Source organism: Xanthomonas sp. 3075 (genome assembly GCF_014197275.1).
Classification (GTDB): Bacteria; Pseudomonadota; Gammaproteobacteria; order Xanthomonadales; family Xanthomonadaceae; genus Xanthomonas; species Xanthomonas campestris_B.
In genome coordinates, this window is the sequence record NZ_JACIFI010000001.1 from 229,631 (window position 1) to 287,301 (window position 57,671).

The following is a 57,671-nucleotide window of genomic DNA, read 5'->3' on the forward strand; positions in this document are numbered from 1 at the left end:
GGGCATTCGCGTGCAGCTGTTGTCGGTCGAGCAGCCGGTGTGTACGCCCGGCCGGGCCAAGGACGCATGTCCGGAATGGATTCGCGCCGTGGATGTCGGCCGCGCCGCTGTCTCCCTGATCGCCGGGCCTGGCCAGCCCGGACAAGCCATCGTGACCGTCAGCCGTCGTCCGCAGGCCGCTCCGTCGGCGGACCGCCTGGCCGGTCTGCAGTTTCCCATCCCCACCCGAGAGATTTCCCCATGATCCCGAACGCCACCCCGTTCCGTTTTTCCTTACGTACTGTGTTGACGGGCGCCGTCCTCGCGGTCGTGCTGGCCGGTTGCGGCAGCCAGGCTGCCGAAACCGGCGCACCGCCACCGCCCAGCGTCAGCGTCGCTCCGGTGCTGAGCAAGGACATCAGCCAGTGGGACGAATTCAGCGGCCGCATCGAGCCGGTACAAAGCGTCGAGCTGCGCCCGCGCGTGTCCGGCTATATCGAGCAGGTCAACTACGTCGAAGGCGCCGAAGTGAAGAAGGGCGACGTGCTCTTCAGCATCGACGACCGTAGCTACCGCGCAGAATTCGCCCGCGCCAACGCAGCGCTGGCGCGGGCGCGCACGCAGTCCACGCTGGCCCGCAGCGAAGCGGCGCGCGCACGCAAGTTGTCCGAGCAGCAGGCCATTTCGACCGAGACCTGGGAGCAGCGTCGCGCTGCCGCCGATCAGGCCGACGCCGATCTGCTGGCCGCACAGGCCGCGCTGGATACCGCCAGGCTCAACCTGGACTGGACCCGCGTACGCGCACCGATCGACGGCCGCGCCGGACGTGCGATGGTCACCGCCGGCAATCTGGTCACCGCCAGCGACAGCGCCAGCGTGCTGACCACGCTGGTCTCGCTGGACAAGGTGTTCGTCTACTTCGATGCCGACGAAGGCACCTTCCTGCGCTATTCGCAGATGGCCCGCAACGGCGAGCGTCCGGATGCGCGCGGTGGCGAGTTGCCGGTGCGCATCGGCCTGGTCGGCGAGCAGGGCTTCCCGCACACCGGGCGCGTGGATTTCCTGGATAACCAGGTGACCCGCAGCACCGGCACCATCCGCGTGCGCGCAGTGCTGGACAACGCGCAACGGCAGTTCACGCCGGGCCTGTATGCGCACGTGCAACTGCTGGGCAGCGGCCAGTTCAAGGCCATGCTGGTCGACGAAAAGGCCGTGCTGACTGACCAGGACCGCAAGTACGTGTACGTGGTCGACAAGGACGGCAAGGCGCAGCGGCGCGATGTGGAGCTCGGCCGCAATGCCGATGGTCTGCGCATCGTGCGCAAGGGGCTGGCCGTTGGCGACCGCGTGGTGGTCGACGGTGTGCAGAAGATCTTCATGCCCGGCATGCCGGTCGATGCCAAGACCGTGGCCATGGCCGCTGCACCGGACAAACGCACCGCCTCGAACTGATTCATCGCTGCATCGCGCCCACGACCGCCGGCCTTCCTGGAGGGCCGGTTCGGGGCCGCTGTGCCGCGCCGCCACGGCGGCAACCTCTTTCAGGACCACCCCAATGGACTTTTCCCGTTTTTTCATCGACCGGCCGATCTTTGCCGCGGTGCTGTCGATCATCATCTTCGCTGCCGGCCTGATCGCCATGCCGCTGCTGCCCATCAGCGAATACCCGGAAGTGGTGCCGCCGAGCGTGCAGGTGCGTGCGGTGTATCCAGGCGCCAATCCCAAGGTCATCGCCGAAACCGTCGCCACGCCGCTTGAGGAAGCCATCAACGGCGTGGAAAACATGATGTATATGAAGTCGGTCGCCGGTTCCGATGGTGTGCTGGTGGTCACCGTGACCTTCAAGCCCGGCACCGATCCGGACCAGGCGCAGGTGCAGGTGCAAAACCGCGTCAGCCAGGCGCAGGCACGTCTGCCCGAGGACGTGCGGCGCCAGGGCGTGACCACGCAGAAGCAGTCGCCGACGCTGACCATGGTCGTGCATCTGACCTCGCCCAAGGGCAAGTACGACTCGCTGTACCTGAGCAACTACGCCACCTTGAAGGTCAAGGACGAGTTGTCGCGCCTGCCGGGCGTGGGCCAGATCCAGATCTTCGGTGCCGGCGACTACGCCATGCGCATCTGGCTGGATCCGGACAAGGTCGCTGCGCGCGGGCTCACTGCCAGCGACGTGGTCGCCGCGATCCGCGAGCAGAACGTGCAGGTCTCGGCCGGCCAGCTCGGCGCCGAACCAATGCCGAACAAGAGCGATTTCCTGCTGTCGATCAATGCACAGGGCCGCCTCACCACCGAAGAAGAGTTCGGCAACATCGTGATCCGCAGCGGCAACAGCGGCGAGATCGTGCGTTTGTCGGATGTGGCGCGTCTTGAGCTGGGCGCCGGCAATTACACCTTGCGCTCGCAGCTGGACAACCAGAACGCGGTCGGCATGGGCGTGTTCCAGTCGCCCGGTGCCAACGCGATCGAGTTGTCCGACGCAGTGCGCGCCAAGATGGCCGAGCTGGAAAAGCAGTTCCCGCAGGATATGGCCTGGTCGGCCGCGTATGACCCCACCGTGTTCGTGCGTGACTCGATCAGCGCGGTGGTGCATACCTTGCTGGAAGCGGTGCTGCTGGTGGTGCTGGTGGTGATCCTGTTCCTGCAGACCTGGCGTGCCTCGATCATTCCGTTGCTGGCGGTGCCGGTGTCGGTGGTCGGTACGTTTGCGGCGCTGTACCTGCTGGGTTTTTCGATAAACACGCTGAGCCTGTTCGGCCTGGTGCTGGCGATCGGCATCGTGGTCGACGACGCGATCGTGGTGGTGGAAAACGTCGAGCGCAATATCGAAGAAGGCCTGAGCCCGTTGGCCGCTGCGCATCAGGCGATGCGCGAAGTGTCCGGGCCGATCATCGCCATCGCGCTGGTGCTGTGCGCGGTGTTCGTGCCGATGGCGTTCCTGTCGGGCGTGACCGGCCAGTTCTACAAGCAGTTTGCGGTGACCATCGCCATTTCCACGGTGATTTCGGCGATCAACTCGCTGACCTTGTCGCCGGCGCTGGCGGCGATGTTGCTCAAGGCGCACGACGCACCGAAGGATGGCCCGTCGCGGTTGATCGATCGCTTGTTCGGCTGGTTGTTCCGTCCGTTCAATCGCTTCTTCAACAGCAGCTCGCACAAGTATCAAGGCGCGGTGTCGCGTGCGCTGGGCAAGCGTGGTGCGGTGTTCATGGTGTATCTGTTGCTGCTGGTCGGCACCGGTTTCATGTTCAAGATCGTGCCGGGCGGCTTCATCCCGACCCAGGACAAGCTGTACCTGATTGCCGGCACCAAGCTGCCGGAAGGCGCATCGCTGGAGCGCACCAACGAGGTGATCCGCCAGATCACCCAGATCGCGTTGCAGACCGAAGGCGTGGACCACGCGATCGCGTTCCCGGGTCTGAACCCGCTGCAGTTCACCAACACGCCCAACACCGGCACGGTATTCCTGACGCTCAAGCCATTCAGTCAGCGTAGCCGCAGTGCGGTGCAGATCAATGCGGAGATCAACGCACGCATCAGCCAGATCCAGCAGGGCTTTGCGTTCGCCTTCATGCCGCCGCCGATTCTGGGCCTGGGGCAGGGCTCGGGCTACTCGTTGTACATCCAGGACCGCGCCGGTCTGGGCTATGGCCAGTTGCAGAGTGCGGTCAATGCGATGTCCGGTGCGATCTCGCAAACACCGGGCATGCAGTTCCCGATCGGTACCTACCAGGCCAACGTGCCGCAGCTCGACGCCAAGGTCGATCGCGACAAGGCCAAGGCGCAGGGCGTGCCGTTGACCAATCTGTTCGACACGCTGCAGACCTACCTGGGTTCGTCGTACATCAACGACTTCAATCGCTTCGGTCGCACCTACCAGGTGATCGCCCAGGCCGATGGACAGTTCCGCGACAGCGTCGAGGACATCGCCAACCTGCGCACCCGCAATGCCAACGGCGAAATGGTGCCGATCGGCAGCATGGTCACGCTGGGCCAGACCTACGGCCCGGATCCGGTGATCCGCTACAACGGCTACCCGGCCGCCGATCTGATCGGCGAAGCGGACCCGCGTGTGCTGTCGTCCACCGAAGCGATGCACACGCTGGCCGGCATGGCGCCGAAGGTGCTGCCCAACGGCATGAACATCGAGTGGACCGACCTGAGCTATCAGCAGTCCACGCAGGGCAACTCGGCGTTGATCGTATTCCCGATGGCGGTGCTGCTGGCGTTCCTGGTGCTGGCCGCGTTGTACGAAAGCTGGACGCTGCCGCTGGCGGTGATCCTGATCGTGCCGATGACCTTGCTGTCTGCGTTGTTCGGTGTGTGGCTCACCGGTGGCGACAACAACGTGTTCGTGCAGGTGGGGCTGGTGGTGCTGATGGGCCTGGCGTGCAAGAACGCGATCCTGATCGTGGAGTTCGCCCGCGAACTGGAAATGCACGGCAAGGGCATCGTCGAAGCAGCGCTGGAAGCCTGTCGCCTGCGTCTGCGCCCGATCGTGATGACCTCCATCGCCTTCATCGCCGGCACCGTGCCGCTGGTGTTCGGTCATGGTGCCGGCGCCGAAGTGCGCTCGGTCACCGGGATCACCGTGTTCGCCGGCATGCTGGGCGTGACCCTGTTCGGCCTGTTCCTGACCCCGGTGTTCTACGTGGCCCTGCGCAAGTGGGTGACCCGTGGCGAGTCCGCCGCGCCGGCCGCTGTTTCGCACGATCACGCCAAGGCGTGAGCGCGCGATTTTTCCTCCTTCCCATTCGCAATCCAAGGACATTCACATGAGCAACGACAAGATCGCATTGGTCACCGGCGCCACCCGCGGCATCGGCCTGGAAACCGTTCGGCAACTGGCGCAGGCCGGCGTGCACACGCTGCTGGCCGGCCGCAAGCGCGACGATGCCATCGCCGCAGCCCTCAAGCTGCAGGCCGAAGGCCTGCCGGTGGAAGCCATCCAGCTCGACGTCAACGACGAGATCAGCATCGCAGCGGCGGTGGGCACGCTGGAGCAGCGTTACGGCCACCTGGATATCTTGATCAACAACGCCGGGATCATGGTCGACGACATGCAGCGCACCCCGTCGCAGCAGAGCGCGGAAGTGTGGACGCGCACCTTTCAGACCAATCTGTTCGCAGTGGTCGGTGTGACCAAGGCATTCCTGCCGCTGCTGCGTCGCTCGTTGGCCGGGCGCGTCGTCAATGTGTCGAGCATCCTCGGCTCGCTCACCTTGCACAGCCAGCCCGGCTCGCCGATCTACGACTTCAAGATTCCCGCCTACAACGCGTCCAAGAGCGCGCTCAATAGCTGGACCGTGCATCTGGCCTATGAGTTGCGCGACACCGCGATCAAGGTCAACACCGTGCATCCGGGCTACGTCAAAACCGACATGAACGGTGGTGGCGGCGACATCGAAGTGGAGCAGGGCGCACACAGCAGCGTGCAGATGGCACTGCTCGACGCGCACGGCGCCACCGGCAGCTTTACCCATCTGGGCGAGGTGTTGCCATGGTAAGAACCTTCCTGAGCGCGGCACTGGCCGCACTGGTGCTCAGCGGTTGCGCGGTCGGGCCGGATTACCGGCCCGACCCGCCCGCATCGGTGACCTTGCAGGGTGCGCAGGATGCGGCCTTCAGCGCCGAATCGACGGTGGGCAACTGGTGGTCGCAGTTCGACGACCCGGTACTGGAGCAACTGGTACGCGATGCCTTGTTCGCCAACCACGATCTGCGCATCGCCGTGTCCCGCGTCAAGCAGGCGCGCGCGGTGTTCGTCGAGCGTCGCCTCGACCAGGCACCGCATATCACCGCGCAAGGCAGCTTCGATCGTCGCGAACAACAGCAGGTGATCGCCGGCAATCAACGCTTCCTCACCGAGACCACCACACTCGGTCTGGATGCGGCCTGGGAGCTGGACCTGTTCGGTCGCCAGCGGCGCGCCTCCGAAGCGGCGCGTGCCGATCTCGACGCCGAGCAGGCTGGCCTGCAGGACGTGCAGGTCAGCGTGGCCGCAGAAGTGGCGCGCAATTACTTCGAATTGCGTGGCACGCAGAAGCAGCTGGAAGTGTCAAAGCGCACACTGACCAATCTGCGCGACACCCAGAGGCTCACGCAGACGCGCTGGGACCTGGGCGCCGGCAGCGAGCTGGATGTGCAAAGCAGCCTGGCGCGGTTGAAGGCCATCGAGGCCGATATTCCGTTGCTGGAAACTGCCCAAGCGCAATACCGTCATCGTCTGGCGGTGTTGCTCGGCCAGCAGCCCAACGCGCTGGACGCCACCCTGGTCGCACGCAGCATGCCCGCGTTCGCCCGTCCGCTGCCATTGGGCGATACCGCCGGATTGCTGCGTCAGCGCCCGGACGTGCGCAGCGCCGAACGTCGGTTGGCGGCGGCCACTGCGCAAGTTGGCGTTGCCACTGCCGATCTGTTTCCGCGCATCAGCGTGAGCGGCTTCGTCGGTTTCCTGTCCGGCGATGCGGCCAGGCTCACCGAAAGCAGCGGCAAGGCCTGGTCGATCACTCCATCGATCAGCTGGGCGGCATTGGACTTCGGCACCGTGCGTGCACGCCTGCGTGCCAGCAAGGCACAGGCCGAGGGTGCATTGGCGCAATACCAGCAGAGCGTGTTGTTGGCGTTGGAAGACACCGAGAACGCATTGATCGGCTATGGCCGTCAGCAGGCGCGCCTGGCGATCGTGGTGGAGCAGGCCAATGCCGCACGGCGTGCCGAACAGTTGGCGCAGATCCGCTACCGCGAGGGTTCGGAAGATTTCCTGACCCTGCTGGACGCGCAACGCACCCAACTGGCGGCCGACGATGCATTGGCCCAGGCCGAAGCGGCGGTGAATGTCGGTGTGGTCGGCGTGTACAAGGCGCTGGGCGGCTGGAAGCAGGGCGAGGCGCCTGCAGCACCGGTGGCTGTGGTCAAACGTTGACACACGCGTGCGGGGCGGCCGCCAGGTCGCCCCGCAGATCGTGCGTCAGTCGGCAACCCGTACGCTGTCACGGCCACCGTTCTTGGCCAGATACAGTGCAGCATCTGCGCGCGAGAACCAGTCCTGCCAATGGGTTTCGCCATCGTGACGTGCGGCGCCCAACGACACCGTGATGCGTCCGCCCGGACCACGCAAGCCATTGCGGATCACCTTGCGCAGGCGTTCGGTGGCCGCTTCCAATTCCTGCAACGAGCCGGCACGCAGCAACACCACGAATTCTTCGCCGCCAAAGCGGAACACCTGATGCGGATCGCGGATTTCAAAGCGCAGGATGGTCGCCAGATCCGACAGCGCCGCATCGCCCGCAGCATGCCCGTACAGATCGTTGACCTCCTTGAAATGATCCAGATCCAGAATGATCAGGCTGTTGAGGCGGTCGTGCGGTTGGCGTTGATCGATCTGATGGGTGAGCGCGCGCTCAAGCATGCGGCGGTTGGGCAAACCGGTGAGCGCATCCAGCGAGGCCAGCTCTTCCAGATGCACCCGATCGTCCTGCATCCGCAGCGAAAACGCATAGCCCACCGCCAGCGTCACCAGTGTCACCACCACCGTCGATGTGCCCTGGCCGGGGCTGACGATCAAACCGGGCAGGAACAACAGCGCCGCCAATAACGGCAGGCTCAGCAGAACCGCGCGCCGCGGCCCGCACAGGAAATAATTGGTGGCCAGCACCGGGAACAGCCAGGGCAGGGCGCCATCACCGCCGGTCCAGCAGGCCAGCAGGCAGCCGCCGACATTGATCGATGCCAGCCAGATCCCGCCGACGCCGGTGTGTTCGGCATCGCGCATCTGCCAGCCCCGCCAGATCGCCAACAGGCCGAGCGACGCGGTGACAAGACAAGCAACCACCTGACCGGTCATGGCCAGGTACACCGCATAGAGGCAAAGCAACAGCGCGGTGATTGGCCCGAGCATCTTGACGATGCCGAGGCGAAAATCCCGCCGCAGGTGGAGGATCACAGGTAAGGTTCTGTAGGAGTCGGGATCATTATCGGCTGTGCCTTGCGAAAGTTGAGCATGCACGGGCCGCGACACCGGACAGGAAAATGAAGCGTTGCGCAGTCGTGCTTCGCACACCCTTGACGGCCTTGCCGTAACCGTAGCGTGTCTTGTCTTTGGAGTCTGCAATGCCTACGCGCGAACTCGATACCCAGCTGGATGCGCTGCAGGACACGCTGCCGCAGCTGTCGGCAGATGAAGATGCAGATTTCGACTATCTCGATTTTCAGGCGCGTGCCGAAGCGGTGCTGAGTAGCGCTGCACCAGCGGATGCAGCCTACGTGCGCAGCCGTATCGACGACATGCTGACCGGCGCTGGCCTGATTCCGCTCGACAGTGCCGGCAATGCCTGTCGCTGAGACCTCGCCTCGGATAGAGGCGCAATATGCCGTACATCGCTGCCGAGAAATGTCGCCCCCGCGCTCTGCGGCAATGTCCGCGCCGGCGCGCCACACGCGATGACTGGGGCGTGTCCGGTAGCGTTGCGATACACCTGTTTAGCTGACGCCGGCTGACACGCCGGCACTGACTACCTGGTTGCGTCCACCCTGTTTGGCGCGATACAGCGCTTCATCCGCACGGCGCAGGAGCTGCGCTGCATTGCCCGCATGTTCCGGAAAACTCGCCGCACCGAACGATGTGGTGACCTTGGGCAGCGACACGCCATCGGCCATCACCTGCAGGTTCTCGATGCCCGCACGCAGTTTCTCGGCCATCAGGCAGGCAGTGGAGAGATCCACTTCCGGCAGGATGATCGTCAGTTCCTCGCCGCCGTAACGGCAGCAGATGTCTTCGCCACGCGTCTGCGCCAGCAGGAACTCGCCGATCGCCGCCAGCACACGGTCGCCACCGCTGTGTCCATGCAGATCGTTGAATTGCTTGAAGTGGTCCACGTCCAGCATCAGCACCGACAATGGCTGCATCCGACGCGTGCAGCGCGACAGTTCGTGATTGAGTGCTTCTTCGAGATAACGCCGGTTGTACAGGCCGGTGAGCGGGTCGCGGATGGACTGCTGGCGCAGCGTCTCGCGCAGACGCAGGTTGTGCAGCGCCAGCGACAACTGCTCTGCCGCCGCCTCGGCCACCGTCAACGAGGCCAGATCGCGCGCATCGTCGCTGCGCAACGCCAACATGCCCAGCTGCGTGCCTTGCGCCGACAACGGGATGCACACCGTGCTGGTGTGCGGCGGAAGACTGGCGCCAATGTGTTGGCAGACGATGCCCTGGCTGGCGTCTGCCACCAAATGGGTGCGGTCGCGGCGCAGCGCCCAGCAGTTCTCCGGGGCGATACTGGCGCTGTTGTCGTCGGCCATCGCGCCCCAGGCCACTACCTGCTCGGCGCGATCGCGCGAGGCGCGCAGCAGATACACCGCACCGGTCGCGCCGGGGATCAGCGGCGCGATGGTGCGTGCGGTGATCTCCAGTGCTTCCTCGGCATCACGACAGTTCTGCAACAGCCCCGAATAGCGCGCCAGCGCCTCCAGCCCGGCAGAGGTGCGTTCCAGTGCGGCAAACGATTCGACCAGGCGTTCGCTGGTCTGGCTGGCCACATCCTCGGCGCGTACGCGTCGTTCCAGCTCGCGCGACAACAAGCGATACGCCAGCAGCATCACCAGCATGCCGCTGACGATGCCGATCACCGTGACCCGCAACACCCACTGCGCGCTGGTCTTGTTGGCCTCGGTCCGCGTGACCAGCTGATGGCGTTCCAGCTCGGTCATGGTCTTCACCTGACCTCGCAGCATCGTGGAGGTCTGGAACACCCCTTGGGCGATCGACTCGCGCGCGCCCTCCGCACCCTGTGCGCGGTATCTGTGCAGCAAATCGCTGATCTGCACCAGTCGCTTATCCACCAACCCTCTCAGGCCGACCACATTGCGTCGCTGTGCGGCGTTGTCCTGCACCAGTGCTTCCAGCCGCCCCAGACGCTCGGGCAGGCGTTCGATCGCATCGGCGTACACGGCCAGAAACGCCTCGTTGTCGGTCAGCACATAGCCGCGTACCGACGACTCCGCCGACAGCACGCCCGCCTGGATCTCGTCGATGCCGGCGATCACTTCCTGCGTATGCGTGACCCAGCCGGCGTCGGACAACGAGCGCTGCGTGGTGAAATAACCGCCAATACCGATCAATACAAAGATCGCCCCACCCAGCAGCAATGCCCCGGCAGCACGTCGTTTCGCCCTGTTGGTCACTATCGTGTCCCCCAAACACCGATTGTCTGGTAGAGCTTGATGCAAGCGGCGTGCCTATGCTTCACCCCGCTTATCGGTCAGCACAGAGTGGGGAGCGCATGTCGCTCCCGGGCCGGCCTGGCGGTATCCTCCAGGCACATCATCGAGCCGAGCACAGATTGGTCATTTTTCTAGGTCCTTATCAATTGACCTGCCGCGCCACCCAGGGCAACACCTCCACCCGTGGGTGGGTCGCCGACTGGCGTATCGCGCAGATCGGCGCCAGCAGGACTGGCGAACTGGCAGGCGCCGTCCTTTCGTCCCTGTTCCCCGATCACCGCAGCGCCATGGCGGCCGCGCGCATCGCCGGCATGGTGACGCTGGAAGCCATGCATGCCGAGGCGCAGCGGCACCTCGAACACGTCTGAGCGCATGTCTCGGCGTGCTGGACACACCGAGCGCGCTGGCATATCCGCTTGCGGCGAGTTGGCATGTGGTTTGCTTCGAGTGCTTCAGGACGCTGGGGGAGCGTCTTCGAAGGAGGCGAAATGGAAGAGCCCAACAAAAGTGCCCTGGTCCTGCTGCAGCAGGAAGCCACCGATTCGCGCACGCTATTCGACCAGTTGCGTGGCAATGCGTCCGTGCCTTTGGACGATCAAGCCAGTACGACCGCCGGGGCGCCGCCCGAATTTGTCGAACAGACGGCTCGCGTCACTCTCTGACGTCATAGGTAAGTAGATGGCTGCGGGTCATGCGCTGCCCACGCCACGCCGGTCGCCCGGTTTTGTGGACAGCGCCTGGCGTACCTCCAGTCCAGCGTGTGATGCAAGGTCATCGAGAAATACCCAGCAGCGATCTGCCAGACATGGCTGACTGTTGCCCGGATGTGGTCAGCCATGTTGCATCGCCCATGAAAAAGGCCGGGAGCCCTCTGCATCGAGGAATCCCGGCCTTAGTCGGTCGTCTTAGGACCGGTGTTTGGTGGAGGTGGGCGGATCGTCCCGGCACCCTTTCCTAAGCAGTTGAACTGCAAGGAAAAGCCGGCGACACCGCTCCCTCAAAACGATACCTCAAACGATACCCAATCGTAGCATGCAGCACGGTAAGGGGCTCGTGGGCGGCCGTTCTCATTCGAGGACGGCATGCTGTGGAAACTCTTGGCGGTAGTGGCTTTGGTGGTCGGCGGTCCGGCGTGGGCGCACGGCGGTTCGGTTCCGCCCACCGGAATCGAATCGGGCGGCTGGGAGCGGCAGCACTTGGGCGACTACACCAGCCAGCACGGTGAGGCGTTGCCGGACTTCTTGAAACGGGCCGGCGTGGCGCTCCACGACTACACGAGCCGCACCGGGAACGAGGCCTGCGCCATGGTTGCAACCAACGGCACTGTGTTTTCGATTCGTCTAGGGACGGACGGCGTGCAGCGCGGGTGTGCGGTTCACCATAACGACGTGCTTCCCGGCTTTCGAGCGACAGGTGAGACGATCCATTCGCACCCGCCTCGCACCACGCGACTGACGGCACGAGATTTGGCATGGATGAAGGCCTACGGCTTGTCGATGAGCGGTTGGAGCCTTAACCGCAAGCGGGGGTTTTCACCCGACGATGTCGCCGGAGGACCGGGCTGGCTGGTTGAAAACAAAAAGCTGTCGCACCAAGCCGACGGGCAAACCACCGAATGGGGAGCAATCGCCAAAGGCGTTGCTCCCCAGCCGTAGCCCCGTCAGGGGCAGGTGCGGTCTGCATACTCGATGATGTTGTTCGTGCGGATGCCAGGGTTCTTCTCCTGGCGGAACGTCAGGCTATAGCTGCTGGTGCTCGACCCCAACACAATGGTGCTCCCCGTGGACAGCGTATAAGTGCGGTCGCTCTCTCTGCCGTCGATTCGCAGTGTTCCGATGGCCACGAAACTGCCGGTAGCCCCGTTGAGGCCTGACGACCGGATTTGAATGCGCAGCCCGCAGGCACCGCCCAACGTCGTCATCGAATCGATGGAGTATTGATAGGCCGGGGCAGGCGTGGCACAGGTGTTGGACGTGGTGACCCAGCCGCTTGTGGCGGTGTATGTGCCACTCCAGCTCTCCGACGTGCTCGACACCGGGGACCCGGTGAGAGCCGGGCAGGCCCAGGACGTCGTGCGCGTGCCGTTCTCCACCCGTGTGCGTTGCTGCCAGTGCTCGCCCACCTGGCCAGCCGGGCAACCCACGTTTTGGCGTTCGGCCGGCGCATCGCGGGCGATGGCCACCGACGTAGGAGAGGGGGCCACGCATGCCGGAGCGCAGGTGCTATTGACCGTGGTCCATGGTCCGTAAATCCCCGTAGCCCAGGCTTCATAGACACCGCCCACCTCGCCGCAGTAGCCCACGCGTTGCTGCGTCACAGTCCCAATCTGTCCTGCGGGGCAGTTCACGTTTTGCGTCTGCGTCTGCGGCACGGTGCAGACCGTCAATCCCGGAGGCGTGCCGGGGGGCAAAACCGTTGGCGTCGGCTGAGGAGCTGTCGGTGTCGCTGGCGCTGGTGGGGCCGTAGGCGCGGCCGGCGGCTGTGTTGCCGTCGGCCCGGGCGGCAACACGCCAGGCGTCCCCGGCGTGGCATCGTCCACGTCGGGGGCGCCATCGACCGCCCCCACTGGCGTGGTTGGGTTGGTTGGGGTCAGCGACGGCGGAGCCGGCGGCAGAGTCGGCGGCAAAGCAGCAACGGACGAACCCGACGCCAAGCCCGAGAAGTAAACGAACCCCATCCGGTCCCCGCCATCGCGCTCACAAGCGACCGCCGCTGTGGCGGGTTCGTATTTATTGTCCACATAGACGCTCTCGCCATTGACTTGGGCATCAGCCACGGCCGGGTCACCGGCCATCGCGGCAATCAACTTGGCGCAAGCCGCCTTGGGAACGTCGCGGGTTTCGACTAAAAACGAGTCATTCCCACGCTTTACCGTGTTCGGCCAGAACGATACAGCGCCGCCCCAGGCATTGCGGAGGCCATCGCTCTGCCTCAGCCGCTGCGCGGCCAGGCCATCGGTTTGCACGAGCGACGTGGACAAGCCCGAGTAGCCGCCCACGATGCCTAATGAACGGTCAATCGCGGTGGCCGTTTCGCTGAAATCCAACTGCGTCTGCTTTACCTCAGCTGCCACGCTCGTCGGGCCAAACAACAGCCAGCCGGCGGCCGCCATCGCAGAAGACACGCCCAGCACCAACAGCACTTCTACCAGCGTATAGCCGCGCGGCTTCAGGCCACGCGGAGCGCTGGGCGGGGGCAGGGGCGTCGCGCCTTCCGCCTTAAGCTTGCGGCGGGCGTCTAGCAGGTCGCTCAGCGAGCCAAGGAAGTGGGCGCGCAAGCCTTCCATCTGTTTTTCAAGCAGCGGGTCAGTGGGTTTCTTATCGTCGCTCATGACCGGGCCGCCTCTCGTGCAGCCGCACGTGCTTCAAGGTGCTTGATGCCGTGCTCACGCAGATGAGTGCGTCGCTGGGGATCGCGTTCGAGTTGGTTGGCGATGAGCAGAAGGGCACCCACAATCTCTGCCTCATCCCAGCCGTCTGCACCGGCGGCGATAACCAGCCCGCCCAACCCAATCTTGCGGTGCGCGTCGGCCGAGCGGAACAGTTTGGCGCGTTCCTTGGCTTTGTCGCGCGCGGCCTGGCGGGATTGCCGCTCTTTCTCTTGCTTCTCAGCGACCAGGATTTTTGCTTTCTCCTTCGCTGCGGCTTCCAACATCTTCGCCAGTTTTAGTTTTTGCTTTTCGATATCTGCCACGACACGCCTGCATAAAGTCCTGATAAACCATGCAAGCAGATTAAGCGCGGAGCGCAAGGGGGCAACGCCCATTTTCTGGCGCGAGCGAGCAGCGAGCGCCGCTTTTGCCTTTGGCTAAAAAGTTGACAGTTCCGTTGTGCATGTAACTCTGATTCAGGGGGCCAGCGAGCGCAGCGAGCAGCCCCGGTTCTCTTGAGTTTGATGAGGGTGCGAAGCGCCCAAAGAAAACAACAAGAGCGCACTAATGGTTTTCCCCTTCGGGGAAAACCGTGCGGTCAGGGGCTACGCCCCCGACACCCCGCGAACGCCTTCGGCATTCGCTGCCCCCCATTTCTCGCCCCCCAGGGGGCTGCGATAAAACCCTTTCACCGCTGCCATGGCCATTTTCCATTTCGCCGTAAAAAGCCTTTCCAGAGGCAAAGGGCACAGCGCTTCGGCCGCTGCTGCTTACCGCGCGGGCATTGCACTGGAAGACCCAAGCACTGGTTTGCGACACGACTACACGCGTCGCGCCGGAGTCGTGTCCGTGGACATGCTGGCGCCCGATGGTGCGCCGGCATGGGCACAGGACCCGGCGCAGTTGTGGGCAAACGTGGAAACCCACGAAACGCGCAAAAACGCGCGGGTGGCACGCGAGGTCGTCATTGCCTTGCCGCATGAACTGGACGCCGAGCAACGCCGCGACCTGGCGGGGGACGTCGGCCGGTTGCTGGTCGAACGCTACGGAGTGGCCGTCCAAATCGCCATCCACGCCCCGGACAAGGGTGGGGACGACCGCAACCACCATGCCCATTTGTTGATGACGCCCCGCACCGTCGGGCCGGAGGGGTTTGGTGCCTACGCCGCCAAAGCCTACGACGACTTCAAGGCAGGCCCTGAAGAAATCAAGGCCATGCGCGCCGAAGTCGCCGGGCGCTTCAACCAAGCACTGGAACGCGCCGGCCTGGCCGCGCGCGTGGACCATCGCCCCTTGCTGGCCCAGAAGGCGGAAGCCGCGCAGAAAAACGACTTTGCCCAGGTTGTGGCCCTGGACCGCCCGGCCACCAAGCACGAAGGCAAGGCCGTGACGCAAGCCCGGCGACGCGGCGAGCGCTTGCCGCGCGCCCAGCGCAACGACCGGGTGAGGCAAGCCAGCCAGAGCCGGGCCGATGCCCATGCCGAGCGCTTCGAAGCGCTCAAGGCCCAAGCCGCCGCCGAAGGGCGGCTCCAGCACGTGGACGAGCAGGCCCTGCACGCCCAAGCCCTTCTTGACCGTCAACACGCCAAGCGGCCCCGCCGGGCCGCCCCCACCGAGGCCCCACGCCATGACCCCATCAGCCCCAGCCGCCAGCCCGGCCGCAAGCGTCGACCCCGCGCCCCCGCTCTCACCCGAGATAGCGTCGATGCTCTTGGAATCCGAAACCCAGGAGCTGGCCACGAGCGCGTGCCTGCGCTGCGCCCAGTCAACCGTCTTAACCCTGGCTTGGCCACGGGGGGACGACGAGCGCCCGAAGCCGGCGGATTTAGTCGTGTATTGCGCAGCGATGAACCGCGATATCAGCGCGCCGGTATTGCGGTGCTCCAGCTTCCAGTCCACGCCGTAACTGCAAAACCAGGGGCCGCCGTCCAGGCGCGTGCACAGCGTCCCGCTGCGCACAAAGCCGGGTCATCCATGCCCCGGCCGGCCGCTGGCGCGGCTGGTCAGCAGGGCAAGGGGGCAGCGGCGATTGAGCGCGCGTCACGAAAACACACACAGGGCAGGCAGGGGGAGACCATGGCCGTAGAGCAGACCGCTAAAAATTTGGACGAGATGATTGCGCTGATGTTCAAAGTGGCACGCTTGTCGCTTCAATCCGGCAACAGCAGCGCCACGCCTGAGCAACGTTCTGCCTCTCGCGCACTCCTCAAGTCCCACACAGACCTGCTCGAATGCCGGGCTGCACATGTGCAGGCGAGCGAAGAACGGCAACAGGCCCGGTTGGCCCGGCGCAGGGCCGTGGCCGACGCCAACACGTCCCCGGTGCCCGCGGATTTCCTGTCCACGGCGCTGCGCAAGGTGGGACGGCCTACCGCCGAAGACAAGGCTGCCCAGGCGGCGCAGGAACAGAAGCGGCAAGCGAAGGCGCAGGAGCAACAGGCTCGGAAGCTCCGCGATACGACCCGGGAGGCCAAGAACCAAGCCGGGGTGGCGTTCGAGCTGGCGCAGGCGGATTTTTTGACGCACTTCCCGAAGCACTTCCCGTCCACGCAGGAGCCAAAAGTGCCCGCTGTAGAGCAAAAACCGGCTTTGGAAGCGCGCATCAAAAGTCCCTTCATTGATGCCCCCATACCAACGGCGCAGCCCAGACCGCCCGGACCTGGACCGCGCTAATCCAATGTATAGCGAGGGTCGTTCTCGCCTTTGTGGTCCATGACTATTTGCCTCATCTGCGGGCTCAGCATCGACCAAGCGCGCGGGAACTCGTGCCGGATTGACTCTTTCGACTCATTCCAAAGAGCGATTATCTTGTCGTCCGAAAGGTGATTCCTTAAGGTCTCCAGCGCGGCAGGCCCCGCCATAACTGTCACGAACGAGCTTCGATTAATCGCCCAATCGTCACTGCTTTGAACGACGCCCGCGAAGTGTCCCGCGTCGGAGGGTGAGGTCCAAACATCGTGGTTGTGCTGTTCGTATCCACGGGCTAGCAGCATTGCAGTAAGACGGTCACGCTTCGCGCAGGCAGATTCATCGTCATGCCCGCCACGGCAAGCGTCCTGCGCTGGCCACCACTGTTGCAGGAGTTCGTCATCGCTGAGGGATTCAACTTTTCCCGAGGCGCCTGCCGACGTGATTGTTTCGCCGGCGTGCGCGGGGCCCATGGACGAGGCGGCCATAGCCGCCACGATAAGCAGCATTAAAGCTTTCCCTAACAAGTTCGCCTCCCTTTAGGAAATAAATAACGCCTCGCGCTTGACATCGGCGCGAGGCGTCATAGGTTTAATCCATGGCCCCCGAGTTTGACCGACTCGGAGGCGAGCAAGGTAGATAGCGCTACGACATGCCCAGGCAAGGCCCCTTGAGGCCACTCTAACAAGCCTGGACGGACCCGCAAGCCCTCCTTTTCTCTCCTCCGAATCTGCCAGCCTCTTGGGCCGTTGGTAGCCGTAACTCGGTGTCGGTGGAAAGACCGGCTGCGCACAAGGATATATGGGAACCCGCAAGGGCTTGGGTTGACCGCCACCAGGGTGCGCAGGCTTTGAAGCAGGGGGACCGGGCGCTGTATGGCCTGCAACCTGCGCCAACCAGGTAGTTCAAGCGTCGCAGAGGCGTGGGGAGTGCTCAATCTGGCCCCACTCGTGTGCCCTGTCGCGGTCCGACTATCAACGGTTTGTGGCCCAAGGATGGCAGCTAGGATGATATTTCCCAGCGACGGCTGGGGAGCGGGCAAGCCCACAGGAGAGACGCCACATAGTGGTGACGGGACCCTGAGCCGGCGCGGTTGGACCGCGTGAATCCGTCGTAGCGGTGTAGTCCTTCTATCACCGCGCCCGACTGTCGGGCCGTCCTTCGGGGCGGTAACCAACGGGGGCCAAGTCACCCCTGCCGCCTAGCGCGGAGGTCCTAGGGGAGACTTTGCCCTTCATCGTCGGGGGGAGCCGGAGGCGACCCCCAGGATGAAGGGCAAAGCAGGGGAGCTTAGCTAAGCTTTAAGGGGAAGAAGGGCAGGCCCGTGCAGGCTTTTCATGTTTCAGGAAAGCATATCGGCGCGCGCCGCCCCCTTGCGCATCGAGCCAAACGCGCTAAAAGCTGGGGATGGACAGTGCCACTCGCCGAGCCGCCGCCAAGGCGGCAGACAAACTTCTGAAAGCCGCAGGTTACGACACGCGGGGCAAGAACCTGCGCAAGACCATGAATAAGAAACGCAAAGCAGCCCACGTCGCCCGGCAGGGGAAAAAGACCGGGAAAATGCGTGGTGCATTGGCCCGCAAGGAGATGGCTTGACATTGCTGGGGGCTGTATTAGGTTTGGCATGTCGGCGGTTTCCCCGCATTAGCGGGGATGAATCGGATTGTTCACCGCCCTACGGGCGGTCTAGAGAGAAACTGCTTTGCCGGCCGACGCCCAAGACCCCCGCTCACGCGGGGGTTTTGCTTTTCTTGGCTTGGCGCGTTTTGACAGCGTTCTCCCTCCGGCGCTCGATGTGGGTCACCTGCTTGAAGGCCCGGTCAAACTGACCTGGCACGTAGGCCGGCAGCGGCACTGGTGGACCATATTCGTTCAACGCCGCAAAACGCTTGGGGATGGTGCCCGGGTTGACGTAGTGCTTGAGGCCGCCGGGCAACGTCAGGTCATGGCCTGTGATTTCCTGCACCACCTGGATGGCAACACCCCGCTCGTTGACCAGGTTGCTGACGATGTTGTGCCGGAAGCAGTGGAACGATTTCAAGCGGCCGGTGAGGCCACGCTTGATGGCATAGGAGCGGAACTGGTCGCCCATGGTGTCGCCGTAGCCGCCAGCCTCCGTGTGCTGGAGGTGCGGGAACAGGCGTTCAAATCCGGCGCGCTTCACGTCCTCGACGAACGCCAGGAACCCCGCCTGCAGCACGGTGTCGGACAAGGGGACGAAGCGCGAGGAGTGCGCGTTCTTCAGCCGCTGGTCCGGCCGCTGGGCGCGAATGTGGATGCCCCAGTGGCCCCCAACCTCGGCCACGTCATCGACGTAGAGCTGGGCCAACTCGTTGATGCGCGCGCCCGTGGCCACGCCCAAGATGCTTCCAAACCAGCGGTGCGGGTATTTGCCGGCCCACGCCGGGAAAACTTCGACATCGAACAGCGCGGCGAGCTCTGCGGGCGTAAATGGTTCGCGGGTTGGGGCGTCGGTTTTGGCTTTTGACCGGTTCATGATGGCCTTGTGCGGGGCTTTGGAAATAAGGGCCTCGTCGGCCTGGGCATTTAAGAACGCGGCCAAGTGGTCGCGGCGCTTTTCTTGCGTGCGCTCCAGCAATGTCGGGTGACCACCTCTCTTGGACTTTGCCAGCACTTCCTTAGGTGTAAGGCCGCGAAACACGGCTTTCTTACTAGCGTTGGCCGGGTAGACCGCCAACGCATCAAGAAAGGCCCGCACGTCCGTAGCCGTCACCTCTTCAATCGGCTTGTCGCCGCCCAGGGCGAGGAACAGACGCAGCGTGTATTCGGTATCCATGACGTTGCGCACGGCCCGCTGGGCTCGCCGCATGTCGCTGAGGTAGACGTCAATGCGCTCAGACAGCAGCGGTCCGGCGGGAGGCGCAGGCGGCGCCGGAGGCCGTGGGGGTTCCCAGCCGTGCATGCCCGCCATGAGCGGATCTTTTGCCGCCAGGGCGTTCAAGTCCTGCACGGTCTGCCGGAACAGCCGGCGGTCCTCGGCCGTGTTGATTTCCACGCCGCCGAGCGTCAGCCCGTTGGGCAGCCTCACTTGCTGGATAGTGAGGTCGTTGTGCCCGTTCTCGCGCACCCGTCGCAAGATGTCCTTGATGTCGTCGTTCACCATCGCCCCTGTTCGAATGGCTCGGAAAGACTCCGATAGTGCCATCGCCATGCGTGCAGCGACCAGCCGGGCGGCGTCGCCTCGGCCGGGCAGGGCGCGCACCAGGAAGCGGCAACCCAGCGCCGCGCGCAAATCCACGGGCACTAAGAAGCGGGCGTAGAGCCCGCTGGCGCGCTTCAACAAAAAAGGTTTGGGCAAAACGATACCTCAAACGATACCTTGAAAGGGTATCGTTTGAGGCTCGTAAATCACCAGAAAACCTTGCAAAATCAAGCCACTTACGCTAGATTTGCAGGTGAGAATGGTGGAGGTGGGCGGAATCGAACCGCCGTCCGGAAGCACTCCATCCCCAGCACTACATGCTTAGCCCTCCGTTAGATCTCATTCCCAGGCAGCACGGCTGGCAAAGCGCACCTGGAAACCAGCCTGCTTTATCTAACCGGTAGCTGACAGGCAGCCACTACCGATGGTTCCGTGATAATGACCCTACACCTACGAGCACGGGCACAAGTAGGTTCGGGGGTTCGCCTTAGGCGGCTGTAGAACTACAACTAAAGCTGATTAAGCAGCGATAGCGAAGTCCGAACCGTAGTTGTCATCGTTGGCAACTAAAAGTTTGCTGCTGGATTAACGAGGAAAGCTGCCCCCTCGGCATGCGCCAAGCGACTTCGCGACCCCCGTCGAAACCAGTGCACCCCCGGGGAAAGCATCAAAACGCTGACGTGGTCAGTGTAGGGATCGGCGCGCCCTGTCACAAGTGGTGAGATGCGCAGCGCTTACAGTGGCTTCAGTCCCGTACCTGACCGGACAGTTCGCAAACGAAGGAGCGACGCGATGGCGACCAGCAAACCCCCACGTCCGCGGCCGGCGCGTGTCGCGCCACGCAAGCCGACCGCCAGCGCCGATCAGCCCGTGCGCAAGCGCGCATCGCGGATCGCGCAGGCGAAAGCGAAGGCCGCTGCAGCGGCCCGCGTCCAGGGTAAGGCGCGCACGGTGATCTACATCCACGGCATCGGCAACAAGCCGCCGGCCGAGGTGCTGCGCTGCCAGTGGGACAAGGCCTTGTTCGGGCGGCCGATGGGCGAGCGCACGCGCTTGGCGTACTGGGTCAATCGTGAGCGCTATCCGGTTGCCGAACCTGGAAGCTGCGATGCGCGCGACGTCGGCCCTGCGCTCAACCAGAGCGTGCAGAGCGCCTTGAGCACGCTTGGGCTGGTGCCGGGGGAGCAGGATCTGCATCTGCTCGCCGATGCGTTGGCGCACAGCGAGCAGGAGCGCGCCGATCTGCATCGGTTGCTGGACGAACTGGATGCCGCGCCCGGGCCATCTGCGGGAGGTATGCGGGCCAAGGGCCCGGTCGATGCGATCAACCGGGTGCTGCTGCGGCTGATTTCCGCCGCGCTGCTGCAGGACGTGCACGACCTGTTCTTCGTGGCCGAGCGCGCCGACCTGATGCGCGAAAGCCTGGCCCAGCGATTGCGCTCGGGCGGTGGGCCGTTCGTGGTGGTAGCGCATAGCCAGGGCTCGATGATCGCGTATGACGTGCTGCGCCAACTGCACGCCACCGACTGCGAAGTCACGCTGTTGCTGACCCTGGGCTCGCCACTGGGCCTGCCGCAGGTGCGCAGCATGTTCAAGCGCTGGACCGGCACGCGCAAGCTGCCGTTCCCCGCGTGCGTGCAGCGCTGGATCAATGTGGCCGACACGCGCGACCCGATTGCGCTGGACCCGGATCTCAGCGATGACATCGCCAATGCGAAGGGGCGTTTCGAAAATCTGTCGGACGCGCGCCTGAACCCGGATTGGCAGCGCAACGCGCATTCGGGCTCGGGCTATCTGTCGATTCCACAGGTGCGTGCGGCGGTGCGTGAGGCGGTGGGTGTCGGCTTCGATCAGCCGGTTTCCAATGCGGTGTTGATCAAGGATCTCAGCGAGCAACTGGAAGCGCACGGGGCCGAGTATCGGCACGAGGTGCTGATCGAGCTGGATCGTCGCGTGCTGGGTAACGACCCGGACGCGGCGCGGGCGCTGCTGTTGGCGCAGGTGCGTGAGGCCGCCGCGCGCACGATGGGCTTGAGTGGCGATGCGCTGGACGAGGCGATCGAACTGGAAGACGGCTTGCAGCGCTTCGTCTCGGCGCGGCTGACGCGTTACGAGATCGAATCGCTGCAGGACCGCTATCGCGCATTGGGATTCCGTCGCGTGTGGCGCGATGCCGGCAAGCGCGCGTTGATCCACGTGTCCGGCAATGTGTTGCATGCCGATGCTGCACGCACCGCCTATCGCGCGCGCGGTCAGCAGATCGGTTGGGCGGTGCTGGATACCGGTATTGCGGCCAGTCACCCGCATTTTTTCGTGGAGGGAGAGCGCGACACGGTGGTGGCGCAGTGGGATTGCACGCGGCGGGGCGCCCCCAAGCGGCTGACGCGTGCCGATGGCGATGCCTTTGCCAGGCTCGATCGACACGGGCACGGCACGCATATCGCCGGGATCATCGCCGGGCACGGGTGCGCGGTGATCCCGGATGCGCAGGGAAACCCTGGAAAACCGCTGGAATTTTCCGGCATGGCGCCCGACACCCAGCTCTACGGATTCAAGGTGCTGGACGATGCCGGCAATGGCCGCGATTCGTGGATGATCAAGGCGGTGCAACACGTGGCCGCGATCAACGAGCGCGCCGGCGAGCTGGTCATCCACGGGGTCAATCTGAGCCTGGGCGGTTACTTCGATCCAGAAAGCTATGGCTGCGGGTTTACGCCGCTGTGCAACGAGTTGCGGCGGCTATGGCGGCAAGGCGTGCTGGTGGTGATTGCTGCCGGCAACGAAGGCCTGGCGTGGTTGATGCGCAACGACGGCGATGCGTATCCGGCCAACATGGATCTGTCGATCAACGACCCGGGCAATCTGGAAGACGCCATCGTGGTCGGCTCGGTGCACAAGAGCAGCCCGCACAATTACGGCGTGTCGTATTTTTCTTCGCGCGGACCGACTGCAGATGGCCGCGGCAAGCCCGACATCGTGGCGCCAGGCGAAAAGATCGTCTCGGCCTATTACGACTTCGACCCGAACGACCCGGCCAGCCTGATGGTGGAGATGAGCGGCACCAGCATGGCCGCACCGCATGTCTCCGGTGTACTGGCCGGATTCCTCTCTGCTCGCCGCGAGTTCATCGGCTTCCCGGATCGGGTCAAGCAGCTCATGCTGGACACCAGTACCGACCTGCAACGGGATCGCTATGTGCAGGGCAGGGGAGTGCCGAATTTGATGCGGATGCTTGGGGCGACGTGAGGAATCGGGAGTGGGGAATCGGGAATCGTAAAGACGCGATGCTTCTCGCGGATCCAGCAATGCCCGCGTCGTGAACTAAAGTGAGGTCAACGCAGCGAGCCTACCCAGCTCTTGCGATTCCCCATTCCCCATTCCCCATTCCCCATTCACGCATCGCGATTATGCCGCCGCATCACACGCTGCTTGTCGCGCTGCCAGTCGCGGTCCTTGGCGGCGTCGCGCTTGTCGTGGTTCTGCTTGCCCTTGGCTAGCGCGATTTCCAGTTTGACCTTGTTGTTGCTCCAGTACAGCGCGGTGGGCACCAGAGTGTAGCCGTCGCGTTCGACGCTGCTCAGCACCTTGTCGATTTCCCGGCGATGCAGCAGTAGCTTGCGGTCGCGGCGTTCCACCGGCACGGTGTGGCTGGAGGCCTGGATCAACGGGGTGATTTGCGCGCCGATCAGAAAGATCTCGCCGGAGCGCACGTAGGCGTAGCCGTCGATGATGTTGGCGCGGCCGGCGCGGATCGCCTTGACCTCCCAGCCCTGCAGTGCCAGGCCGGCTTCATAGCGTTCTTCCAGGTGGTATTCGTAGCGCGCACGCTTGTTCAGCGCGATCGTTTTCGTGGCCGTCGCGCCGTTTGCTTTATCCTTGGATGGTTTCTTGCTCATGCCGCTATTGTCGCCGATTCGGCGTCGTCAAACGATCTTCCGCCTTTCACAAGTTAGCGAATGCCTACCATCCGTCGCAGCGCCCTGGTCGAACACAGCGCCACCCGTATGTTCGATCTGGTCAATGATGTTGCCGCCTATCCGCGCCGTTTCGGCTGGTGCGATGCTGCCCAGGTGCTGGAGCAGGACCACGCGCATATCGTGGCGCGGCTGGATCTGGGGCTTGGCTCGTTCCGCACCTGGTTCACCACCGACAACATCCTCGAGCGCCCGGAGCGCATCGTCATGCATCTGCGTGATGGGCCGTTCAAGCGGCTGGAAGGCTTGTGGGAATTTCAGGCGCTGGGCGAGAACGCCTGCAAGGTCAGCCTGACCCTGGAGGTGGAGACCAGTTCGCGTTTGCTGGGTCCGGCGCTGGCGCTGGGCTTTCAGGGCCTGGCCGATCGGATGGTCAACGATTTCGTGCGGGTCGCCGATCGCGGCGACGTCTGAGCGTGCGCGTCGAGGTCGTACTGGCCTGGCCGGATCGCTACAGTTCGGTGTCGCTCGATCTGGCCGATGGCACCACGGTGGCTGAGGCGATCGCGGCGTCGGGGTTGGCGCTGGAGCAGCCGCCCGTAGCGCAGGCGGTGCACGGGCTGATTGCGCGACCGGACCAGGTGCTGCGCGACGGCGACCGGGTCGAACTGCTCAGGCCGCTGCTGCTGGATCCGAAGGAGGCGCGCCGCCGCCGTGCCGGTCCAGGCAAAAAAAGCCGGTCCTGACGTCTAGCTGCTTGCCGACACTGCGACGCATGCACGGCGTGGAGCGAACTCTTCCGGGCACCGTTCTAAGCGGCAAGCGCGTCCGTTGTTTTGGGCAGGCGCACGTGGACGCGAGATGCCTGGCAACGGACGCGAAGTGTCGGTGTCGATGCCCGCACTGCAGTCATTGATCGACACATCTTTACCGGCTAGGCAAAAACTGAAAAACGCATCCGTTCAACGGGATGCGTTCTCCGGTTCGACCAACCCGCAGGCGATCGCGCAGTGCGCGAGCAACTGCATCAACGGCCGCGCTGCTTCTTCTTGTCGCGGGCCAGGTTGCGGCCGAACTGCTTGGGCGCCGACTTGGCCAGCTGCTCGTCCTGGGACGGGAAATAATCGCCTTCCCAGCGAACGACCTGCTCGTTCTCGAAGAACACGGTGAAATTCTTCACCTCGGTGTGCGCCAGACGGTCCACGCGTTGGGTGGACGTGTAGTCCCAGCGCTGCGAGTGGAACGGGTCGGGGATCGAGGGAGTCCCCAGCAACGCGCTGACCTGCTGCTTGCTCTGGCCTACCTGCAGTTGCTCCACGGCATTCTGTTTGATCAGATTGCCCTGGTAGATCGGCTGCTTGTAGATGATGCCGCAGCCAGCGGTGGAGAGAGCAACGGCGGCGACCAGCAGAAGTTTGCGCATCGGGGATTAAGTGCTGAGGAAATCACGCCGATGATACACTCCCCTCGGTCGCCGCGACCCGTTTGATGGCAGCTGGCGCTAAATCGCCAATGAACGGAGAACATATGGAAACCCACGACCTGCGCAAAGTCGGGCTCAAGGTGACCCATCCGCGGATGCGGATCCTGGAACTGCTCGAACAGAAGAGCAACCAGCACCACCTCAGCGCAGAAGACATCTATCGCCAGTTGCTCGACCACGGCGACGAAATCGGCCTGGCAACGGTCTATCGGGTGCTGACCCAGTTCGAGGCTGCCGGCCTGGTGCTGAAACACAATTTCGAAGGCGGTCAGGCGGTGTACGAGCTGGATCGCGGCGGCCACCACGACCACATGGTGGATGTGGACACCGGCCACGTGATCGAGTTCGAAAGCGAAGAGATCGAGGCGCTGCAGCGTCAGATCGCTGCCAAGCACGGTTATGAGCTGGAGGAACACTCGCTGGTGCTGTACGTGCGCAAGAAGCGTCCGCGCTGACCGCGAGCGCTTGTAGCGACAACGACAGGGCGGCTTCGGCCGCCTTGTGCGTTTGCCGCCATCGGCTGTCTCGGCACTCCCGATGGCGGCCGGCACTGCGCCCGGCAGCTCAGGCGCTCTGCAACAGCTTGCGTGCGGCCGCGCGGGCCTCCTTGCTCACTTCCACCCCGCCCAGCATGCGCGCCAGTTCTTCCTGGCGGGCTTGCGGGCCGAGCAGTTCGACTGCGCTCTGGGTCATGCCGTCCACCGGTGCCTTGCTGACCCGGTAGTGCGCGTGGCCCTTGGCGGCCACCTGCGGCAAGTGGGTCACGCACAACACCTGGCGCTCTTCGCCCAGGGCACGCAGCTTCTGTCCGACGATATCGGCCACCGCGCCGCCGATGCCCGAATCCACTTCGTCGAAGACCATGGTCGGCACGCTGTCCAGGCCGAGTGCGGCGACCTCGATCGCCAGCGAGATGCGCGAGAGTTCACCGCCGGAGGCGACCTTGCGCAACGCGCGCGGCGGCTGCCCGGCATTGGCGGCGACCAGGAATTCCACCCGTTCGGCGCCGTTGGGGTCCGGGCGCAGGGTCTCCTGCGGCTGCAGCTGGATCAGGAACTGCCCGCCGCCCATGCCCAGCTCGCCGATCAGCGTGGTGGTGGCAGCCGACAACGCCTCGGCAGCGGTCGTGCGGCTGGCGCTGAGGGCGTTGGCTGCAGTGCGCCAGACGTCGATTGCCGCCTCGATGTGCTTGTCCAGCTGCTGCAGGCGCGCGTCGGCGCCGCGCAGGCTTTCCACTTCCAGGCTCATGCGGTCGCGCTGGGCGGCCAGCTCGTCCGGGGCGACACGGTGCTTGCGGGCCAGGTCGTGCAGGCGGCCGAGCCGGCGCTCTATCGCCTCGAACTGGGCCGGGTCGGCCTCCAGGTCGTCGCGCACGCGGTCGAGCAGGGCCAGCGCCTCTTCGATCTGGATGACGGCGCTGTCCAGCAGCGCATCCACCTCGCCCAGGCGCGGCTCGTGCTCGGCCACGCGCGCCAGGTCGTGGCGGCTGTCCTGCAGCAGGCCCAGCGCCGAGGCACCCTCGTCGCCATTGAGCTGCAAGGCCACGCTGTCGCAGGCGCCGATCAACGCGGTGGCATGCGCCTGGCGGCGGTGATTGACGTCCAGCGCGGCGATCGCGGCCGGGTCCAGGTCTTCGCGTTCCAGTTCGCCGAGCTGGTGTTCCAGAAAGCCGATGCGATCGGAGACATCGCCCTGCGCGGACAGCGCATCGCGCTCGTCCAGCAAGGCCTGCCAACGCTGGCTGGCCTGGCGCACCTGTTCGCGCTGGGTGCCGTTGCGGGCGTAGGCGTCGAGCAGGGTGAGCTGGCTGTGGCGGGCCATCAAGGCCTGGTGTTCGTGCTGGCCGTGGATCTCCACCAGCTTTGATGCCAGTTCCGCCAGTTGCGAGGAGGTGACCGGGCGGCCGTTGATCCAGGCGCGCGAGCCGCCGTCGGCGCGGATGATCCGGCGCAGCTGGCATTGGGCCTCGTCGTCGAGTTCGTTGTCCGACAGCCAGGTCAGGCCCGGGTGCTGGGCCGGGAGCTGAAATTCGGCCGAGAGTTCGGCGCGGTCGGCACCGTGGCGCACCACGCCGCTGTCGGCGCGCAGCCCGGACAGAAAGCCCAGCGCGTCCACCATCAACGACTTGCCGGCGCCGGTTTCGCCGGACACCACGGTCATGCCCGGGCCGAATTCCAGTTCGGTGGCGCGGACGACGGCGAAATCCTTGATGGAGAGGTGTCTGAGCATGGGATCGAGTGTGAACGCTTTGGGGAAGCTTAGGGTGAGAGGGGCGGGCAGGGAATAAGACGCTTGCCAACCGCAGGGCCAGACATTATCTATGCCCAGTCTCACCGGATGATCCCATGCGCGCGTCACAGTCCCCAACGCTCGACCCCCGCGCACGCCAATTGCTGCGGACGCTGATTGCCCGCTACATCCGCGATGGCGAGCCGGTGGGCTCCAAGACGCTGGCCCAGCATGCCGGGCTGGACGTCAGCCCGGCCACCATCCGCAATATCCTGGCCGACCTGGAGGACGTGGGGCTGCTCAGCTCTCCGCATACCTCGGCCGGGCGGGTGCCCACCGCGCATGGGTACCGGGTATTCGTCGACAGCCTGGTGCAGATGCAGCCCCCTGGCGAGGAAGAGGTGCGGCGCCTGCGCGCCGAGCTGGCCAGCGGCAACGGCACCCAGTCGTTGCTGGGCAGCGCCTCGCAGATGCTGTCGGCGATGAGCCATTTCGTCGGCGTGGTCAGCGCGCCGCGGCGCGAGCAGTTCGCGTTCCGGCATATCGATTTCGTATCGCTGGATGCGCGCCGGGTGCTGGCGATCCTGGTGTTTGCCGACAACGAGGTGCAGAACCGGGTGATCGAACCGCGCCGGGCCTATGAGCCGGCCGAGCTGGAGCGGGTGGCCAATTACCTCAATGCGCAATTCGCCGGGCGCGCGCTGTCGGATATCCGCGCCAGTCTGCTGCGCGAACTGCGTCTGGCCAAGAACGAGATGGAGCAGTTGCTGGCGCACAGCGTGGACCTGGCCAGCGAGGCGCTGGTGCCGGCCGATGCCGAGGACATGGTGATGGCCGGGCAGACCCGCCTGATGGGCGTACAGGACCTGTCGGACCTGGACCGGCTGCGCGAGCTGTTCGAGGCCTTCGCCAGCAAGCGCGAGATCCTGCAGCTGCTCGAGCGCACCATCCAGGCGCCGGGCGTGCGCATCTTTATCGGCGAAGAGACCGGCATGGTGTCGCTGGACGACGTCTCGCTAGTCACCGCGCCATACACCGCCAACGGCCAGGTGCTGGGCGTGCTGGGGGTGATCGGGCCCAAACGCATGGCCTACGACCGGGTGATTCCGCTGGTGCAGACCGCCGCCCAGGTGCTGGGCGCGGCCATGGAACCGCCCGGCACGCGATAAGCGGTAGCGATCGATACGATCGTTTTGCTTGAAACGCGCGCGCGCGCCCACATACGGGGTGACGTTGGGGCGGGCGTTCCGCTTGCCCGGGAACTGCATATGAACCAAGACCACCCCGAATTCGACTCCGAAGACCTGTCCCAGAACCCACCCGAGACCGATCCGCTCAAGGCCGAGATCGAGGCGCTGCGCAGCGAGATCGCGCTGGTCAAGGCCGATGCCCTGCGCGAGCGTGCCGATCTGGAAAACCAGCGCAAGCGCATCGCCCGCGACGTCGAGAACGCGCGCAAGTTCGCCAACGAGAAGCTGCTGGGCGAGCTGCTGCCGGTGTTCGACAGCCTGGACGCCGGCCTGACCGCGGCCGGCACCGAGCCAAGCCCGCTGCGCGATGGCCTGGACATGACCTACAAGCAACTGCTCAAGGTCGCTGCCGACAACGGCCTGACCCTGCTCGACCCGGTCGGCCAGCCGTTCAACCCGGACCAGCACCAGGCGATCAGCCAGGGCGAGGCCGAGGGCATCGCTCCGGGCCACGTGGTGCAGGTGTTCCAGAAAGGCTATCTGCTCAATGAGCGGCTGCTGCGCCCGGCCCTGGTGGTCGTGGCCAAGCACGACTGATTGCCAGCGCCCGGCTGAACTGCCGGGCGCGCCGTTAGAACACAGATGCGCACAGATGGCTTGAACAGCTGCGCGCCACCCCCACATCTCAGCCAGACCCGGCGTCGCCGGACACAGCTACAGAATCATCAGGAGCGTATCCATGGGCAAGATCATTGGTATTGACCTCGGCACCACGAACTCGTGCGTGTCGATCATGGACGGCGGCAAGGCCCGCGTCATCGAAAATTCCGAGGGCGATCGCACCACGCCGTCGATCGTCGCCTACACCAAGGACGGCGAAGTGCTGGTCGGTGCCTCGGCCAAGCGCCAGGCGGTGACCAACCCGAAGAACACCTTCTACGCGGTGAAGCGCCTGATCGGCCGCAAGTTCACCGACGCCGAAGTGCAGAAGGACATCTCGCACGTGCCGTACGGCATCCTCGCCCACGACAACGGCGATGCCTGGGTGCAGACCAGCGATGCCAAGCGCATGGCGCCGCAGGAAATCTCCGCGCGCGTGCTGGAAAAGATGAAGAAGACCGCCGAGGACTTCCTGGGCGAGAAGGTCACCGAGGCCGTGATTACGGTGCCGGCCTACTTCAACGACAGCCAGCGTCAGGCCACCAAGGATGCCGGCCGCATCGCCGGTCTGGACGTCAAGCGCATCATCAACGAGCCGACTGCCGCAGCCCTGGCCTATGGCCTGGACAAGAACGGCGGCGACCGCAAGATCGCCGTGTACGACCTGGGCGGCGGCACCTTCGACGTGTCGATCATCGAAATTGCCGAAGTCGACGGCGAGAAGCAGTTCGAAGTGCTGGCCACCAACGGCGACACCTTCCTGGGCGGCGAAGACTTCGATAACCGCGTCATCGAGTACCTGGTCGACGAGTTCAACAAGGATCAGGGCATCGATCTGCGTAAGGATCCGTTGGCGCTGCAGCGCCTCAAAGACGCCGCAGAGCGCGCCAAGATCGAGCTGTCGACCAGCCAGCAGACCGAAGTGAACCTGCCGTACGTCACCGCCGATGCCTCGGGCCCGAAGCACCTCAACATCAAGTTGACCCGTGCCAAGCTCGAAGCGCTGGTGGAAGACCTGGTCAAGAAGTCGATCGAGCCGTGCCGCACCGCGTTGAATGACGCCGGCCTGCGCGCCAGCGACATCACCGAGGTGATCCTGGTCGGCGGTCAGACCCGCATGCCGAAGGTGCAGCAGGCGGTTGCCGACTTCTTCGGCAAGGAACCGCGCAAGGACGTCAACCCGGACGAAGCCGTGGCGGTGGGCGCGGCGATCCAGGGCGGCGTGCTGGCCGGCGACGTCAAGGACGTGCTGCTGCTGGACGTGACCCCGCTGTCGCTGGGTATCGAGACCATGGGCGGCGTGTTCACCAAGATCATCGAAAAGAACACCACCATCCCGACCAAGGCCTCGCAGACCTTCTCCACCGCCGAAGACAACCAGTCGGCCGTGACCGTGCACGTATTGCAGGGTGAGCGCGAGCAGGCCCGCTTCAACAAGTCGCTGGCCAAGTTCGACCTGTCCGGCATCGAGCCGGCGCCGCGCGGCATGCCGCAGGTGGAGGTGTCCTTCGACATCGACGCCAACGGCATCCTGCACGTGTCGGCCAAGGACAAGAAGACCAACAAGGAACAGAAGGTCGAGATCAAGGCCGGCTCGGGCCTGTCGGACGAAGAGATCCAGCGCATGGTCGCCGACGCGGAAGCCAACCGCGAGGAAGACAAGAAGTTCCAGGAGCTGGTGCAGACCCGCAACCAGGCCGATGGCCTGATCCACGCCACCCGCACCGCGATCACCGAGCATGGCAGCAAGGTTGGTGGCGATGTGATCGGCAAGGTGGAAGCGGCGCTGTCGGATCTTGAGACCGCCATGAAGAGCGACGACAAGGCGCAGATCGAAGCGCGCAGCAAGACGCTGGAAGAAGCCGGCCAGTCGCTGTACGCCGCGGCCGCCGCGGCAGAGCAGGGCGGCAACGCCGATGCGGCCAGCGGCAATGCGCAGGCTTCCAAGGCCGCCGACGACGTGGTGGACGCCGAGTTCACCGAGGTCAAGGACGACAAGAAGTAAGCCGTGATTTGGGAGTCGGGAGTGGGGATTGGCAGCCGGTGAACGTGCCAATCTCCATCCCGATATCCTTTACGCGTCGCGTCGCCAAGGCGGACCAGCACGCGCTGTCCGCTTTTGCGTTTCAACGAATCTCAAATCACGAATCCCGAATTCCCGCTTATGAGCAAACGCGATTACTACGAAGTGCTGGGTGTGGCCCGTGGCGCCAGCGACGAAGAGCTGAAGAAGGCGTATCGGCGCTGTGCGATGAAGCACCACCCGGACCGCAATCCAGGCGACGCTGCTGCCGAGGCGATGTTCAAGGAGTGCAAGGAAGCCTATGAAGTGTTGTCGGACGGCAACAAGCGCCGCGCCTACGATGCGCATGGCCATGCGGCATTCGAGCACGGCATGGGCGGTGGTGGCGGTGGGCCGGGTGGCCCGGACATGGGAGATATCTTTGGCGATATCTTCGGCAATATTTTCGGCGGTGGCGCCGCCGGTCCGCGCGCTGCGCGACGTGGCGCCGACGTCGGTTATGTACTGGAACTGGATCTGGAAGAAGCCGTCGCCGGCATCGAGCGCCGCATCGAGATCCCGACCCTGATCGAATGCAAGCCCTGCCACGGCAGCGGGTCCGAAGACGGCAAGGTGGAAGTGTGCGGCACCTGTCATGGGCGCGGCCAGGTCCGCATCCAGCGCGGTATTTTCGCCATGCAGCAGAGCTGCCCGCATTGCGATGGGCGCGGCACGCTGATCCAGAATCCGTGCAAGGTCTGCCACGGCGCCGGTCGCGTCGAAGAAGACAAGGTGCTGTCGATCAAGGTGCCTGCCGGTGTGGATACCGGCGACCGTATCCGCCTGGCAGGCGAGGGCGAGGCCGGTCCCGCTGGCACGCCGCCGGGCGACCTGTATGTGGAAGTGCGCGTGCGCGAACATGCGATCTTCCAGCGCGACGGCGACGACCTGCATTGCGAGGTGCCGATCCGCATTTCGCAGGCCGCGCTCGGCGATATCGTGCGCGTGGCGACCCTGGGTGGCGAAGCGGAAATCCGCATTCCTGCCGAAACCCAGACCGGCAAGTTGTTCCGTTTGCGCGGCAAGGGTGTGCGTTCGGTGCGTAGCCGCAGCGAAGGCGATCTGTATTGCCGCGTCGTGGTCGAAACCCCGGTCAACCTCACTGCCGATCAGCGCGAGTTGTTGCAGCAGTTCGAAGCCACCTTCACCGGCGAGGATGCACGCAAGCATTCGCCCAAGTCGGCCACCTTCATCGATGGCGTCAAGGGGTTCTGGGATCGGATGACGTCCTGAGGCCGGGAATCGGGAGTCGGGATTGGGGAATCGCAAGGGCGGCGTGGCCCGGCCTGCCGGGATGATGCGCCATCGTGGCGATTCGGGATTCGCGGGAGCGGACGCCCGCTTCCGAATGCCCGGAGAGTTGCACGGCTGAGCGAGGTTCTCCATACGAATGCCGGCCTCGGTGGCCGGCATTTGCGTTCGTGCGGCGGGAGCCCGCAGATGTAAGGGCGATATCGACTGCTGCCAGCGCACAGACCGATCTGGCGGCGGTACGCGCAGCGGCGAGCGAACGACGGTCGCATCGATCCACGGTGGGCGCGCCGTGGCGCTGGCGTAAAATGCTGCGATGAATAATGCCCCCGACAGTCATCTGGTCCACGGTCGCCGTCAGCGCCCGGATGGTCCGTCGCCGATCGATGTGATCTCGGTGCAGTCGCAGTTGGTGTACGGCCACGCCGGCAACAGCGCGGCGGTGCCGCCGCTGCGTGCGCTTGGGCTGCGCGTGGCGGAAGTGCCCACCACGCTGCTGAGCAATGCGCCGTTCTACGCCACCTTGCGTGGCCGTATCCTGCCCGCCGACTGGTTGGCCGATCTGTTGCTGGGGGCCACCGAACGCGGCCTGCCGCAGCGTGCCCGCATGCTGGTGTCCGGCTACTTCGGCAGTCTGGCCAATGGCGAGGCGTTTGCCGATTGGCTCGAACAGACCCTGCCGCAGGCGCCGCAGCTGCGCTACTGCCTGGATCCGGTGATCGGCGATACGCATACCGGCCCCTACGTCGAGCCGGGGCTGGAGCGCGTCTTCGCCGAACGGCTGCTACCGCATGCCTGGCTGGTCACGCCCAATGCGTTCGAGCTGGGACGCTTGACCGGTATGCCCAGCCTGGAACAGAGCGATGCCATCGCTGCGGCGCGCGTCCTGCTCGCCCGCGGCCCGCAATGGGTGCTCGCGCACAGCGTTGCCGGCGCGACAGGCGAACTGGTGACCTTGGCGATCAGCAACGATGCGGTGTATCGCTGGGCCAGCCCGCATCTGCCGGTCGACGTGGCCGGCACCGGCGATGTGCTGATGGCGTTGTTGATCGGTTTCCTGCTGCGCGATATGCCATTCGAGCAGGCGGTGGGGCATGCGCTCAGCGGCGTGCACAGCGCGCTTGAGGCTACGTTGGCTGCAGGCTATGAGGAGTTCGACGTGCTGGCCGCCGCACCGGCCGCACTCGCTGCTGCACCGCGCTTTGCCGTCGAGCGCCTGGCATGAGTGCGCAGCCGGTCGTCGGCATCGTCGGCATTGCCGGCGCCTATGGACGCTGGCTGGCGCAGTTTCTGCGCACACGCATGCAACTCGAGGTGATCGGGTTTGATCCTGCCGATGACGGCGGCATGGACGAGGCGACGCTGGCGCAGCGCGCCGATGTGCTGATCTTCGCCGCGCCGATTCGCCACACCGCCGCATTGATCCAGCGCTACGTCGAACTCGCAGGCCCACGCGCCGCATCGCAGTTGTGGATGGACGTCACCTCGATCAAGCAGGCGCCGGTCGCGGCGATGCTGGCCTCGCCGGCCGAGGTGGTCGGCCTGCATCCGATGACCGCACCGCCCAAGTCGCCGACGCTGAAAGGGCGGGTGATGGTGGTCTGCGAGGCACGCCTGCAGCAGTGGTCCACCTGGGTCACAACGCTGTGCACCACGTTGCAGGCCGAATGCGTGTACGCCACGCCCGAGCACCACGACCGCGTGATGGCGTTGGTGCAGGCGATGGTGCACGCCATCCATCTGGCGCAGGCCGGCACCTTGCGCGACTACGCGCCGTTGCTCGGCGAACTGCGCGCGCTGATGCCGTATCGCTCGGCCTCGTTCGAGCTGGATACGGCGGTGATCGCGCGAATCCTCTCGCTCAATCCCGCGATCTACGAGGACATCCAGTTCGGTAACCCGTACGTCGGCGAAATGCTCGATCGGCTGTTGCTGCAGCTGCAGGAACTGCGCGCGCTGGTGGCACAAGGCGACGATGCGGCGCGTGCGCAGTTCCGCAGCAGGTTTCTCGACGACAACGCGCAGGCGCTGCAAGGCGATTCGCTTGCCGCCGGCAACTACACCTACGAACGGGTGGGCTACCTGCTGGCCGATCTCACCGAACCGCTGACCTTGAGCGTGTATCTGCCGGAAGACCAGCCCGGTTCGCTGCGCGCGTTGCTGCATGTGTTCGAACAGCATGGAGTGAATCTGTCCTCGATCCATTCCTCGCGCACGCCGCTGGGCGAATTGCATTTTCGTATCGGGTTCGAAGAGGGCAGCGATTTTCAGTCATTGGCAGAAGCGGCGAACGAGATTGATTCGAGCGGGATCGGACGCGTGCTGGATCGTCCTGAGCGGGGAAAGTGATTGCGGAAGGCGGGTGCTGCGCTCCTTACCGGTGGCTTCGCGTCTCGATGTTCCCGGGCAGGCCAGGCGTCGTCGGGTGTGGCATGCTTGTTCGGGCATTTGTCGTGCCATGCAAAGGCCAAGGGAAGGACGCTATGCGCGCAACGAAACCGCAGGGCGGGCGGCGTCGGATCTATCGAGTTGCGCTCTGGTTCCTTGGAGCAGTCGCTGCGCTTATTGCTTTTCTCTTTCTGTGGGCTGCGCTTCCGGCCCTTGTAGAAATTGCCACGGGTGGTTCGGCTCGATTCTGGTTCTTTGGCCAGGGTGGTTTCGTCGTGGGTGCCGCGTTGGCCTATCTCGCGTTGGCGGCGCTTGTGATTTTCAGACGCCGCATTCGTGGTGCCAGGGGCATGCGCACCTGATCCTTCGTTCAAGCCGAACCCGTTCCGGGGCGGAGGATGCAGCGCGACCGCCCAGGCACTGCTGGCGCCGCAATTGGCTGAGGCGCAGGCGCAATGCGCACACGCGTGACCAGCGCAGACATCAACGCGTCAACGACTCAACTGCAACGCATCCCGGTCCGCGGTGGCCGCTGCCAACTCTGCGCGTGCCGATGCAATCCGTGCCTGCGCATCGATCAAGCGCACGCGCGCGTCGTTGGCGGTTTCCTCGCGCTGGTTGACCAGGAAGAAATCGCCCGAGCCCAGCTCGAAGCGGCGCCGTTCGGCGGCGGCCAGGCGGTCGGCGAGGCCGCGTTCTTCATCGGCAATCTTGGCCAGCCGCTCGGCGGCGTTGAGCGAGATGACGATCGATTCCACTTCCACCGTAATCTGGTCGCGCAGGTAACGGCTGCGCTGGTCCAGCGCTTCGATTTCGGCACGCGCTTCGGCAACGCGGCCTTTGGCGGAGCGGTTTTCCAGCGGCACGCTGAAGCGGAAGCCGATGATGGCGTCGGTCGGCGAGCGGTTCGGGCCGCCGACGCCGGCGGCGCCCAGATCCTTGCTGACCTCGAAACTCACGTCCAGGCGCGGTTTGAGATCGTTCTGCGCCAGCATCAGTCGCGCGGTGGCCTGGTCGATGCGGGTCAGCACGGCGCGGTAATCGGGGCGCTCGACCGGCGCGGTGATCTTGCTGGCACCGGCCAGACCCTCCAGCGCGGAGGTATCGGCAGGCAGGCGCTCGGCCGAGACGATCAGCGGCATGCCGGCATCGTCGCGCAGATACAGCGACAAGGCATTGGCCGCGTTGGCGAAGTCCTGCTCCGAGCGCACCACCAGCGCGCGTCGGCGCACCAGGTTCTGGTCGTTTTCGGTCAGCAGGATGGTCGGCCGCGCACCCAGCGTCACCTGCCGCGAAATCGCGTTGCGGCGTCGCTCTGCCAACGCCAGCAGGTCGTTGTACGCACGCAGTTTCAGGCCGGCCGCCACCCAGCTCTGGTAGGCGTCCACGGCGCGCCGCTGCACGCCGATCGCCACCATCTCCGCTTCGTACTGCGCCACGTTGATGTCGGCGCTGGCGACGCTGCGCCGGGTACGGCGTTCGTCCACCACGCGGTCGCGCAACAGCGCGTACAACGCGCCAACCTTCACTTCGCCGCCGCGATCGGTATACGACTTGTCTTCGTAGACCGGGAACGCACCGCGCGAGGAGCGGTAGCCGCCGTAGTAATAGCCGCCGTTGTTCTCGAACGGTCGCTTGACGCCGCTTTCGATGGTGCTGCCGTCGTAGTAGCCGGCCTCGCGCGAGCGGCCTTCGATGTCGAACACGGTGTCGAACGCGCCGTCGGCCGATATCCCTTTGCCTTCGGCCTGGCGAACCTTCGCCAGCGCTTCGACGATCTGCGGCGCAGAGCGGGCCGAAGAGTGCAGCACCTCATCCAGGCTGAGCGGCGCGGCCTGTGCGAAGGCCGCACCGGGGCAGAGTGCGATCAGCAGGACAAGCAGATGCCGCATCATTTCTTGCCCGTCGTGTCGTCTTCGGACTTGTCGGCGGCAGGCTTGGCCTTGCCAGCGTCCTGCGTGGTGGCAGAGGGGCGCCGGCCGAATTCCAACGGGAAGTTGTTGAGCTGCCGCCACAGTTCGTAGCCCACCCGCACCGTCTCGCCCAGCACCCAGCCGCGCACCTTGCCACCCTGGCGGGCGAATTCCTGCGCCGGCCACGCCGGTTTGCCCGGTTGCGGCTCGACCAGGATGCGAAACAGCCCATCCGGGGCGGCATTGGGGTCGATCGCGCGCACGCGGCCATCGAACATGCCGTGCGCCACCGACGGCCAGCCGCTGAACTGGATCGCCGGCCAACCTTCGAACTCCAGGCGTACCGGGCGGCCGGGACGAATCAACGGCACATCGCGGCCATCGATATACAGCTCCACCGCACGCTCCACGCGCTCGGGCGCGATCACCGCCAGCACCGTGCCCGGCGAGACCATGGCGCTGCCGCTGGCGGCGTTGAGCTGCTGCACGCGGCCATCGCGCGGCGCGCGCACCAGCTGCGCGGACTGGCGGTTCAACTGGATGTCGATGCGGGTCAGTTTGGCGCGCGACTCCGCCAGCTTGGCGTCGGCTTCGGCCACCTTGATCTGGGTCAGCTCGTAATCGCGACGGCCGGCCAGTCCTTCGGCAAGCAATTGCCGGCTGCGCTCGACGTCGATGCTGGCGACTGCGCGCGATTGCTGGATGGCGGCGATTTCCGCCGCGACCTGCGCGCGCTCGCTGGCAAGCCGGGTGAGCAGATCCGGGTCCAGGTCGCCGACGCGCGCGATCGGGTCGCCCTTGGAGACGTGCTGGCCGTCGTGCACATACCAACGTTCGACACGGCCAGGCACGAAGGCGGTGACCTGCTGCTGGCGATCGCCCGGATCGAGCGAAACCACCTGGCCCTTGCCGCTGGCGGTCTGCACCCACGGTGCGAACGCCAGGATCGCGCCTGCGATGGCGACGCCGATCAACAGCATCCACGCCAGCACCTTGGCGATGCTCGGTGGCCGCATCGAGGCCAGCGTGGGGAAGTGCGCGATCCGATCAGGGGCGTGCTGCATTGGTGGCCTCCTGGGTGGATGCGATCAGTTCGGCGCGCGTGGCGTAGCGCTGCTGGCGCTCGGGCTCCAGGCGGAACCAGCCATCCAGTTCGATGTCTTCCGGCCTGCCGGTGCACAGCAGCACGGTGGTGCCGGCCTCCTTCAGGCGCCCCAGCACGCGGGTCAGGCGTTCTGCGGGGAGCAGGTCGTAGAGCTGCGACAACATCAGCACGCGTGGGCGCACCAGCAAGGCGTTGGCCAACTTCAGCGCCATCACTTCGCCGATCCATAGCGGGAAGCCGGATGCGGCAAGACGCGTGTCCAGACCCTGCGGCAATGCGGCGATGCGTGCGCGCAGCCCCACGGTGTCGATGGCTTCCAGCATCGCTTCGGAGCTCACGTCGGCCGAGGCCATCGCCAGATACTCGCGGATGGTGACCTCGACGATCGTCGGTCGATCGAGCACGGTGACTTCCGAGCGCAGCAGGTACATGTCGAAGGTGGCCAGGTCCGCGCCGCCCACCATCACCAGGCCGCGATCCGGCACCACATGGCGCTTGAGCACCATCGCCAGCAGCCGCTCGGCGCCGCCATCGGCCAGCGTCACCAGGTGCTCGCCGGCGTCCAGGGTGAAATCGAAACGCGCCCCCTCGATCACCACGCCATCCAGCCGCACCGCGCTGTTGCCGGGGATCTTGCCGGCCGCCACGACGGCACGTTCCTGCGGAATGGCGTACAGCAGCGACAATTCCTCGGCGCTGGCGACCAGGTCGTAGAAGGTGTCCAGGTACGCGCCGAGCTGTGCGATGCCATAGAACACTGCGCTGAGGATCAGCTCGGCCGCCACCAATTGGCCAATCGACAGCTCGCCGCGCAGGATCAGGCTGCCGCCCAGCGCCAACAGCGCCGCGCTGGCAACTGCGTACAGCAGCAGGAACGCGACCGTCTGGGTGAAGCTGTAGCGGAAATGCCGCCGGTGTCGGTCGACGTAGTCCGCAGTGACCGCCTCGGAGCGATCCATCGCAAAATTGAGATGACGGCTGGATTTGTAGAAACCGTTGGAACCGCCGACGCTTTCCAGCCAGTGCGCGGCATTGTGCTTGGCGTGGCTGAGGTCGACCGCAGTGCGGATCGAACCGCGCGACCAGATCATCCAGATTGCGAAGATGATCAGCAGCAGCAATGCGTTGAACCCGAGGAAAAACGGGTGGTAGAAGCTGGTGACGACCAGGCCGACCGCCGACTGCAGCACGATGGTGAACGCGCCGATCGCCAGGCTGGGCACCGCTTTTTGCACCACCACCAGATCGAAGTAGCGGTTGAACACATCGCCGCGGTTCTGGTCGGCGAAGAAGGGGTTCTGCGCATGCACCGCGCGCACCGTGATCTCGGCCACCACGCGCGCAAACAGGCGGCGCTCGAACAGCGCCATCATCCACACCCGCATCGCGCTCAGGCACGCAACCAGCAGCAGCAGCCCCAGCAGCAGGCCCGATAACGTCCACAGCGGCGTGGGCAGCGCGGTGTTGGCGACGCTGTTGATCAGCAGCTGCACCGAGATGGGCGTGGCCAGCGACAGCAGGCTGATCGCCACGCCGTACACCAGGGCAAGACGCACATACGGCATGTCCGGCCCGACGATTTCCGCCAGCCAGCCCACCGCTTCCCGCCATCCGATCCGCTTTGACGCCATTGAACTTCCATTGATGGGTTCAGTGAAGCATTGACGAGTTGCCGCGATAGGACAAGGCCGGAGGGCTTATCCGTTGTATAGGATTTTCCTATGCGGCTGCTGCGCGCAGCAAATTTGCGATCAAGCCGAACGCTGGCGCACGCCCTGCGCCTTGCCGCCACAGCAGCCCGATTTCGCGGTAATAGCGGCCGCCCTTGATCGGGCGCACCACCACATCGTCGCCTTCGCGGATTTCCTGGCGCACGTACAGGTCCGGCAATAGTGCCAACCCCATGCCCATGCCGGCCATCTGCCGGATCGCATCCAGACTGGTTCCTTCGTAATCGCGCAGCACATTGGCGCCGACATCCATGGCGATGGCGGCGACCTGCTCGGCCAGGCGGTACTCCGGCATCAAGGTCAGCAGATTGGTTCCGCGCAGATCGGCGGGGGTGATGCAGGTTTTGGCGCGCAGCGGGTGATCGGCGGCCATGGTCACGTGCAATGGTTCGCGGAACAGCCGCTCGCTATGCAAGCCGCGTCCGGCCACCGGCAACTGGGCCAGGATCAGGTCGTGCACGCCGTTGGTCAGGCCGCTGGCGAGTACGGTCGGCAAGCCTTCGCGCACATGCACGCGCAGCGCCGGATGATCGCGGTGCAGGCGCGCCACCAGACTCGGCATCAGGTACGCACCCAGCGTGGGCGACACGCCGAGCCGGATGGTGCCGATCAAGGTGTCGGCCGATGTCGCGCGCACCTCTTCCAGATCGGCCACGTCCAGCAGGATGCTGCGTGCCCGATCGAGCAGGTCGCGCCCCAGCGGCGTCAGGATGGCGGGTACGCCACGCTCGAACAGTGGCGCGCCGATGATGGTCTCCAGCGCGCGAATCTGTTGCGACAACGACGGTTGCGACACGCCCATCTGCTCGGCGGCGCGGGTGAAGCTGCCGGTGTCGGCCAGCGCAACGAAATAGCCGAGTTGGCGAATGGTGGTTCTGGGGCGCGGCATAAGTCACATCGTTACGTCGGATCGCGTGGAATCGCAGCATCGCACCCTGGTCGACAAGCGGGGCCATCGCCCTGTCCACCGGGAACGGCTGTCACCCCGGCGTCATTGATCGATGAACTGCAGGCGCGCCAGTTCGGCATACAGGCCGCCTTCGGCGATCAGTTGTGCGTGCGTCCCTTGCGCGACGATGCGCCCGGCATCCATCACCACGATGCGGTCGGCCTTGAGCACGGTGGCCAGACGATGGGCGATGACCAGCGTGGTGCGGCCTTCCATCAGCCGGTCCAGCGCCTGCTGCACCGCGCGCTCGCTCTGTGCGTCGAGCGCGCTGGTGGCCTCGTCCAGCAACAGGATCGGCGCGTCCTTGAGCAGTGCGCGCGCGATCGCCACGCGCTGTTGCTGGCCGCCGGACAGGCGCGTGCCGCGTTCGCCGAGTTCGCTGGCGTAGCCCTGGGGCAGGGCGCGGATGAAGGAATCGGCTTCGGCGGAGGCGGCCGCGGCTTCCACCTCGGCGTCGCTGGCCTCCAGACGCCCGTAACGGATGTTGTCGGCGGCGCTTGCGGCAAACAACGTGGGGTGCTGCGGCACCAACGCAATGCGTTCGCGCAGCAGCACCGGGTCGGTGTCGCGGAGATCCACCGTGTCGATGCGCACCTTGCCGCTGACCGGGTCGTGAAAACGCAGCAGCATCGACAGCACCGTGCTCTTGCCTGCGCCCGACGGGCCGACCAACGCGACCGTCTCGCCGGGGCTGACGTGCAGGTCGAACCCATCCAGCGCCGGCGCGTCGGGGCGCTGCGGATAATGGAACACCACCTGGTCGAAATGGATCGCACCGCGCAGTGGCTGCGGCAAGGAGTGCGGTGTGGCCGGCGCAACGATGGCCGATTGCTCGTCGAGCAATTCGCCGACCCGGCCCATGCCGCCGGCGGCGCGCTGCAATTCGTTCCACACCTCGGCCAGGGCACCGACCGAGCCGCCACCGATCAGCGCGTACAACACGAACTGGCCCAACGTGCCCGGCGTCATGCGCCCGCTGATCACATCTTGCGCGCCCAGCCACAGCACGCCGACGATGGCGCCGAAGATCAGCATGATCGCCACCGCGGTGACGGTGGCCTGGGTGCGGATGCGCAGCCGTGCGGTGTCGATCGCCGCCAGCAGCGCCTGGCTGAAACGCTGGCTCTCGTAGCGCTCGCGCGCATGCGCCTGCACGGTGCGCACCGCGCCCAGCGTCTCGGCGGCCAAGGTATTGGCATCGGCCACGCGATCCTGGCTGGCACGCGAAATCTTCTGCAGGCGACGCGCCCCCAGTACGATCGGCAGCACCGCCAGCGGAATGCCGATCAGGGTAAAACCGGCCAGCCGCGGGCTGGTGACGAACAGCATCACCATGCTGCCGATCACCGTGACCGAACTGCGCAACGCCACCGACATGGTGGTGCCGATCAGCCCGCGCAGCAGCTCGCTGTCGGCCGACAACCGCGACACCAGCTCGCCGCTGCGGCTGCGATCATGGAAGCCGGCGTCCAGCCCGATCAGATGCGCATACAGGCGACCACGCAGGTCGGCGACCACCTTTTCGCCCAGCAATGCGACGAAATAGAAGCGCGCGGCGGTCGCCAATGCCAGCACCACCGCCACCGCGAACAGCAGCGAGAACGCCTGGTTGATCTGCGAGCCGCCGGAGAAACCGTGGTCGATCATGCGCTTGACCGCTGCCGGCAGGCTCAGCGTGGCGGTAGCGGACACCGCCAGCGCCACCAGCCAGGCGGCGAACAAGCCGCGCTGACGTTGCACGAACGGCCACAAGGTACGCAGGCTGCCGAGCTTGCGCAGTGGGCTGGGCCTGGCGACGGCTGGCTGGTTCATGCGGCTTCCGGTGATATGAAGTGGACACGGTTGCGAGTGGCGTCGCAGAGGCGGGTTTTCAAGCTGGTAAGTTGATCGGCTGGCAATTGCACGCGCAGTGCCGCGCCGTCGGCGTCGAAGTGTTCATCCAGCTTGTCGGCATGGAAGGCGCTCAATGCTGCATGCACCAGACCCAGATCGTCGAACTGGCATTGCAGGTCGAGCAGCGACAGCGCGATCAACGGCCGCCGCGTCGCCAACCGCAGGCATTCGGCTGCAGCACCGCCGTAAGCGCGCACAAGGCCGCCGGCGCCAAGTTTGATGCCGCCGTACCAGCGCGTCACGACCACCACAACGCGGTCGTACCCTTGTCCATCGATTGCGGCCAGGATCGGCCGGCCGGCGGTGCCGCTGGGCTCGCCGTCGTCGCTGGAGCGGTAATCCTGCCCGAACCGGTAGGCCCAGCAGTTGTGGGTAGCCTCCGGCACGGATACGCGCTGCACGATCTCCAGCGCATGCGCGGGAGCGTCCAGTGCAGCAGCGTGGGCCAGAAAGCGACTGTGCTTGATGTCCAGGCTGTGGTGCGCGTCAGCGGCGAGGGTATCGAGCATCGTCGCCATTCTATGCGAGGCGGTGATGACGATTGCGGCGGCCAGCGTGACTGCCGTTGCAAGCTGGCAGATCGGCCCGATCTCGGATGCCGCTCCGGGCGGTGCCGCGATGCTGCTGTTGCGCGATGGCGCCAGCGCCAGCAGCGAACTAGGGCGTGCCGCGCGGTCGCTGGGCGCTGCTTGTCCAGGCGTCGGTCGTTCCGGGCATCGCCTCAGGCATGGGGCCGCGCCGGGACATGCACTGAGGGAGCTAGCATCGCAGTTGGGCGCTGGTCTTGAAGCGGGACGCGGGCACGCGGCTTGCCGCAGGTCGAGCTCACGTCGTGCACTGCACGCACACGCACGCAGTGCCGGTGCATGCGCCCAGCAAGGCGCCGCACCTTCAGCGCATCACACCAGGGTGGAGCGGCGCTTCTCGTCGATCCACTTGGATGCCTGCGCCGGCGTGTAGTGCTGCATCCACTCCAGCATCTGCCCGCTATCGGCGCCGTACCACAGGTCGGCGCGCTGGTCCGGATGCAGGAAGCGTTCTTCGACCATGCGATCGATCATGCCGATCAGTGGCGCGTAGAAGCCGTCGATATCCAGGAACGCGCAAGGCTTGTTGCCGATGCCGAGCTGACGCCAGGTCAGCATCTCGAAGATCTCTTCCATGGTACCGAAGCCGCCGGGCAGGGCGACGAAGGCGTCGGACAACTCGAACATGCGCATCTTGCGCTCATGCATGGAGCCGACGATTTCCAGCGTGGTCAGCCCGCGATGCGCCACTTCCCAATCGGCCAGCTGTTGCGGAATCACCCCGGTGACTTCGCCGCCTGCGGCCAGCACCGCATTGGCCACCGTGCCCATCAACCCGACATTGCCGCCGCCATAGACCAGCCGCAGGCCCTGGTCCGCGATGCGCTGACCCAGCGCAGTGGCGCGCTCGGCATAAACGGGCTTGTTGCCGGCATTGGAACCGCAGTAGACGCAGATGCTTTTCATGGGAACGGGAGTCGGGAGTTGGGAATAGGGAATGGGTCAAAGCAAATACAGAAGCCAGAACGCATGACGCCGGACCTAGGTCCGGCGTCAGCATGAGGAGTGAAGTGATGGGAACGCTTCTACGATTCCCGATTCCCCACTCCCGATTCCCGGCTCAATTGGCCTTATGAATCGCGCGCTTGCTCACCGCCATCGCGGCGTCGTGGATCGCTTCGGACAGGGTCGGATGCGCGTGGCAGATACGTGCCAGGTCATCGGCCGAGCCGTTGAATTCCATCGTCAGCACGCCTTCGTGCACCAGCTCGGACACGCCCACGCCCACCAGGTGCATGCCCAGCACGCGGTCGGTTTCGGCATCGGCGATCACCTTGACGAAGCCGGCCGGCTCGCCCATGGCCACCGCACGGCCGATCGCCGCGAACGGGAAGCTGCCGGACTTGTAGGCAATGCCCTCGGCCTTCAACTGCTGCTCGGTCTTGCCGACCCAGGCAATCTCCGGCTCGGTGTAGATGACCCACGGAATGGTGTCGAAGTTGACATGGCCCGGCAGGCCGGCGATCAGCTCAGCCACCGCGATGCCTTCCTCGAAGCCCTTGTGTGCCAGCATCGGGCCGCGCACGCAGTCGCCAATGGCCCACACGCCGTCGACGCCGGTATGGCAATGGCCATCGACCTCGATCTGGCCACGGTCGGTGACCTTGACGCCGGTGCCGTCCGCCAGCAGGTTCTTGGTCGCGGCCTTGCGGCCCACGGCCACCAGCAGCTTGTCCACGGTCAGGGTCTGTTCGCCAGCGGCGTCGGTGTAGCTGACCACCACCTGTTTGGCATCGCCGCTGCCGGTGATTTCGGTCTTGCTGACCTTGGCGCCGAGCTTGATATCCAGGCCCTGCTTCTTGAATTCCTTCAGCGCGGTCTTTGCCACTTCGGCATCGGCCAGGGCCAGGAAGTCCGGCAGCGCTTCGAGGATCGTGACCTCGGCGCCCAGACGCTTCCACACGCTGCCCAGTTCCAGGCCGATCACGCCGGCGCCGATCACTGCCATGCGCTTGGGCACGGCGGTGAAGTCCAGGCCACCGACGTTGTCGACGATGGTGTCGCCGTCGAACTTGGCAAACGGCAGTTCGATCGATTCCGAACCGGCCGCCAGGATCACGTTGGTGCCCTTGAGCTCGATCTCGCCGCCTTCGTGCTGGGTGACCTTGACGATATTGCCCGGCTGCAACTGGCCGAAGCCGTAGTACGGGGTGATCTTGTTGGCCTTGAACAGCATCGCGATGCCGCCGGTGAACTGCTTCACGATCTTGTCCTTGCGGCCGATCATGGTGGGCACGTCCATCTTGGCGTCGTTGAAGCTGATGCCGTGGTCGCCGAACAGGTGACCCATGTTCCAGAACTGGCGCGAGGAATCCAGCAGCGCCTTGGACGGAATGCAGCCCACGCGCAGGCAGGTACCACCCAGGGCGGGCTTGCCGTCCTTGCCGAGTGCGGCGTCGATGCAGGCGACCTTCATGCCCAGCTGGGCCGCGCGAATCGCCGCGTGATAGCCGGCCGGGCCGGCACCGATGACGACGACGTCGAATTGTTCGCTCATTTCATTTGCTCACGGGAATGGGGAATAGGGAATGGAGAATCGCAAGAGCGCATGCGTGCGCCTGCCGCGTCCCATCCAGGTCCAGGCGGGAATGGAGCGGTCGATGGGTGCTTGTCCCATTCCCGAATCTCCATTCCCGATTCCCGGCTCTTACAGACCGAACAACATCCGGCCCGGGTTTTCCAGCTGGTTCTTGATGTCCACCAGGAACTGCACCGAATCCTTGCCGTCGATGATGCGGTGGTCGTAGGACAGTGCCAGGTACATCATCGGCGCGATCACGACCTGGCCGTTCTCGGCGATCGGACGTTCCTTGATCGCGTGCATGCCCAGGATGGCGCTCTGCGGCGGGTTGATGATCGGGGTGGACAGCAGCGAGCCGAAGGTGCCGCCATTGGTGATGGTGAACGTGCCGCCCTGCAGATCGTCCAGGCCCAGCTTGCCGGCGCGCGCCTTGGCGGCGTAGTCGGCAATGCCCTGCTCGACGTCGGCGAAGGACTGCCGCTCGACGTTACGCAGCACCGGCGTGACCAGGCCCTTCTCGGTCGACACCGCGATCGAGATATCGCTGTAGCCGTGATAGATGATGTCGTCGCCGTCGATCGAGGCGTTGACCAGCGGGAAGCGCTGCAGCGCGTTGGCAGCGGCCTTGACGAAGAAGCTCATAAAGCCAAGCTTGATGCCGTGGGCCTTCTGGAATTCGTCCTGCAGTTCCTTGCGTGCGGCCGACACCTTGGCGAGGTTGACCTCGTTGAAGGTGGTCAGCATCGCGGTGGAGTTCTTGGACTCCATCAGACGCTTGGCGATGGTCTTGCGCACGCGCGTCATCGCCACGCGCTCTTCCGGACGCGCGCCACTGGCCTTGCCGACGCCGCCGTTCTTGGCGAAGTTGACGATGTCTTCCTTGGTCACCGCGCCACGACGGCCGGTGCCTTCGACCTGCGACGGATCCACGCCCTGGGTGATCGCGGAGAAACGCGCACCCGGCGGCAGCGAATCGGCCGCCGACTTCGACGGGCTCGGCGCAGCGGCGGAAGCCGGTGCCGGGGCAGCGGCTGGAGCGGCGGCAGCCGGCGCCGATGCATCGGCCTTCTTCTCGTCGGCCGGTGCACCAGCAGCCACGGCGCCTTCTTCGATGATCGCCAGGATCTGGTTACTGGTGACCGTGCTACCGGCTTCGAACTTGATTTCCTTCAGCACGCCATCGACGGGCGAAGGAACTTCCAACACGACCTTGTCGGTTTCCAGGTCGACCAGATTCTCGTCGCGCTTGACCGCTTCACCGGCCTTCTTGTGCCAGCTGGCGATGGTGGCGTCGGAAACGGATTCGGGCAGTACCGGAACTTTGACTTCGGTGGCCATTCGGGGAGCGTCCTAGGGTTTGCGTTCTTTGGGGAAGAGGAGTTATTCAGCGACTTGGTCGTTGAACGGATTGAGGAGCGCATCGGCGACCAGCTTCTGCTGTTCGACGATGTGGTCGGCCATGTGGCCGGCGGCAGGCGAGGGCGAACGGGCACGGCCGGCGTAATGCAGGCTCTGACCGCTGGCCAGGCAGAAGTGCAGGTGATGGCGGATCTGGTACCACGCACCCTGGTTCTGCGGCTCTTCCTGGCACCACACCACGTCGGTGGCGTTGGCGTAGGCCTTGAGTTCGGCCGCCAGCTGCGCACGCGGGAACGGATACAGCTGCTCCACGCGCAGGATGGCGACGTCGTCCTGGCCACGCTTGGTCTGGTCTTCGAGCAGGTCGTAATAGACCTTGCCCGAGCACAGCACCACGCGCTTGACCTTCTTCGGGTCGGCCTTGGCGTCGGGAATCAGGTGCTGGAACTGCCCATCGGCCAGTTCTTCCAGGCTCGACACTGCCAGCTTGTGGCGCAGCAGCGACTTGGGCGTCATCACCACCAGCGGCTTGCGGGTGGTCATGCGCATCTGGCGGCGGATCATGTGGAAGCACTGCGCCGGGGTGGTCGGCACGCAGACCAGCATGTTCTCCAGCGCGCACAGCTGCAGGAAGCGCTCCAGGCGCGCCGAGCTATGTTCCGGGCCCTGGCCTTCGTAGCCATGCGGCAGGAACAGCGACAGGCCCGCGATGCGGCCCCACTTGGCTTCGCCGGCGGCGATGAACTGGTCGATCACCACCTGCGCGCCATTGGCGAAGTCGCCGAACTGCGCTTCCCAGATGCACAACGCATTCGGGTCGGTGGTGGAGTAGCCGTACTCGAAGCCCATCACCGCTTCTTCGCTGAGCAGCGAGTCGATGATGGTGGCGTCTTCGGGGTTCTGCACCAGCTGGCGCAACGGCAGGTAATAGCTGTCGTTCTTCTGGTCGTGCAGGATCGCATGACGGTGGAAGAACGTGCCGCGACCGGCATCCTGGCCGACCAGGCGCAGCTTGTGGCCCTCGGCGAGCAAGGTGGCGTAGGCCAGGTTCTCGGCAAAGCCCCAGTCGCCGGCCTGCTGTCCGGCAGCCATCTTGACGCGGTCGTCGTAGATCTTGCCGACGCGCGCATGCAGCTCGACGCCTTCGGGAATCGTGGTGATCAACTTGGCCAGGCGGTCCAATTCGCTGCGCTTGACGCGGGTGTCGACCGGATCGGCAGCGGTGCCGACCAGGTACTTGGACCAGTCGATGGCGAATTCGTCCGGCTTGCGCGTAGCCAATTCGGTGGTGTATTCGCCCGAATCGAGCTTGTTGCGATAGCCGTCCACCAGCGCCTTGGCCTCGTCGGCGCTCAGCACGCCGTCGCTTTCCAGCTTGGCGGCGTAGAGCTCGCGGGTGGTCTTGTGCTTGCGGATGGCCTGGTACATCACCGGCTGGGTCGCGGCCGGCTCGTCGGCTTCGTTATGGCCCCAGCGGCGGTAGCAGACCAGGTCGATGACCACGTCCTTCTTGAACTGCTGACGGAACTCGTACGCCAGCTTGGACACGAACATCACCGCGTCCGGGTCGTCGCCATTCACGTGGAAGACCGGCGCGCCGATCATCTTGGCCACGTCGGTGCAGTACAGCGTGGAGCGGGCGTCGTCGCGGGTGCTGGTGGTGAAGCCGATCTGGTTGTTGATGACGATGTGCACGGTGCCGCCGACGGCAAAGCCGCGCGCCTGCGACATCTGGAACAACTCCATCACCACGCCCTGGCCGGCGAATGCGGCGTCGCCGTGGATCAGGATCGGCAGCACGGTCTTGCGCTCGGCATCGCCGAAGCGCTCCTGGCGCGAACGCACGCTGCCGACCACGACCGGATCGACGATTTCCAGATGCGAGGGATTGAACGCCAGCGCCAGATGCACCTGCTTGTCGGTGCCCACCGCGATGTCGGCCGAGAAGCCCATGTGGTACTTGACGTCGCCGGTGTGGGCGCGGTCGTCATGGGCATGCTCGAACTTGCCTTCGAATTCGTCGAACAGCTTGCGCGGATTCTTGCCCAGCGTATTGACCAGCACGTTGAGACGGCCACGGTGGGCCATGCCGATCACGATGTCCTTGACCTGACCGTTGCCGGACTGGCGAATGATCTCGTCCATCATCGGGATCAACGCATCGCCGCCTTCCAGCGAGAAGCGCTTCTGGCCGACGTACTTGGTGTGCAGATAGCGCTCCAGGCCTTCGGCGGCGGTGAGCCGCTCCAGCGTGCGCTTGCGGCTGTCCGCATCGGCGGCAATCTTGCCGCCGGCATCTTCCAGACGCTTGTAGATCCACTGGCGCTGGTCGAATTCCTGGATGTGCATGAACTCTGCGCCGATGGTGCTGGCGTAGGTCGCCTTGAGGCGGGTCAGCAGATCCTTGAGCTTCATGCGCGGCTGGCCGCCGACGCCGCCGGTGCTGAATTCGCTGTCCAGGTCCGCCTGCGACAGGCTATGGAACGGCAGATCCAGATCGGGCGGGTTGACCGGCGGGGTCAGGCCGAGCGGATCGAGCTGCGCACCCAGGTGGCCACGCGCGCGATAGGCGGTGATCAGGCGGCCGACGTTGCGCTCGCGCTCGTCGCTGGGGCCTGCGCCGGTCCCGGCATGGGCAGCTTGCTTGGAAGCGGCGAGGATGTGAGCAATGGCCGCCGAGTGCGGCACGTCACCGGCATCGTGGCCGTTGAAGCCGTCGAAATAGCTCTTCCACTTGGGATCGACACTGTCGGGGGCGACGAGGTACTGCTCGTACAGATCCTCGATATAGGCGGCGTTGCCGCCGGCGAGCTGCGATGACTGTGCGAACTGCTTTAGGAGATTATCCACGATGGTAAGTCGGGTCTGCTGTGGGGATGATTGTGCGGAAGCGGCAGGGCGAGATGCCCTATCGGTCGGTATCAAATCTCAAAAAATTATACCCCCTTGCGCAAGTGAGGGGGCGTCTGGCAGCTGACCGGACGGGTAGGCCAACCGGCCCGGCGCCTACGTGCGGGGAGCGCTGCGGCGTCAGATGCCGAGTGCGCGCGGCTCGTTCCAGAGCGCGCTGCGCTCCCAGATGTGCGCGAATTCACGCTCGAGCTGGCGACTGCGCGCGGCACCCGCTAGCCAGGTTTCGCCATCGTCGAAGCGATGGCCTGTTGGACGAAAGTAGTAGGCGTCATCGCCGACCACGTAGGCCGATGCATAGCCGGTATCGACCGGATCGCTGACCGCGCGGAAGCGAAACACGCTGGGCAGGCGCTGGGCCAGCCGCAGCATCGCGCTGCCGCTGGCGTTGGCGCTTGCGGTGTCCTGCACCAGCACATGCACGCGTTTGTCGTGGCGGGCGGTGGCGAAACGGCGCAGCGCATCGAGCACGGCGAGGTTGTCGAACAACGGCGGGTCCAGTGTCCGGGTGTAGATCAACACCTGGCGGCGTGCGGTGTACAACAGGCCGGTGGTGGCCGCAGCCGCTGCGTTGAGGGTGCTCACGGCCATCGGACCGTCGAGGCGGCGATGTACGGGCGTATCGCCTGTATCGCTGGCGTACCCGGGCTGATCGGTGGCTGCCGTTATATCGGTCAAAAAGCCGAGGCGTGCGAACACCGCCTCGGCATTTGCGCTGACCTGGGCGTGCAGGCTGGGCCAGCCGCGTTGCTGGGCCTGCGCCACCGCTGCAGTCAATAACTGGTCTGCGAGGCCGCGGCGGCGCCAGTCCGGCACGACGCCGAGCCGGTCGACGCGGCGATCCGGGGTCAATCGCACCGAGGCGACCAGCTGGCCACCCTCGCTACGTGCAGCCAGATGCAGGCTGAGCGGATCCAGCGCATCCCAGTCGCTGGATCCGGGGCTGCACGCCAGGCGCAGCGCACGCAGGGTCGCGGCGTCGCAGGCCGGATCCAGCGAGACGGTCTGCGGCCAGGCGCGCGGGCTCATGCGCGTTCGGCAGACGTGTCAGTGTCGCTGGCGCCCGCTGCATGATCGTGGTCGTCGGTGCTGTCGCTGTCGTCTTCCGACGCGGCGTCGATGGCCTCGGCCGGGTTGTCCGCCTCGTCCGCGACATTCTCGATGTCGGCATCGGCGTCGATCTCATCGTCGTCCGCATCGGTGTCGGCATCGTCGTGGTCGGCCGACAGGCTCAGCGTGTGGGTCTGGTCGTCGTCGATATCCTCGTCCATGTCCTCATGGGCACGCTGGTAATGGCCCTGCGCCAGCAGCTCCAGCACCACCTCGCGGCCGCGCGGCGACAGCTGTGCGTAGAACGCGCCGTCGATCTCTTCGGCTGCTGCCAGGCGTGCGGCGTCCTTTGCCGAGAGCGCGAATTCCAGGCCGCTGCAGAACAGGGTGGCGCCACGCTTGGCGCGCCGCCAGGCCAGCCGCGACCAGGGATGGCGATGCAGCAGCACGCCTTCTTCCAGCGCCTGTTCGACGGCTTCGCGCGGGATCGGTTCCGGGGCCGGCACCACGTCGCCGGAGGCGCGATAAGTGGTCATGAAGCGGCCGAACCAGTCGCCCAGTCGATCCGGGTCGTTCATGCGCAGCGCGTTGAGCGCGGCGACCACGCGGTTCATCGCGCTGACGTCGATCTCGTATGGATCGGCGGGCAGCTTGAGATCTTCGTCGTGATAGCGCACGGCCTCGTCGGCATCGGCGATCAGGGTGTCCAGATAGTCGCCGATCAGTTCGGCCGAGGACGGCGCGCGGGTGCCGATGGAAAAGGTCAGGCAGGCGTCTTCGGCCACGCCGTGGTGCGGCACCAGCGGCGGCAGGTACAGCATGTCGCCCGGGCCCAGCACCCAGTCGTGGGTGGGCTTGAATTCGCGCAGCAGCTTGAGGTCGACGTCGTCACGGAAGGTCTGCGGCGTGGGCTTGCGGCCTTGCGAGGCGCGTGCGTCGATCTGCCAGCGGCGGTGGCCCTGGCCCTGCAGCAGGAACACGTCGTAATGGTCGACATGCGCGCCGACCGAACCGCCGGTGGCGGCGAAGCTGATCATGATGTCGTCGATGCGCCAGCGCGGCAGGAAGCGGAACTGCTCCAGCAAGGCGCGCACGTCGGCGTCCCACTTGTCCACGTCCTGCACCAGCAGGGTCCAGTCGTGGTCGGGCAGGCCGGGAAAATCGGTTTCCTGGAACGGGCCGGTGCGCACGTTCCAATCGTCGGTGGTGCGATCGTGGCTGATCAGCCGCGCCAGCACGCCGTCTTCGCAGGCCAGGCCGGCCAGGTCTTCCGGCTGCAGCGGCGATTGGAAGTCCGGGAACGCGTTACGGATCAGCAGCGGGTGCTTGTGCCAGTAATTGCGCAGGAAGCGCTCGACCGGCATGCCCAGCGGCTGATCGCGGGTGGCATGGATCTCGAAGGGCAGCGGCGCGCCATTTCTGGCAACGGTCTTTTTTGCGGCGGTCTTTTTCATGGGGTGACGGGTCCGACTGGGAAAAGCCGGCGCTGCGCGGCCGGCGAAGTGGCCTATTGTCGCCCAGCCCGCTGCGCGATGCCTTGCCGGCATGTGTCGCAGTCAGGTTTCAGTGCAAGGCATGCACCATGGACGCGCTGGACGCGCCGGATGCTGGCCGGCGTCGGCGAATCAGCGGGTACAGCTGCGATGGGCTTGCTCCATGCGCCGCTGGCGCATGAGGTGGTCGGTCTGTGCGCGATGGATGGGTCGGCAGCATGGCAGGCATGTCGATGGCGATCGCGCGCCGTTACATCAGCTTGTTGCCGCTGCCGCGGTCGTCCAGCGTAGGTTTGCTGGATGGATTGACGGTGTTGTCATTACCGGAAAAACGCACCTGTTTCACCTCGCGGACCAGCACCAGATTCTGGTTGCCCTGGATGTCTGCGCTGCCGAGGGTGGTCAGGTTGAGCGTGTTGTTGTTGCCCACGATGCTCAGCTCGCCGGCCTGTTTGTTGAGGACAGTGAAACTGCTGCCTTCCACGCGGATCGTGCGTGCCTGTTCGACATTGAGCGCGCCATGCGAGGCAGTGATCGTCACTGCGCCGCATTCGCCGTTGACGATCGTATCGGCGTTGTCCTTGGTGATGCGCAGATCCTTGCCGCCGCAATCGGCGCCGCTGGCTGGGTCGGTCAACGTGGACGACACCGCCGACAGCGCCTGCGCGGCGGGGCCATCGCCGCCGCATCCGCTCAGTGCCAGCACGCTGGCGAGGGTCAACAGGGATACTGCTGTGTGAATAACACGCATCGCGGATCTCCTGAGGTGTGAGGCCGGCACGATAGCAGTCCGGCTCGGTGATCGCTGTGCAGGAGCAGGGGCCCTGTCCGGGCCCGCAAAGCAGTCGACGTGCATGACACCAGGCGGATCGAGGCACGACCTCTAACGAGCGCAGACGGCACTCCATCGGCGGGGAACGCGACCAATGGGCGCTGCCTGAGGTCTGGGCAGGCTGGGCGGACAAGGCCTGCACCGCGGGCCGACCCTAACCTTGCCGGCAGATCAGATGGCGCGCGCCAATTGCTCGGCCAGGCCGGTATAGGCGCCCGGGGTCAACGCGCGCAGGCGCTGCTTGTCTTCTTCGGGTAACTGCAGGCTTTCCACAAACGCCTGCATCGACGCGGCGGTGATGCCCTGGCCGCGGGTCAGCGCCTTCAATTGTTCGTACGGATTGGGCAGGCCGTGGCGACGCATCACGGTCTGCACGGCCTCGGCCAGCACTTCCCAGGCGGCGTCCAGATCGGCATCCAGACGCTGCGGATTGACGGTCAGCTTGCCCAGGCCCTTGGCCAGCGAATCCAGCGCGACCTGGGTGTGGCCGAAGGCGGTGCCGAGCGCGCGCAGCACGGTGGAATCGGTGAGGTCGCGCTGCCAGCGGCTGATCGGCAACTTGGCGGAAAAGTGCTCGAACAGCGCATTGGCGATGCCGAAATTGCCTTCGGCATTTTCGAAGTCGATCGGATTGACCTTGTGCGGCATCGTGGACGAGCCGACTTCGCCTTCTTTCAGCTTCTGCTTGAAATAGCCCAGCGAGATGTAGCCCCAGATATCGCGCGACAGGTCGATCAGGATGGTGTTGACGCGGCGGCTGGCGTCGCCGATTTCGGCCACGTTGTCGTGCGGCTCGATCTGGGTGGTGTAGGGGTTGAACACCAGGCCCAGGCTCTCGACGAAGCGCTGCGCGAACGCGGCCCAGTCCAGGGCCGGGTACGACACCAGGTGCGCGTTGTAGTTGCCGACCGCGCCGTTGATCTTGCCGGTCAGCTCGACTGCGGCGATCTGCTTGCGCTGGCGCTCCAGGCGCGCGACCACGTTGGCGATTTCCTTGCCCAGGGTGGTGGGCGAGGCGGTCTGGCCATGCGTGCGCGAGAGCATCGGCTGGGCGGCCTGGGCGTGGGCGAGGCTGCGCAGGCTGGCGGTGATGCCGTCCAGCGTCGGCAGCAGCACCTCGCGGCGTGCCTGCTCCAGCATCAGGCCGTAGCTGAGGTTGTTGATGTCCTCGCTGGTGCAGGCGAAATGCACGAATTCCAGCGCCGGGCCCAGCTCGGCATCGTCCTTGAGCTGTTCCTTGATGAAGTACTCCACCGCCTTGACGTCGTGGTTGGTGGTGCGCTCGATCTGCTTGACGCGCGCGGCATCGCTCACGCTGAAGTCGTCGGCCAGCCGGCGCAGGGTCTGCGTGGCGGCCGCCGAAAACGGCGCCAGCTCGGCGATACCCGGCTCGGCGGCCAGTGCCAGCAACCATTCGATCTCGACCTTGACCCGCGCCTTGATCAGGCCGTATTCGGAGAAGATCGGGCGCAGCGCATCCACTTTGGACGCGTAGCGGCCGTCGAGCGGGGACAGGGCGAGCAGGGCGGAATCCGACATGGGCAGGGCACTGGGAGGCTGGCGGGGGTGCGTATTCTACGCCGCCCCGGCGCTGCGTTCGCCTACCTGCCGCACCGTGATCGCCTGGATGCGGTGTCCGGCCATGCGCCGCACCGTCAGCGCGTGACCGTCCAGCTCCAGGGTCTCGCCTTCTTCGGGCAGCCGTTGCAGCTGGTGCACGATCAGCCCGCCGACCGAATTGACGTGGTCCGGGGCGCTCAGATCCTGGCCCAGCAGGCGTTCCAGGCGGAAGATCGAGGTGCTGCCAGCGACCAGCAGCGAACCGTCCTGGCTGCGGATCGGCGCATCGCGTACCACGTGACGGTGCTCGTCCTCGATCTCGCCGACCATCACTTCCAGCAGGTCTTCCAGGGTGAAGAAGCCCAGGATGCGTCCCTGGTCCTCCACGCACAGCGCCAGGTGGGTGGTGCCGGTGCGGAACTGTTCCAGCGCGTTGGGGATGGGGGTTTCCAGGGTCAGCAACGTGGGCGGGCGCAGTAGCGGGCGCAGGTCGTCCAGGGCCTGGCTGCGTGCCATCGCCACCAGCAGATCCTTGGTATGCAGGATGCCCAGTACCTGCTCGCCATCGGCGTCGAACCACGGGTAGCGGCTATAGCGGGACTCGCTGAACTCGGCCAGCACCGATTCCAGCGTCATGCCTTCGCGCAGGCTGCGCAGGTGCTCGCGCGGGCGCATCAGGTCGCCGGCAACCAGATCCGGCAGTTCCAGCGCGTGGCTCATCAAGGCCAGCCCATGATCGGGCGTCGTCGCGTTGGGGTCCTGGCGGCCGACGATCAGCATCAGTTCCTCGCGCGAATAGCGATGCGCCTGATGTTCCACATCGCCCCAGCCCAGCACCCGCAGCAGCCGGTTGGCGCTGCTATTGAGCACCCAGATCGCCGGATACATCAGCCAATAAAAGACGTAGAGCGGCGCGGCGGTCCACAGCGACATCCGCTCCGGGCGCCGGATCGCCATGGTCTTGGGCGCCAGTTCGCCCAGCACGATGTGCAGAAACGAGATCAGGCTGAAGGCGATCGCCAGGGAGGTAATCTGCGCCGCTTCCGGCGACAGGCCGAGCGCGTCGAACAGCGGCTGCAGCAGATGCGCAAACGCAGGTTCACCGACCCAGCCCAAACCGAGCGAGGCCAGCGTAATGCCGAGCTGGCACGCGGACAGATAGGCATCCAGATGCGCATGCACACCCAACAGTAGTCGCCCACGCCAACCGTTGTTCTGTGCCAGGCCCACCGCCTGCGTATGGCGCAGTTTGACCAGTGCGAATTCGGCCGCAACAAAGAAACCGTTCAACAGCACCAGCACGAACGCAACCAGCAACAGCAGCACATTACCGAGCATGTGCGCCTCCAGGTTGCATCACTGCCGTGTGTCTGGATGCCATGCGTTGCATGCCAGCGGCGCTGCGGTGGATGGAAGCGAATGGCGTGGGCAATGCGTTTCTACAGTCAGGGTCGTCGCCCATGGCGGCGTGGTACCTCATTTGGATCCAACGTCAGTCTAGTCCACCGCTTGCGACGACACGGTCGCAACGCTGCGAGCGAGTATCGTAGGCGGTCTCGCCAGCGTGGGTGCGCCTGCTGCCAGCCATCCATCACCACAAACCAACAATGTGCGGAGAGTGCAGATGAGCGAACATTTCAGGACCGAACACGACAGCATGGGTGAATTGCAGGTGCCCGCCGCTGCGTTGTGGGGTGCGCAGACCCAGCGTGCCGTGCAGAATTTCCCGGTGTCCGGCCAGCCGATGCCGCGTGGTTTCATTCGTGCGCTGGGCCTGATCAAAGGTGCGGCCGCCGGTGTCAATGCCGACCTGGGGCTGCTGCCCAAGTCGATCGGTAAAGCCGTGCAGGACGCAGCGTTACAGGTGGCCGACGGCACTCACGATGCGCAGTTTCCGATCGATGTCTATCAGACCGGCTCGGGCACCTCGTCCAACATGAATGCCAACGAGGTGATCGCCACGCTGGCCACGCGCGCCGGCAAGCACGCGGTGCATCCCAACGATCACGTCAATCTCGGGCAGAGTTCCAACGACGTGATACCGACCGCGATCCGCGTCTCTGCCTTGCTCGCGGTGCAGGAACACCTGCAACCGGCGCTCAAGCATCTGCGCAAGACCATCGACAAGCGTGCCAAGAATCTGGACAAGATCGTCAAGACCGGGCGCACCCACCTGATGGACGCAATGCCGCTGACCTTCGGCCAGGAATTCGGTGCATGGTCGGCGCAACTGCGTTCGGCGCAGGAGCGCATCGACGATTCCCTCAAGCGCCTGCGGCGGCTGCCGCTGGGCGGCACCGCGATCGGCACCGGCATCAACGCCGACCCGCGTTTCGGCGGCAAGGTGGCCAAGGCCTTGTCGGGCTTGACCAAGTGCAAGTTCGAGAGTGCGGACAACAAGTTCGAAGGCCTGGCCGCGCAGGACGATGCGGTGGAGTTGTCCGGTCAGCTCAATGCACTGGCAGTGGCACTCATCAAGATCGCCAATGATCTGCGCTGGATGAACGCCGGCCCCCTGGCCGGATTGGGCGAGATCGAGTTGCCGGCGCTGCAGCCGGGTAGTTCGATCATGCCGGGCAAGGTCAATCCGGTGATTCCCGAGGCCACGGTCATGGCCTGCGCGCAGGTCATCGGCCACCACACCGCGATTACCGTCGCCGGGCAGACCGGCAATTTCCAGTTGAACGTGACGTTGCCGCTGATCGCCTACAACCTGCTGGATTCGATCACCTTGCTGGGCAACGTGTCGCGTCTGCTGGCCGATACCGCGATTGCCGGATTGAAGGTGCGTCAGGAGCGCGTGCGCGAGGCGCTGGATCGCAATCCGATCCTGGTCACCGCGCTCAATCCGATCATCGGCTACGAAAAGGCTGCAGCGATCGCCAAGCGTGCCTACAAGGAGCAGCGCCCGGTGCTGGATGTCGCCAAGGAAGACAGCGGGCTCAGCGAAGCAGATCTGCGACGCTTGCTGGATCCGGCTGCCTTGACGCGTGGTGGTATCCACGCGGGTGGCGGGGGCGGTGGCTGATCACGGCGACCGTAAGCGCACTGGCGCGCGATGCGGCGTGATCGCCCACGCCGCATCGCACTCAGGCGCGCTCTTGCTCAGGCCCGAGTCCGGGTGTTGCGTGCCGTTTCGCGTGCTCGTCAGTGCCGCTCGGCCTGCACGTTACCGAA

Annotated in this window: 47 protein-coding genes and 1 other RNA gene (2 of these 48 running past the window's edge); 22 read left to right on the forward strand and 26 right to left on the reverse strand. The window is 65.2% G+C overall.

What is annotated here, in order from left to right; genetic code table 11:
- The 5 genes from GGR62_RS01035 to GGR62_RS01055 form a co-directional block, all read left to right on the forward strand.
- Positions 1 to 244: the end of an SDR family oxidoreductase gene (locus GGR62_RS01035; RefSeq protein ID WP_184406053.1), read on the forward strand. The gene continues 530 nt to the left of window position 1, outside the view; 244 of the gene's 774 nt are visible here — the last part of the coding sequence; the start codon falls outside the window, past its left edge; its stop codon occupies positions 242 to 244.
- On the forward strand, positions 241 to 1,431 hold the full coding sequence (locus GGR62_RS01040; protein ID WP_184406055.1) for an efflux RND transporter periplasmic adaptor subunit: 1,191 nt from the start codon (positions 241 to 243) through the stop codon (positions 1,429 to 1,431). Before GGR62_RS01035 ends, GGR62_RS01040 begins: the two co-directional genes overlap by 4 nt.
- A gap of 103 nt (positions 1,432 to 1,534) precedes the next feature.
- Positions 1,535 to 4,705, forward strand: a complete 3,171-nt coding sequence (locus GGR62_RS01045; RefSeq protein ID WP_184406057.1) for an efflux RND transporter permease subunit — start codon at positions 1,535 to 1,537, stop codon at positions 4,703 to 4,705.
- A gap of 46 nt (positions 4,706 to 4,751) precedes the next feature.
- Positions 4,752 to 5,483, forward strand: coding sequence for an SDR family oxidoreductase (locus GGR62_RS01050; RefSeq protein WP_184406059.1), 732 nt, complete (start codon positions 4,752 to 4,754; stop codon positions 5,481 to 5,483).
- A complete protein-coding gene (locus GGR62_RS01055; RefSeq protein WP_184406061.1) occupies positions 5,477 to 6,901 on the forward strand; it encodes an efflux transporter outer membrane subunit in 1,425 nt (474 codons plus the stop codon). Before GGR62_RS01050 ends, GGR62_RS01055 begins: the two co-directional genes overlap by 7 nt.
- Before the next feature lie 45 nt (positions 6,902 to 6,946).
- Here GGR62_RS01055 and GGR62_RS01060 read toward each other — a convergent pair whose 3' ends face one another.
- Positions 6,947 to 7,921 carry a GGDEF domain-containing protein gene (locus GGR62_RS01060; protein WP_184406063.1) on the reverse strand — a complete coding sequence of 325 codons (975 nt, stop codon included), beginning with the start codon at positions 7,919 to 7,921 and terminating at the stop codon, positions 6,947 to 6,949.
- A 167-nt stretch (positions 7,922 to 8,088) separates the two neighbouring features.
- Here GGR62_RS01060 and GGR62_RS01065 point away from each other — a divergent pair, with 167 nt between their 5' ends.
- Positions 8,089 to 8,319, forward strand: a complete 231-nt coding sequence (locus tag GGR62_RS01065; protein ID WP_184406065.1) for a hypothetical protein — start codon at positions 8,089 to 8,091, stop codon at positions 8,317 to 8,319.
- Positions 8,320 to 8,457: 138 nt separating this feature from the next.
- Here GGR62_RS01065 and GGR62_RS01070 read toward each other — a convergent pair whose 3' ends face one another.
- Positions 8,458 to 10,158 carry a GGDEF domain-containing protein gene (locus GGR62_RS01070; protein ID WP_326520227.1) on the reverse strand — a complete coding sequence of 567 codons (1,701 nt, stop codon included), beginning with the start codon at positions 10,156 to 10,158 and terminating at the stop codon, positions 8,458 to 8,460.
- Between the two features lie 155 nt (positions 10,159 to 10,313).
- On the opposite strand from GGR62_RS01070, the gene GGR62_RS01075 reads away from it, so the two are divergent.
- The 3 genes from GGR62_RS01075 (at position 10,314) to GGR62_RS01085 (ending at position 11,849) form a co-directional block, all read left to right on the forward strand.
- Positions 10,314 to 10,562: a hypothetical protein gene (locus GGR62_RS01075; protein WP_184406066.1), complete on the forward strand. Its 249-nt coding sequence runs from the start codon at positions 10,314 to 10,316 to the stop codon at positions 10,560 to 10,562.
- Between the two features lie 120 nt (positions 10,563 to 10,682).
- Positions 10,683 to 10,856 (forward strand): hypothetical protein, encoded by a 174-nt coding sequence (locus GGR62_RS01080; RefSeq protein ID WP_184406328.1) that lies wholly within the window; start codon positions 10,683 to 10,685, stop codon positions 10,854 to 10,856.
- A 420-nt stretch (positions 10,857 to 11,276) separates the two neighbouring features.
- Entirely contained in the window at positions 11,277 to 11,849 is a 573-nt protein-coding gene (locus tag GGR62_RS01085; RefSeq protein WP_184406068.1) for a hypothetical protein, read from the forward strand.
- A 5-nt stretch (positions 11,850 to 11,854) separates the two neighbouring features.
- Here GGR62_RS01085 and GGR62_RS01090 read toward each other — a convergent pair whose 3' ends face one another.
- Positions 11,855 to 13,525, reverse strand: a complete 1,671-nt coding sequence (locus tag GGR62_RS01090) for a type 4 pilus major pilin (protein WP_184406070.1) — start codon at positions 13,523 to 13,525, stop codon at positions 11,855 to 11,857.
- On the reverse strand, positions 13,522 to 13,887 hold the full coding sequence (gene traD / locus GGR62_RS01095) for a conjugal transfer protein TraD (protein ID WP_184406072.1): 366 nt from the start codon (positions 13,885 to 13,887) through the stop codon (positions 13,522 to 13,524). Before traD ends, GGR62_RS01090 begins: the two co-directional genes overlap by 4 nt.
- Before the next feature lie 376 nt (positions 13,888 to 14,263).
- On the opposite strand from traD, the gene mobQ reads away from it, so the two are divergent.
- Entirely contained in the window at positions 14,264 to 16,237 is a 1,974-nt protein-coding gene (gene mobQ / locus GGR62_RS01100) for a MobQ family relaxase (RefSeq protein WP_184406074.1), read from the forward strand.
- Here mobQ and GGR62_RS21010 read toward each other — a convergent pair.
- Positions 16,234 to 16,761, reverse strand: coding sequence for a hypothetical protein (locus GGR62_RS21010; protein WP_260305279.1), 528 nt, complete (start codon positions 16,759 to 16,761; stop codon positions 16,234 to 16,236). The genes mobQ and GGR62_RS21010 overlap by 4 nt on opposite strands.
- Positions 16,762 to 17,659: 898 nt before the next feature.
- Between GGR62_RS21010 and GGR62_RS01110 the strand changes: the two genes are divergently transcribed.
- Complete coding sequence (locus GGR62_RS01110; protein WP_184406076.1) at positions 17,660 to 17,848, forward strand: hypothetical protein; 189 nt, start codon at positions 17,660 to 17,662, stop codon at positions 17,846 to 17,848.
- 133 nt (positions 17,849 to 17,981) lie between these two features.
- On the opposite strand, the gene GGR62_RS01115 is transcribed toward GGR62_RS01110, so the two are convergent.
- Positions 17,982 to 19,373, reverse strand: a complete 1,392-nt coding sequence (locus tag GGR62_RS01115) for a site-specific integrase (protein ID WP_184406317.1) — start codon at positions 19,371 to 19,373, stop codon at positions 17,982 to 17,984.
- Between the two features lie 302 nt (positions 19,374 to 19,675).
- Positions 19,676 to 20,072, reverse strand: a transfer-messenger RNA (tmRNA) gene (gene ssrA / locus GGR62_RS01120).
- A 135-nt stretch (positions 20,073 to 20,207) separates the two neighbouring features.
- Between ssrA and GGR62_RS01125 the strand changes: the two genes are divergently transcribed.
- Positions 20,208 to 22,661, forward strand: coding sequence for a S8 family serine peptidase (locus GGR62_RS01125; protein WP_184406078.1), 2,454 nt, complete (start codon positions 20,208 to 20,210; stop codon positions 22,659 to 22,661).
- Positions 22,662 to 22,807: 146 nt separating this feature from the next.
- Here the strand turns inward: GGR62_RS01125 and smpB are convergent, their stop codons facing one another.
- On the reverse strand, positions 22,808 to 23,311 hold the full coding sequence (smpB, locus tag GGR62_RS01130; RefSeq protein WP_184406080.1) for an SsrA-binding protein SmpB: 504 nt from the start codon (positions 23,309 to 23,311) through the stop codon (positions 22,808 to 22,810).
- Between the two features lie 60 nt (positions 23,312 to 23,371).
- Between smpB and GGR62_RS01135 the strand changes: the two genes are divergently transcribed.
- Both GGR62_RS01135 and GGR62_RS01140 read left to right on the forward strand, forming a co-directional pair.
- Positions 23,372 to 23,803, forward strand: coding sequence for a type II toxin-antitoxin system RatA family toxin (locus GGR62_RS01135; RefSeq protein ID WP_184406082.1), 432 nt, complete (start codon positions 23,372 to 23,374; stop codon positions 23,801 to 23,803).
- Between the two features lie 2 nt (positions 23,804 to 23,805).
- Positions 23,806 to 24,075 (forward strand): RnfH family protein, encoded by a 270-nt coding sequence (locus tag GGR62_RS01140; protein ID WP_184406084.1) that lies wholly within the window; start codon positions 23,806 to 23,808, stop codon positions 24,073 to 24,075.
- Positions 24,076 to 24,356: 281 nt separating this feature from the next.
- On the opposite strand, the gene bamE is transcribed toward GGR62_RS01140, so the two are convergent.
- Positions 24,357 to 24,752 (reverse strand): outer membrane protein assembly factor BamE, encoded by a 396-nt coding sequence (gene bamE, locus GGR62_RS01145; RefSeq protein WP_184406086.1) that lies wholly within the window; start codon positions 24,750 to 24,752, stop codon positions 24,357 to 24,359.
- A 104-nt stretch (positions 24,753 to 24,856) separates the two neighbouring features.
- Here bamE and fur point away from each other — a divergent pair, with 104 nt between their 5' ends.
- Positions 24,857 to 25,267, forward strand: coding sequence for a ferric iron uptake transcriptional regulator (gene fur, locus GGR62_RS01150; protein WP_005988392.1), 411 nt, complete (start codon positions 24,857 to 24,859; stop codon positions 25,265 to 25,267).
- 109 nt (positions 25,268 to 25,376) lie between these two features.
- On the opposite strand, the gene recN is transcribed toward fur, so the two are convergent.
- Complete coding sequence (recN, locus tag GGR62_RS01155) at positions 25,377 to 27,041, reverse strand: DNA repair protein RecN (protein ID WP_184406088.1); 1,665 nt, start codon at positions 27,039 to 27,041, stop codon at positions 25,377 to 25,379.
- Positions 27,042 to 27,157: 116 nt separating this feature from the next.
- Here recN and hrcA point away from each other — a divergent pair, with 116 nt between their 5' ends.
- The 6 genes from hrcA (at position 27,158) to GGR62_RS01185 (ending at position 34,553) form a co-directional block, all read left to right on the forward strand.
- On the forward strand, positions 27,158 to 28,210 hold the full coding sequence (gene hrcA / locus GGR62_RS01160) for a heat-inducible transcriptional repressor HrcA (protein ID WP_184406090.1): 1,053 nt from the start codon (positions 27,158 to 27,160) through the stop codon (positions 28,208 to 28,210).
- 99 nt (positions 28,211 to 28,309) lie between these two features.
- Positions 28,310 to 28,828: a nucleotide exchange factor GrpE gene (gene grpE / locus GGR62_RS01165; protein ID WP_184406092.1), complete on the forward strand. Its 519-nt coding sequence runs from the start codon at positions 28,310 to 28,312 to the stop codon at positions 28,826 to 28,828.
- Between the two features lie 142 nt (positions 28,829 to 28,970).
- Positions 28,971 to 30,896: a molecular chaperone DnaK gene (dnaK, locus tag GGR62_RS01170; RefSeq protein ID WP_184406093.1), complete on the forward strand. Its 1,926-nt coding sequence runs from the start codon at positions 28,971 to 28,973 to the stop codon at positions 30,894 to 30,896.
- Between the two features lie 159 nt (positions 30,897 to 31,055).
- Positions 31,056 to 32,186, forward strand: coding sequence for a molecular chaperone DnaJ (gene dnaJ, locus GGR62_RS01175; protein WP_184406095.1), 1,131 nt, complete (start codon positions 31,056 to 31,058; stop codon positions 32,184 to 32,186).
- Positions 32,187 to 32,520: 334 nt separating this feature from the next.
- The gene (gene pdxY / locus GGR62_RS01180; protein WP_184406097.1) at positions 32,521 to 33,429 is read left to right on the forward strand and encodes a pyridoxal kinase; all 909 of its coding nucleotides are present in this window, start codon (positions 32,521 to 32,523) and stop codon (positions 33,427 to 33,429) included.
- The gene (locus GGR62_RS01185; protein WP_184406099.1) at positions 33,426 to 34,553 is read left to right on the forward strand and encodes a prephenate dehydrogenase; all 1,128 of its coding nucleotides are present in this window, start codon (positions 33,426 to 33,428) and stop codon (positions 34,551 to 34,553) included. The genes pdxY and GGR62_RS01185 overlap by 4 nt, the downstream gene beginning before the upstream one ends.
- Positions 34,554 to 35,083: 530 nt before the next feature.
- Here GGR62_RS01185 and GGR62_RS01190 read toward each other — a convergent pair.
- The 15 genes from GGR62_RS01190 to GGR62_RS01260 all read right to left on the reverse strand — a co-directional run bounded on the left by GGR62_RS01190 (position 35,084) and on the right by GGR62_RS01260 (position 55,832).
- The gene (locus tag GGR62_RS01190; RefSeq protein WP_184406101.1) at positions 35,084 to 36,487 is read right to left on the reverse strand and encodes a TolC family protein; all 1,404 of its coding nucleotides are present in this window, start codon (positions 36,485 to 36,487) and stop codon (positions 35,084 to 35,086) included.
- A complete protein-coding gene (locus GGR62_RS01195; RefSeq protein ID WP_184406103.1) occupies positions 36,484 to 37,569 on the reverse strand; it encodes an HlyD family efflux transporter periplasmic adaptor subunit in 1,086 nt (361 codons plus the stop codon). The genes GGR62_RS01190 and GGR62_RS01195 overlap by 4 nt, the downstream gene beginning before the upstream one ends.
- On the reverse strand, positions 37,553 to 39,241 hold the full coding sequence (locus GGR62_RS01200; protein WP_184406104.1) for an ABC transporter ATP-binding protein: 1,689 nt from the start codon (positions 39,239 to 39,241) through the stop codon (positions 37,553 to 37,555). The genes GGR62_RS01195 and GGR62_RS01200 overlap by 17 nt, the downstream gene beginning before the upstream one ends.
- Positions 39,242 to 39,329: 88 nt before the next feature.
- Complete coding sequence (locus GGR62_RS01205) at positions 39,330 to 40,229, reverse strand: hydrogen peroxide-inducible genes activator (RefSeq protein ID WP_184406106.1); 900 nt, start codon at positions 40,227 to 40,229, stop codon at positions 39,330 to 39,332.
- A gap of 102 nt (positions 40,230 to 40,331) precedes the next feature.
- Positions 40,332 to 42,101: an ABC transporter transmembrane domain-containing protein gene (locus tag GGR62_RS01210; RefSeq protein ID WP_184406108.1), complete on the reverse strand. Its 1,770-nt coding sequence runs from the start codon at positions 42,099 to 42,101 to the stop codon at positions 40,332 to 40,334.
- Positions 42,098 to 42,700: a YigZ family protein gene (locus tag GGR62_RS01215; RefSeq protein ID WP_184406110.1), complete on the reverse strand. Its 603-nt coding sequence runs from the start codon at positions 42,698 to 42,700 to the stop codon at positions 42,098 to 42,100. Before GGR62_RS01215 ends, GGR62_RS01210 begins: the two co-directional genes overlap by 4 nt.
- Positions 42,701 to 43,081: 381 nt before the next feature.
- Positions 43,082 to 43,675, reverse strand: coding sequence for a TIGR00730 family Rossman fold protein (locus tag GGR62_RS01220; RefSeq protein ID WP_184406112.1), 594 nt, complete (start codon positions 43,673 to 43,675; stop codon positions 43,082 to 43,084).
- 154 nt (positions 43,676 to 43,829) lie between these two features.
- On the reverse strand, positions 43,830 to 45,266 hold the full coding sequence (gene lpdA / locus GGR62_RS01225) for a dihydrolipoyl dehydrogenase (RefSeq protein WP_184406114.1): 1,437 nt from the start codon (positions 45,264 to 45,266) through the stop codon (positions 43,830 to 43,832).
- A 150-nt stretch (positions 45,267 to 45,416) separates the two neighbouring features.
- Positions 45,417 to 46,628 (reverse strand): dihydrolipoyllysine-residue succinyltransferase, encoded by a 1,212-nt coding sequence (sucB, locus tag GGR62_RS01230; RefSeq protein WP_184406116.1) that lies wholly within the window; start codon positions 46,626 to 46,628, stop codon positions 45,417 to 45,419.
- A 42-nt stretch (positions 46,629 to 46,670) separates the two neighbouring features.
- Positions 46,671 to 49,574, reverse strand: a complete 2,904-nt coding sequence (locus GGR62_RS01235; RefSeq protein ID WP_184406118.1) for a 2-oxoglutarate dehydrogenase E1 component — start codon at positions 49,572 to 49,574, stop codon at positions 46,671 to 46,673.
- Positions 49,575 to 49,679: 105 nt separating this feature from the next.
- Positions 49,680 to 50,588 (reverse strand): GNAT family N-acetyltransferase, encoded by a 909-nt coding sequence (locus GGR62_RS01240; RefSeq protein ID WP_184406120.1) that lies wholly within the window; start codon positions 50,586 to 50,588, stop codon positions 49,680 to 49,682.
- Entirely contained in the window at positions 50,585 to 52,063 is a 1,479-nt protein-coding gene (locus tag GGR62_RS01245) for a cupin domain-containing protein (protein WP_184406122.1), read from the reverse strand. The genes GGR62_RS01240 and GGR62_RS01245 overlap by 4 nt, the downstream gene beginning before the upstream one ends.
- A 289-nt stretch (positions 52,064 to 52,352) precedes the next feature.
- Positions 52,353 to 52,853 (reverse strand): DUF3060 domain-containing protein, encoded by a 501-nt coding sequence (locus tag GGR62_RS01250; RefSeq protein WP_184406124.1) that lies wholly within the window; start codon positions 52,851 to 52,853, stop codon positions 52,353 to 52,355.
- Positions 52,854 to 53,105: 252 nt separating this feature from the next.
- Positions 53,106 to 54,473 carry an adenylosuccinate lyase gene (gene purB, locus GGR62_RS01255; RefSeq protein WP_184406126.1) on the reverse strand — a complete coding sequence of 456 codons (1,368 nt, stop codon included), beginning with the start codon at positions 54,471 to 54,473 and terminating at the stop codon, positions 53,106 to 53,108.
- Positions 54,474 to 54,509: 36 nt separating this feature from the next.
- Positions 54,510 to 55,832 (reverse strand): hemolysin family protein, encoded by a 1,323-nt coding sequence (locus GGR62_RS01260; protein ID WP_260305282.1) that lies wholly within the window; start codon positions 55,830 to 55,832, stop codon positions 54,510 to 54,512.
- Between the two features lie 286 nt (positions 55,833 to 56,118).
- Here GGR62_RS01260 and GGR62_RS01265 point away from each other — a divergent pair, with 286 nt between their 5' ends.
- Positions 56,119 to 57,522, forward strand: a complete 1,404-nt coding sequence (locus GGR62_RS01265; protein WP_184406128.1) for a class II fumarate hydratase — start codon at positions 56,119 to 56,121, stop codon at positions 57,520 to 57,522.
- Between the two features lie 119 nt (positions 57,523 to 57,641).
- On the opposite strand, the gene GGR62_RS01270 is transcribed toward GGR62_RS01265, so the two are convergent.
- A protein-coding gene (locus GGR62_RS01270) for a hypothetical protein (protein WP_184406130.1) crosses the window boundary here: on the reverse strand, positions 57,642 to 57,671 show its 3' portion. The gene runs 393 nt beyond the window's last position; the window shows 30 of its 423 coding nt (coding positions 394-423); its start codon lies off the right edge, out of view; the stop codon is at positions 57,642 to 57,644.

Excerpts from the sequence above, each read along its gene's own strand:
- pdxY (WP_184406097.1), top strand. The coding sequence starts at position 32,521 with ATGAATAATGCCCCCGACAGTCATCTGGTCCACGGTCGCCGTCAGCGC.
- GGR62_RS01135 (WP_184406082.1), top strand. The coding sequence starts at position 23,372 with ATGCCTACCATCCGTCGCAGCGCCCTGGTCGAACACAGCGCCACCCGT.
- smpB (WP_184406080.1), bottom strand. The coding sequence starts at position 23,311 with ATGAGCAAGAAACCATCCAAGGATAAAGCAAACGGCGCGACGGCCACG.
- GGR62_RS01065 (WP_184406065.1), top strand. The coding sequence starts at position 8,089 with ATGCCTACGCGCGAACTCGATACCCAGCTGGATGCGCTGCAGGACACG.
- GGR62_RS01055 (WP_184406061.1), top strand. The coding sequence starts at position 5,477 with ATGGTAAGAACCTTCCTGAGCGCGGCACTGGCCGCACTGGTGCTCAGC.
- GGR62_RS01265 (WP_184406128.1), top strand. The coding sequence starts at position 56,119 with ATGAGCGAACATTTCAGGACCGAACACGACAGCATGGGTGAATTGCAG.
- GGR62_RS01215 (WP_184406110.1), bottom strand. The coding sequence starts at position 42,700 with ATGGCGACGATGCTCGATACCCTCGCCGCTGACGCGCACCACAGCCTG.
- GGR62_RS01110 (WP_184406076.1), top strand. The coding sequence starts at position 17,660 with ATGGACAGTGCCACTCGCCGAGCCGCCGCCAAGGCGGCAGACAAACTT.
- GGR62_RS01210 (WP_184406108.1), bottom strand. The coding sequence starts at position 42,101 with ATGAACCAGCCAGCCGTCGCCAGGCCCAGCCCACTGCGCAAGCTCGGC.
- GGR62_RS01245 (WP_184406122.1), bottom strand. The coding sequence starts at position 52,063 with ATGAAAAAGACCGCCGCAAAAAAGACCGTTGCCAGAAATGGCGCGCCG.
- GGR62_RS21010 (WP_260305279.1), bottom strand. The coding sequence starts at position 16,761 with ATGCTGCTTATCGTGGCGGCTATGGCCGCCTCGTCCATGGGCCCCGCG.
- bamE (WP_184406086.1), bottom strand. The coding sequence starts at position 24,752 with ATGCGCAAACTTCTGCTGGTCGCCGCCGTTGCTCTCTCCACCGCTGGC.
- purB (WP_184406126.1), bottom strand. The coding sequence starts at position 54,473 with ATGTCGGATTCCGCCCTGCTCGCCCTGTCCCCGCTCGACGGCCGCTAC.
- fur (WP_005988392.1), top strand. The coding sequence starts at position 24,857 with ATGGAAACCCACGACCTGCGCAAAGTCGGGCTCAAGGTGACCCATCCG.
- GGR62_RS01260 (WP_260305282.1), bottom strand. The coding sequence starts at position 55,832 with ATGCTCGGTAATGTGCTGCTGTTGCTGGTTGCGTTCGTGCTGGTGCTG.
- mobQ (WP_184406074.1), top strand. The coding sequence starts at position 14,264 with ATGGCCATTTTCCATTTCGCCGTAAAAAGCCTTTCCAGAGGCAAAGGG.
- GGR62_RS01185 (WP_184406099.1), top strand. The coding sequence starts at position 33,426 with ATGAGTGCGCAGCCGGTCGTCGGCATCGTCGGCATTGCCGGCGCCTAT.
- GGR62_RS01080 (WP_184406328.1), top strand. The coding sequence starts at position 10,683 with ATGGAAGAGCCCAACAAAAGTGCCCTGGTCCTGCTGCAGCAGGAAGCC.
- recN (WP_184406088.1), bottom strand. The coding sequence starts at position 27,041 with ATGCTCAGACACCTCTCCATCAAGGATTTCGCCGTCGTCCGCGCCACC.
- GGR62_RS01205 (WP_184406106.1), bottom strand. The coding sequence starts at position 40,229 with ATGCCGCGCCCCAGAACCACCATTCGCCAACTCGGCTATTTCGTTGCG.
- GGR62_RS01045 (WP_184406057.1), top strand. The coding sequence starts at position 1,535 with ATGGACTTTTCCCGTTTTTTCATCGACCGGCCGATCTTTGCCGCGGTG.
- GGR62_RS01220 (WP_184406112.1), bottom strand. The coding sequence starts at position 43,675 with ATGAAAAGCATCTGCGTCTACTGCGGTTCCAATGCCGGCAACAAGCCC.
- GGR62_RS01250 (WP_184406124.1), bottom strand. The coding sequence starts at position 52,853 with ATGCGTGTTATTCACACAGCAGTATCCCTGTTGACCCTCGCCAGCGTG.
- GGR62_RS01190 (WP_184406101.1), bottom strand. The coding sequence starts at position 36,487 with ATGATGCGGCATCTGCTTGTCCTGCTGATCGCACTCTGCCCCGGTGCG.
- GGR62_RS01090 (WP_184406070.1), bottom strand. The coding sequence starts at position 13,525 with ATGAGCGACGATAAGAAACCCACTGACCCGCTGCTTGAAAAACAGATG.
- sucB (WP_184406116.1), bottom strand. The coding sequence starts at position 46,628 with ATGGCCACCGAAGTCAAAGTTCCGGTACTGCCCGAATCCGTTTCCGAC.
- grpE (WP_184406092.1), top strand. The coding sequence starts at position 28,310 with ATGAACCAAGACCACCCCGAATTCGACTCCGAAGACCTGTCCCAGAAC.
- GGR62_RS01200 (WP_184406104.1), bottom strand. The coding sequence starts at position 39,241 with ATGGCGTCAAAGCGGATCGGATGGCGGGAAGCGGTGGGCTGGCTGGCG.
- lpdA (WP_184406114.1), bottom strand. The coding sequence starts at position 45,266 with ATGAGCGAACAATTCGACGTCGTCGTCATCGGTGCCGGCCCGGCCGGC.
- dnaK (WP_184406093.1), top strand. The coding sequence starts at position 28,971 with ATGGGCAAGATCATTGGTATTGACCTCGGCACCACGAACTCGTGCGTG.
- dnaJ (WP_184406095.1), top strand. The coding sequence starts at position 31,056 with ATGAGCAAACGCGATTACTACGAAGTGCTGGGTGTGGCCCGTGGCGCC.
- hrcA (WP_184406090.1), top strand. The coding sequence starts at position 27,158 with ATGCGCGCGTCACAGTCCCCAACGCTCGACCCCCGCGCACGCCAATTG.
- GGR62_RS01125 (WP_184406078.1), top strand. The coding sequence starts at position 20,208 with ATGGCGACCAGCAAACCCCCACGTCCGCGGCCGGCGCGTGTCGCGCCA.
- GGR62_RS01240 (WP_184406120.1), bottom strand. The coding sequence starts at position 50,588 with ATGAGCCCGCGCGCCTGGCCGCAGACCGTCTCGCTGGATCCGGCCTGC.
- GGR62_RS01085 (WP_184406068.1), top strand. The coding sequence starts at position 11,277 with ATGCTGTGGAAACTCTTGGCGGTAGTGGCTTTGGTGGTCGGCGGTCCG.
- GGR62_RS01050 (WP_184406059.1), top strand. The coding sequence starts at position 4,752 with ATGAGCAACGACAAGATCGCATTGGTCACCGGCGCCACCCGCGGCATC.
- GGR62_RS01195 (WP_184406103.1), bottom strand. The coding sequence starts at position 37,569 with ATGCAGCACGCCCCTGATCGGATCGCGCACTTCCCCACGCTGGCCTCG.
- GGR62_RS01040 (WP_184406055.1), top strand. The coding sequence starts at position 241 with ATGATCCCGAACGCCACCCCGTTCCGTTTTTCCTTACGTACTGTGTTG.